Raw genomic sequence first — 48,069 nt, 5'->3', positions numbered from 1 at the left:
AAAATGGCCGCGTGAATTCTACGACCAAGCCCCGCTAAGAACGGGGGGATTACCGCCGCGTTGGCGACCATTTTGGTGACGCCTGCTCCATAACGATCCACGGCATAGCGCGCCATTTGCATTTTCTTGGGGAGCCGCATGATATACGTGCTGTCCGTTAACCGAAAGCGATCGACGTCGAAGTGAGTGAGTGCAATAGGCACCACCAGACGCATGCGCAGCGTTGTTTGAACCATCCCCGAGACAATTGGCCAGATTAGCTTGTCCCGTTTGGGTTCAATCAGCGGACTATCGATGCCGTATCGGTGAAGATATCGTTCGACCACGTCCCCAACGCGCAGACCTAATAGCCACGAACTTGTCCCATCAGTTATGCCGAGGTGTGACGCAAATTCACTTTTGGCAAGAAACTTTGTTAGCGCGTTCAGAGTTGGAAGTTCGCTCTTATCTCCTATGAAGCCGCCCAGTATTCCCGCAAGGGATCGCGGCCCTATTGAAGTAAGATAGTGTGTAGGCGCGTCGCCAAACGGACCGATCTCGTGTACCGAAGGAAACCCGCTATCAAGCTCCGTGTAACGCGGGTAGTCGTGATGCGTGGTAGGGTGCTGCTGCCCGGATTTGATCGCGCTAATTACCGCTTGGTGGTGTTCATCTACAGCGGCTTTGAACAGGTCGAGAAAACGTCCGAGATCCTCTTTCTTTCTTTGGAAGGTAGTTTTCTTCGCCAAGATGATGTCCCTTAGTTGCTGTTTAAGGATTAATAGAACGAGTAGGCACCTAATAGCAGCTAGAAATCCAAATCGTCATCATCTGGCGATACCGACAGGAGTGCTTCGTGGGCGGCATCAATAAAGGCTGCGCGCGCATCTTCTGGTCGGTCATCCAAGCCGTTTTCGAGAACAGCTGAACAGACCATTAGGGCGGTCACATAAGCGTCGGTCGTTGTGTTGCCCGGCCAATTTTCGAGCAGGCATTGCGCCAAGTCCGTCACGGTCTCAAGGGTAGCAAAGTCTCCCCATAGAATAGCAAGAGGACTAATTTTGAAATCACTCATCCGCTCCGCTTTCGGGAAGGGTAGGAAGCCGCTCCCCTGAGGCAAAACATAGCAGGATAAGAGATTTTGGCGACAACCTTTGTCCGGTAGTGTCCCATATAGGAAGCACAAGGGGCAGGATTATGAGTGATTACAGCAACCTTTTTGAAGTCGAGGACAGGTCGAGTACCGGCGACTGGATGGAAGGGACGGGGCAGGAGTGCATCGATTTCATCGTGCGTTGCCGAGGCATTCCGAGGAGCGACGCGCTTCAAATTGTGACGCTCGCCAAGTTCTACGACCAGATTGAACTCCCCGACCTAGAAATTTACGTCAGCCGGGCACGAGCCTAACTCCATGTTAGCTGTCATTCCGACACCGCAAACGCAAAAAGCCGCCCGGCGGGAACCGGACGGCTTTGACGATAATGATAGGAGGGGTCAACCGGCCATGCGGCGATCAAACCATTTATGGAAGAGCGCTTCGACACCCCGCGGCCCGAGGTAGGCCAGAAGCGCAATCAACCCGGTTGATGCAGGCTGACCGAGATCGGCGTAGGCGGCGGCACTTTCGCCGATGACTGCCATGCCGAGCGCGACAGGCAGTTCCCAAAACAGTTCAATGCCGAAAAACTTACGGCGACCTTTCCGCGCCTCATTGCCGTGCCACATGAAGCGGCCAAGCAAAGAGGCGATGATAGTGGTGAATGCACCACCAACCCACGCATTCATCAGTTCGATGAAAGAGGTGTACTTTTCCGGCATGTCAGCGACCTTTTCCATGACGGGCGCATTCGTCCCGGTTCCAAACGTCGCCACCGCAAAGGCCCGCAACCGTCCGGTCAATTTTCCGTTGATCTTCCTGCGTTGCGCCCCGCGCGCCGATCAGGTCAATTCCGACTACCCGGCGCAGGCCCGATACATCGCCCGGCCCCGAAATCCCACACCCCGCCAGCGCAATCGTCAAAACGATGACGAGCGCTGTCCGCCCGATCCCCTGCCGCATTATTCTGCCTTTCAGTTTTGATGACCGCGCGATAGGTCGCATTCCGGTCGATGAAGAGGATGCCCGCGCCGATGAGAGACACCGCCGCCAGCCCGAGCAAAAGGAAAAGTCCGATTTTCGTCATCAAACCGCGACCTCGCGACCCAGCAAACTATTGACCCGCCGAGAGATGACATCGCGCTTGCGGTAGGCGATAACGCCGAGGACGACCGCCGCAGTAAGCAACGCGATCCACCCCCAGGGCAAACCGAGCGACCATGCAGCAAAGCCGGAACCAAAGAGCGAGCCTGCGCCGCCCTGCACCGCTTCTTTCGTGGCCACAGCGTCACGCCGCAACTGCGACAAGGTGGCGGGACCAATGATGCCGTCGGCGACAAGGTGCGGGTGCGCAGACTGATATGCCTTGACTGCGGCAGCAGTCTTTTCCCCCATCCAGCCGTCGATAGCGCCGGGATTAAAGCCTTTCGCCGAGAGGATAGCCTGCGCTTCCTTAACCACCGGATCGGGCTGCTTCGGTGCGGTCTCTCGGGCGGAGCGCGGCACGCCTTCACCGACGCCAGTGTAGATTCCCTTTTCGAACAAAAGGGCTTCTTCCTTGCGCCTGCGAACGAGGCCGGGCAGCTTCTTGCCCCCAGCCGTATTGTAGTGGGTGGCGAGATAGTCCGCCGCCTGCTTTTGCTTTCCGGCGCGCCAAAATTTCGCCCACTGCCAATCCATGGCGCCAGTGCCGAGATTGAATATCGCGGACACCGCCGCATCCATTTCGTGCTGCTTGCGCGCATCCGGCGACTTGGCAACCACAGCAGGCTCGAATTCATCCCGAAGCACCGCCGCGAAGATGGCTTCCGATTGGCTGGACGTGAGTTTCGTTATACCCGGCACCAATTTTGTAATGCCAATCTTTTCCAGCTCACGCCGAACAGACCGGCTCCGCATGGTGAAGCCCCGCCCGATAGTGGGGATGCGGACCGGATCAAGATAGCAGGTAAGGGGGTTTCCTTCATGAGCGTCCATAAAGGCACGCCCACGCGGTGACGTTGTCACAACGGACATGGATATCTCCTAAAGATTTTGGGGAAGAGTGGTAGGGCCGCGCCCTAGTTTTCGTCTGTCCGTCCGAAGCGGCGCGGCGTCAGGAATGAGGAAGGCGTGGCCGGGGTGCCGGGCGCACTGTTGGGCGCAACCTTGCCGGTTGCTTTCGAGGCGTCCGGGGTGGCGTTGGAGCCGCCGCTTTCCGTGCCGGCCGATTTTTCAGTTGCGGATTTGCCATCGTAGAGCCTGCCCGAAACCGCCACTTCAAGACCGCCGGTTTTCGTGTATGCGGTTTTGGCTGTCTTGATGATGTAAGGCACGCCGTCAACGCCGGGACGGATATCGGCAAAGAGCAGCGGCAAGCCCGCATCTATTCCCGCGTCACCGATCACGGTTACAGACACCGAGCCTTCGCCACGCTGCAATTCCTTGGCCTTCGCCTGCGCGGCCTTGTCGGCTTCGGCGGGCGATGCATAAGGTTCCGGCAAACGATAAACGCTATCGCCGTCCGCATCCGCGTCCGCGTCGATTTCCACGCGCTCCGCCTTATCGGAATCCTGATAGTACGCCACGACCTTGCTGTATTTCGTGCGGTCGTTGATTTCGACTTTCAGGCTTCCGACCTTGATTTTCTCTGGCGTCAGGATGATCGAGCCGAGCGGCGCGCCGGATGCAGACAACCCGGAACCGAGCCGGGTAAAAATCAGGCGCTTTTGCTTGACCGCATACAGGCCGTTGTGCCGTTCGGCCAACCGTCGCAAGAAATTGATGTTGCTTTCGTCCTGTTGCGCTAGCCAGTCATATTCGAAGTCCGCAAGGTCATCATCAACGGCGGGGGTTAAGCCGCTTTCGCTGGCGATCTGAGACAGGATATCGCCGAGCTTCGTTTTATCCCATGACCTTTCCTGCCGCTCTTTCAGCTTTCCGCTGCGAAGGTCCGCAGCCTTACCGGAAATCGACATTTTATAAGGCAGGCAATCGACGTTGACTTTGTCCGCGGTGAAGACGCCTTTCGGCACGAGATCGTCACCGAAACCCATCTTGACCGAAATGATGGCCCCCTTACGCGGGATCGCCAGAAAGTTCGGCGGGCCGTCATTCAGTTCAATATCCACCGTGTCGGATTTCATTCCCTCTTCGTCAGTGACGGTAAGGGAAAGCAAACGCTCATAGAAATGGCCTGCCACCGGCAAGCCGTCAATATTCACTTCCACGCGCGGTTTCATGGTTAGTCCCAAAGGCTGGTCAACGGCTTGGCCGTGCTGGTGGCGGGTATGTCCGGCATGGTGATTTTCGTGCCGAGAGGAAGAACAGGCCCGAGCGAGGCAAGACCCGGATTGGCATCAATAACGGCTTCGACCACTTTGGCCGTGCGCCCATAAAAAGCGAGGCAAGCGAGATCAACCGTCTCGCCCTGCCGTGTGGTGTAAATTGTCGCCATGTGGTCACCGGAAAAGTTCAGACAGGAAGGATGCAGCCCGATCCACAAGACCGCCCGCACTTGGCAACGTGCCAGAACCAGAGCGTTTGAGCGTGATAGAATACGCGTTTCCGCTTTCCGAAGAATGGAAAGCTTGGCAGGGCATCAATGGCAAAGCGCTGACGCAAAACGAGTTTGCGGAGTTTGTGGAAGACCATATTGCCGAACTGGCCGCGCCGGACTCGGATGAGGTGAAAGACCTCGAATTGCTGTTCCGGGCAAAAATCGCCTACCCGAACGAACTGGTAGTGCTTTCGCAGGGCTTGCAGATCAACGCTGAAACCCGCGTCAAGACCGCCGTGAAATTGCAGACCGGCGAAAGCCAAATCGTTTTCGAGGAAGACCACAAGAACGCCAACGGCGACCCGATCACCGTGCCGGGCGTCTTCGTCCTCAACATCGCGCCGTTCTTCCAGGGTGAAAGCATCCGCTTGCCCGTTCGCCTGCGCTACCGCCTTCGCGAAGGCAAGCTTTCGTGGACGTGCATGCTTTACCGGCCAGATGTCCACATCACCAAGGCCGTTACCTTCGCCCTTTACGAAACCGCCGCAGAACTCGGCCTGCCGAAATTCGCGGGCAAGCCGGAAATGACGGCTTGATTTAACCCAGAGCGCGGGCGGTCGCCGCCCGCCTCCATCCAGCAGAACAGAAGGCCGACCGGAAGGAAACGCAATGCAAGATGACACAATCTATCCATTTCTTGCGGCATCGCTGGAAATCTTCACCAACATGTCACGTCGCACCGGGCGCACGTCCGCGATGCTTGAACGTCTCCAGCCGGGTGACTGCGTCGTGGTAGCTACCGGAGACGAGAGGCACGATATGCAGCGCGAATTGCATCAGCGCAACATCGTGGACAAGGTTGCCGTTGTCGTCTTCAATCCCAAGACGTTGGAAGCGCCGAACCACTTGCGCCCGCCTTATAGGGCCGTCCATTTCGATAATTTTTGGTGGGAAAAATACTACGCCCACGCGCTCAGGTCAGTTGCGGAAAGGCCGCTACACCTCGCGGCGCACCTCGCGCCAACTGCGCCCCGCCTGCCTCTTCCAGAAGATGGCCCTTATAGAACGCTTGCAGGCTTCAAGCTCCTTTTTCGCAATGCTCATGAGGGCGAAGCATGACGCCCGAACAGCTTTCCGTTCGCGCCGCCCTGCCGCAACTGGCGCTGTCGGTTCGACAGCCGTGGGTTCACTGCATTTTCGAACTGGGCAAGCCGGTCGAAAACCGGACGTGGGCAACGAAGTATCGCGGGCCGGTCTGCATCCATGCCGCCAAGGGCATGACGGCGGAAGAGTGGCTTGACGGTCTTTATGTGGCCCGCGCCGCCTTGCCCGAAGGCCGCACCGGGCCTGCATTTCCGGGCCGAAAAGACGAACGCCGCCTGCCGCGTGGTGGCATCGTGGGAACCGTTGAGATCGTGGATTGCGTTACGCGCCACGAAAGCCCGTGGTTCTTCGGCCCTTACGGCTTCGTGCTGGCCAATCCCAAACCCTGCGAATTTATCCCGGTCAAAGGCGCACTTGGCTTCTTCGACTGGCGGAAGAACCTTGAGGCGGCCCCATGACAGATATCACCAAAGCAGCGAAGAAGCTTATTGATTGCGTAGAATTCGACATGAACGGCGCTGGCGGCAAGGGTGGCAACGGCGGCTTGCTGTCGGACACCACTTTGCGCGCGGCCCACGATCTGCGCGTTATCATGAGCCGCGAGGCGGACCGCGAGCAAAAGAAGCCGTCCTTCCGCGTACAGGATGGTGGCGTGTTTGGCGTCTCCGTTTTGATCGACATGCCGCCCGGCTGCGACACGATCGTAGTGTTCGCCGACAAGCACCAACACATTCCGGTTTGGATCGGCCTGCCGCATCAGCTTTACGTCACCACGTTCGCCAAGCTGTTGCATGACAACGCGGCGGAAAGCCTCACCATCGTTCCATATCGCAACGCGTCCAAAGTGACCGCGACTGAAAACGATATCGCCCTTGCACTCGCCGAGTGGGCCGTAGCGCCCGCAAAGCAGGAGGGCGACGGATGAAGAGGCCAACCGCCGCGGACAAATCGAACGTCCTTTCTTTCTGTTTCGTCGCGCTCACCGCATTCAGCGAAAACGCGCTATCACCGACGCAAAATCGGTGGGCGCGGGAGCGTGCCGAGAACTGCCTCTGGGCGCTTGGCATTCCCGAATACAAAACGGACCGGGCGACTTACACCGCTCGCGAGCTTGAAGAGGCTATGACGACCCTTGACCTTGAAGCCACAAAGCTTTTGACGGAGGGCAAGCGATGACAGCCGCCGCCGAACCAAGACCGGCAAGCGCCTGCCCATTGCCGCCAGTTCTCGGGTTGAGCCGCGAACAGGCCGCTGCCTATATCGGCGTTTCGAAATCCCTGTTTGACGAAATGGTGGCCGATGGCAGAATGCCGAAGCCGAAGAAGGCTAATAGCCGTACCATTTGGGACAGGCGGTCACTCGAAAGAGCCTTTAGCCGCTTGCCCGGAGGGGAGGGCGATGAAAACGAGGAGTGGGATTTCGCGTAAATGCCCAAGAAATTCGCCAAGAAATATGTAGTCGAAGATCGAACCGGGGGCAGTCTCCGGTTTTATTTTCGGCGGAAAGGCCAACCGAAAATCCGGTTGCCGGGTCTGCCCGGCACCGATGAATTCAACGCGGCTTATTACGCAGCGTTGGAAGGCGTCCAGAAAGAGGAAACCGCCGGTCCGAAGATGGCGGGGAAGGGGACATTCCGCTGGCTATGCCAACTCTATTTTCAGAGCGCGGAATACAAGCAGCTGGACAGCAAAACCCGATATCGCCGCAAGCTAATTGTTGAGGCCATGTGGAAAGAGCCAATCAAGAAGGGTGATAAAAAGCTTTTCGAGGACGTGCCAGTTCCCGCATTCACGGCAAAAGCCGTTCGCGTTCTTCGGGACCGAAAGGCGGAGACGCCGGATGCGGCCAATAGCTGGCTTAAAGCGCTACGCGCGATATTCGCTTGGGCGACAATGCCCGCTGTGGAATTGTGTGCGGTTAATCCCGCCCGCGATATCCCGTACTTCAAAACCGGATCGGAAGGTTTTCATTCTTGGACTGAGGATGAGGTTGACCAGTTCATTGCGAAACATCCTATCGGGACGAAAGCGTACTTGGCTCTGATGCTGATGCTCTATACCAGCCAGCGCCGCAGCGATATCGTGCTGTTTGGAAAGCAGCATATGACAAAGGGCTGGCTCCGGTTCGTCCAAGAGAAAGACAAGAAGAGGAAGCCCCGCAGATTGGAAATGCCGCTTCATCCAAATCTGGTGAAGGCTATCGAGGCCGGGCCGTGCGGCGATTTGACCTTGCTTGTCACAGAGTTTGATAAGCCCTTCACGTCAAATGGCTTTGGCAACTGGTTTCGTAAACGATGCGATGAAGCCGACCTTAAACATTGCAGCGCCCACGGCTTGAGAAAAGCCGCCGCCGCACGGCTCGCAGATCGCGGCGCGACCGAACATCAGATTATGGCAATCACCGGTCATACAACATCGAAAGAGGTAATCCGCTATACCAAAGCGGCTCGCCAGAAAGTGCTCGCGAAGAGCGCCGTTAAGCTTATGGATCAGGCTGTGGACGACAGCGAGGACTGACCAAAAGCAGAACAAAAGCGTCCAACTTTTCTATGTGGTGTGAACTACTTGGACATTTTGGACCGGAAAGCCTAGTAAAATCAAAGCGATTTTCAGGTAATGGTACCCCAAGCCGGGATCGAACCAGCACTCCTTTCGGAACCGCATTTTGAGTGCGGCGCGTCTACCAATTCCGCCATTGGGGCAACGGTGGTAATGCCACGGCGTCTATCATGGTGAGGGCCATGCGTGCAACCCCAAAGCTGACTTATCCTTTTGAATTGCGCGTGTTTGCGCGGGCGGTTTTCCGTCTTTGCCGAGGCCGCCGATCAAAATGTTGCGGCCGGTGGCTGTGCCAGATCGCGACACCTGCAGTTGCAGCATTAGGGTAATATTAGGCACCTCTAATAAATTAGAATATGCGCAATTACTAATTGAATTATGATGTCAGGGTGGAGTTTCCACGCGGGGCGGGAATGGCCAAACTCATAGGGAGGAAATTATGAGGGCTTTTTCTCGCAATTTATTACTGTCTGCCTGCCTGATCCTGCCGGTCCATGCGCATGCGCTGGATATCGGCGTCGGTGGTGAGAATGGGGTCAATGCCAGTGTTGGTGGCAATGGCAGCGGCGGGCTCGGGGTCGATGCCTCCGTTGGCGGCGGCGGTGGTGTCAACGCCAGTGCGGATGTCGGCGGTAGAAGCGGCGGCGGACTGGGCGCGGATGTCAACGCTTCGGTCGGCGGTACCAATGGGGTCAATGCGGATGTTAATGCATCCGTCGGTGGTTCCAGTGGCGTCAATGCGGGCGTGAACGCCTCCGTTGGCGGCTCGAACGGCATCAATGCCAATGTCGGGGCCAATGTCGGCGGCTCGGGCGGTGTTGGTCTCGGTGTCGGCGTCGGTATCGGCGGCTCCGGTTCGACCGGTACGCCCGGAAATCCCGGCGGTAGCACCACCACTCCCGGCGGCCCGGGCACGGTGTCTCCCGGCGCGGTGCGCAACGCTCTCCAAGCCTATAACGATATGTCGCGGACCGAGCAGATCAAGCTCGCCCGCCGTTGTGTCGATATTCTGGGCGGCGGATATGATGCGGCTCTGACGCAATTGTGCAAGATGATCCGGACGGCCTCGCGCTGAAGTGGGCTTTAACCGCATCATAGATTCCGAAGGACGCCGCCGGCGTCCTTCGGGTCAATTGCCCTTGCGTCCGAAGGACAGGATCTTCTGCCGCAGGCTGCGGGCGAGGTTGCGGGTGTTGCGATACATGTCCACCTGGGTGGAAACCTGCCGCACGTCGCGGTCGCTGTTCTGGGCAAGCCCAACCACCAGCGTGCCCATTTCCTGGCGCTCCTGCCAGAAGCGGCTCATGATTGGATGATCGGGCACGGCGCAGCTGTCGCTACGCAGAATATTGGCGTCATCCAGATGCCAGTCGGTCAATTTCTGCACCAGCAGCTTGCCGGGAGAAAATTGCGCATAGCTCTCGTCGAAAGCGGTTTTCCACGTATAGGCCTCACCGGCCGTGATGAAGACGACCATGGAGGCGATGGCGCTGCCATTGAGATCGATGGTGTGGATACGCACCGCATCCGCTTCGGCCAGATTGGTGATCGCCTCGCGGGCAAAGGCGGCGCGATAACGGTCGTTGACCAGCGCGGTGCGTTTGCGGCCTTTCCAGCCACTCGCCTCCAGCGCCAGAAATTCCTCCATGCGATAGCGCACGTCCTTCGGCTGTCGGGTAACGGTGTAGGCGAGGGGCCCGAGTTTTTCGAGCTGACGCCACTGCCTGTTCATTTCACGCAGATGGTGCGGCGCAAGGGCGTTTTGCAGATAGGCCCTGCCATCAAGCAGGCTTTCCAGCATCGGTCTGTGATAATTGCCCGTCGTCGTCACCGGCAGGTTGCGGCTGAGCGCGATGGCTTTGAACATGCGGGCAAAAGGCCCTTCCAGCCGAACATCCGGCAGCACCAGAACGTTGGGCAGCCGCATGTTGCGGTCGGAAAGGGCATCGAAAAGATTGTCGAGGGTTTCGGCGGCCCCTTCGGTATCAACCAGCGGCGTGCCAAGCGGCCCGAACGGATTGGCCCAGACGCGAATGATGGAAGGGCCGATGGAAAAGCCGGGCTTTTCCACGGTAAAAGGCATCAGGAAGCGCATACGGCTTCTGGCGCCGTTCTCGTCGCGAATAAGGGCGAAGCGCACGGATTTGTCCTCGATCCGCGGCATGGCGGGTGCGAGAAGCCGTCCGGTGAAGAAGACATTCGCCTCCATCACGCGGTTGGACAGAAAGTCGAGTTCTTCCTGCATGTCGTAACCGAGCTGACCCGGATAGATGCAGAATTCCCGGCCATCGCGCCCCACGCGTCGGCTGCTGTCGGCTACGGGACGGTCACGCTCCGCAGACGCCATCAGTGCGGCGATGCGCGGGTCCTGAAAATCCGGATTCTTTGGATCGCTGGACATGCTTATCGTTACACCGCCTTCCCAGTGTTTTGGCCCGCCCGGGGATCGTTGAAGGCAAAAAGGACGATCCCGAGTGTGCGGCGAATGGCAATATGCAATAGCACAGCTTCTATGCACATGGCTATCGCCACCGCTGCCGCGGCCCCTGCCAGACCATAGACCGGAATGAGCGCCATGTTGAGTGCAATGTTGCAACCAAAGATAATAATATAAAGCACGACGCACAATTTTTGTTTGCCGGCCATATTCAGCAATGTTTCTCCCGGGCCGATCAGCGCTTTGGCGAGGAAACCGGCGAAAAGGAAGAACATCAGCTCGTAACCCTGAACGAAGCCGGGACCGAACAGCGATAGCAGGAACGGGCCGGCCAGAAGCACCACGCTGCCAACGGCGAGTGACGGCCAGAAGGCCCAGCGTGCGGCCTGACTGGCGAAACCGGCGAGCCCCTGTCTGTCATTGGCCGACATCAGGGCGGCCAGACGCGGGGCGGCTGCCGCCTGCACGGAGAAAAACACGAATTGCATCAGCACGATGGTCTTTGCCGCGGCGAAATAAATGCCGACCTGATCCGGCGGCAGATAAAGCCCGACAATCACCACATCGGAATTGGTCATCAAAAACCCGATGCCGTCGATCAGGAACATCGGAAAGGCGAACCTTATCCAGTGGCGGAAATGAACCCTGCGGGCCGTGCTGCGGAAATGCCGGTTGAGCCGGCGGTCCATGAAGATGAAATGGAAAAGCGTGGTGACATAGGTGGCAAGAAGGGCCGTGAGCATGGCCGTCGTCGCGGTTTTTTCCGCGCCGAAACCGATTGCCACCAGCATGAACAGCAGGATCAGCACCGGGCGGACAATATAGGTGGGGCTGAGAGCGGAAACCGCCCAGCCATTGGCGCGCGCGGTGCCGTTCAGCACATCGCCCAGCGCCACCATCGGCAGGGTGAACAGCGCCAGCGACACGGGAATGAGATAATAGGAGGCGATGCGCTCGCCGAAGAAGTACAGGAAAACGAAACCGAAAATCGCAAGCGCGCTGGCCGAAAACATGGCGAAGACACGCGCCGTCGAGGTCAGTCCCATGATCTTGTCATGGGCATCCTCCAGACGGTAGCCGGGTAAAAACCTGATGACGGTGGTGTGAAAGCCGAGACAGGAGAGGTTGCCGAACAGGATCACCAGGACCCAGACAAAGGCGAACAGGCCATATTCGAACTCCCCCATCAGGCGGGCAAGGATGATCTGGGAAATGAAGGCGATGCCGGCGCTGACGATGCGCACCGCAAACGCAACCAGCGCCATGCGCTGCGCACGGGAAACCTCATCTCCGCTGGAAAGAAGGACGGCGACTTTCGCTACCAGCGGCGAAAGCTTCGCGCGCAGGCCTGCGGGTAAGGCTTTTTCCGCCGTGTTGAGGATAGCCATGATCCACACGCCATCATTTCCAGTTGAATAGGCAAGCCGATTATACGCGCTTCATCCTTAACGAAGGGTTTGGGAGGCGCCGGCCTGTGTGCCAATATCGTCCACCACCTTCGGCCTGCGGATGCCATTGAACAGGAAAAGGGCGAGCGGGCTGAGCCGTATCACCTGATGCAGCATATAGGCCACCACTGTGGTGGCCGCGACGATGATGGCGAATTCCAGGATCGGCGGCAGCGCGATCAGGATGAAGAGCGTTCCGAAGGCGTAAATCAGTGGATGGTGAAACAGGTAGATGGTGAAGGATGCATCCGTCATGCGTCTGGCAAAGCGGTTTGGCCGATCGAAATAACGGCAGGCAAGGTCGATCAACAGACGGCTCGTGGCCACCGCCGCAATTGCCGAAACCAGCACCAGCAGGGCCGAATTCGAAAGGGGATTTTGCAGCCGCAGGCTCACCGAGGTTGCGATGGCGCCCGCCGCGACGATGCCGGTGAGAAGTCCCGTCTGGCGAAAGCGGTGAAAGAGGGCGCGATCACGGTGCAGCAGGGCCCCGACAAGGAAAAATGGCAGGTAGCGCGCATAGGGGTCGGAAGCGCGCTCATAGAGAAGAAAGAGTCTGCTTCCGTTCTTTGCCGCAAGCAGGCCGGATCCGTAGGTCATCAATTCCCACAGGATAGGCGCAGTGCAGAGTGCTGCGAAAAACAGTGTGGCATGTTGCTGCCGCAGGCTGTCGAACCAGTCTTTCGCATGTGCCAATGGCTGATGTTCCGTAAGAAACAGCAGGCTGGCAAGTAGAATGGAATAAACGATTAGGGCCGGCAGGAACCACAGATGCATGATCCACTGTTCGCTCGGACGCAGCAGGCCGGGCAGGCTCTCCAGTAGCCGGTCGGCCGGGATCTCGCCCTTGGCGACGCCGGCCAGTTGCAGCAGGAAAAGCTGCAATGGCCCGAGCAGAAGGACCGCCACAATAAAGGGCACGCCGAGGCGCAGGAAACGCTGCCTGAGCCAGCGCATCTTGCCCTTCTTGCCGATGACCATGGTGGAGAAATATCCGGCCACCACAAAAAAAGCCGGCATGCGGAAGGTGGAGAGCACGGCGCCAAGCGCGCTCAGAAGCGGGCTGGTGTCAAAATCCTTGATGTCCCATGGTAACGCATGGCTGTAGATGAGGGAGGCGTGATAGGGAATGCCAAGCAGCATGAGGAGAGCCCTGAGCGGGTCCCAATAATGCTCGTAGTCTGACTTGCCCGGTTGCATTTTTCCCCCGTGCCGCAAACGCGATCAGCAATGACCAGCACGACTATTGGTGGAAAACGCTAATAAACTCTTCACGCACCGGAAGGGGTGGGTGGAGCCTTTTTCTTGGGCATAAGGTCAAGGACCAGCGCACAGCCCAAAATGATGATGCCGGCGCCGAAAAGCTGGGGAAGCGAAAGCGGTTCATCCAGCACCAAAGCACCGACGAGAACTGCCACGACGGTGACGGCGAATTCAACGCTGATCGCCTTGGTTGCACCGATCGAGGAGACCAGCTTGAAATAGGTGATGTAGGTAAGGCCGCTCATGACCACCGCCTGTATCAAAAGATAACCGTAATCGATGAGATCAGGTGTTCTCGGCAATGGGACCACGAAGAGAAGCGGCAGGGTCATCAGGCCGCCTGTCAGGAATGAGCCTATGGTGATTTCCCAGGAACCTACGCCCTTCAGGTGGCGGCTGGCGAAATTGCTGCCATAGGCCGCGCAGATGCAGGCGGCGACAGCAGCGGCGCAGCCGATGATGAAGGTGGTTGTAACGGGAACGGCGGGAAAGCCGACAAGCAGAACGATGCCGGCAAAGCCGATAACGAGACCGGCAATGCCCTGACGCGTCAGACGCTCAATACCCCATAGCTGAGAGATGAGCATGGAAAAAAGCGGAATGGTCGCCACCAATATGGCAGCCATAGCAGTGCCGATCTGCGGTGTGGCGTAGGACAGGCCGATCAGTTGCCCCGCGACCGTTGTTGCCCCGACAACCGTAAAGGCGCGCCAGCCGGCCGAGAATGTCAGCTTTCGACGCACCGTCCGCGCAATGAGAAAGAGGGCGGCAGCGGTCATGAGTGAACGAAGCGTGACGGCGCCGATCCAGCCGAAGGCTGCTACGACTTGTAAAAGCAGCAGAAAAGAAACTCCCCACGCGAGCGCGAGAAAAATATAGGCGGCGAGATCGCGAGGGGCCATGGAAGCAGTTTCCAGAAAATGATCAGGCTCCCTTATGGAAAGCGCCGAGACCAGTCAACAGTCGGCTCACCGGCAATGACCCGGCCCAAACAAAATCGCCCGTAACGCGGGTTACGGGCGATTGATTTCAGACTGATAACAAGCGCCTTACGCCTGTTCGTAAACGCCGTGGCAGTGCTTGTATTTCTTGCCGGAGCCGCAGGGGCACATTTCGTTGCGGCCGATACGGCCCCAGGTGGTGGGGTTGTTCGGATCGCGTTCCTCGGCCGGCACGAAATTGACGGGCGTGGGCTGCATGCCCTGCGCCATTTCATCTTCGCCCGTATTGGGGTCGAGATGATGCGCGGTCATTTCCGGCAGTTCCGGCTGCTGCGGTTCCTGCTGCACCAGTTCCACACGCATCAGCTGGGCGGTAACGGCCTCGCGCAGATTGGCGAGCAGCGCCTGAAACAGTTCAAAGGCTTCCGCCTTGTATTCCTGCAGCGGATCGCGCTGGGCATAACCGCGGAAACCGACGACGGAGCGGAGGTGATCGAGATTGACGATATGTTCGCGCCACAGATGGTCGATCGTCTGGAGAATGACCGAACGTTCGACATAGGTCATGATCTCGGGGCCGAAACGTTCCGCGCGCTCGGCGGCGTATTTGTCGGCGGCCTCGGTGACGCGCTCAAGAATATCGTCCTCGGCGATGCCCTCTTCCTTGGCCCAGTCCTCTACCGGCAGGTCGAGGTTCAGGAACTGGGCGATGCCGGCCTTGAGGCCCGCAATATCCCACTGTTCGGCATAGGCATTTTCCGGAACATGCTTGGTGACGAGCATTTCGATGACTTCGTGGCGCATGTCGGCTGCGGTTTCGCCGATATTGTCGGCTTCCATCAGCTCGAGACGCTGGTCGAAGATCACCTTGCGCTGGTCGTTCAGCACATCGTCATATTTCAGAAGGTTCTTGCGGGTCTCGAAGTTGCGGGCTTCGACCTTCTTCTGGGCGCGTTCCAGCGCCTTGTTGATCCACGGATGGACGATTGCTTCGCCTTCCTTCAGGCCGAGCTTCTGCAACATGCTGTCCATGCGCTCGGAACCGAAGATGCGCATCAGGTCGTCCTGGAGCGACAGGTAGAATTTCGAACGGCCGGGGTCGCCCTGACGGCCGGAACGACCACGCAGCTGGTTGTCGATACGGCGGCTTTCATGGCGTTCGGTGGCGATGACGTAAAGACCGCCGGCGGCGAGCGCCTTTTCCTTCAGCACCTTGATCTCGGCGCGGATGGCCTCTTCCTTGGCGTCAAGCTCCGGACCCGGCTCCATGCCTTCCAGCTCGCGCTCCAGACGCATCTCGACGTTGCCGCCGAGCTGGATGTCGGTACCGCGGCCGGCCATGTTGGTGGCGATGGTGACGGCGCCGGGAACACCGGCCTGCGAAACGATATAGGCTTCCTGCTCGTGGTAACGGGCGTTCAGAACCTGGAAGTCGGAGAAACCGGACTGGCGCAGCATATGCGCAAGAAGCTCGGATTTCTCGATGGAGGTCGTGCCCACCAGAACCGGCTGGCCGCGTTCATGCGCCGCCTTGATCTCGGTGATGATCGCCTGGAACTTCTCCTCGCCGGTGCGGTAAACCTCGTCATCCTCGTCGATACGCTGGATCGGCAGGTTGGTCGGTACCTCGATGACGTCGAGGCCGTAGATGTTGCCGAATTCTTCCGCTTCCGTCGAGGCCGTACCGGTCATGCCGGCCAGCTTTTCATACATGCGGAAGTAGTTCTGGAAGGTGACGGAGGAAAGCGTCTGGTTTTCCGGCTGGATCTGCACCTTTTCCTTGGCTTCGAGAGCCTGATGCTGACCTTCGGAATAACGGCGGCCGGGCATCATGCGGCCGGTGAATTCGTCGATGATGACGATCTCGTCGTTGCGGACGATATAGTCCTTGTCGCGGGTGAAGAGCTTGTGGGCCTTCAGCGCATTGTTGATGTGATGGACGATGGCGACGTTTTCGACGTCGTAAAGCGATTCGCCCTTCAGGAGACCCGCCTGCCGCAGCAGGTTTTCGAGCTTTTCGGTGCCTTCTTCGGAGAAGTTGGCCGAGCGCTGCTTCTCATCGATCTCGTAATCTTCCGGCGACAGAAGCGGAATGAAGGCGTCGATGGTGTTGTAGAGATCGGAACGGTCGTCCAGCGGGCCGGAAATGATGAGCGGCGTGCGCGCCTCGTCGACCAGGATCGAGTCGACTTCGTCGACGATCGCGTAGTTGTGGCCGCGCTGCACCATCTGCGCGCGGTCATATTTCATGTTGTCGCGCAGATAATCGAAGCCGAGTTCGTTGTTCGTCGCGTAGGTGATGTCGCAGGCATAAGCCTCGCGGCGCTGGTCGTCGTCCAGCCCGTGCACGATCACGCCGGTGGTGAGGCCGAGGAAGCGGTAAAGCCTGCTCATGGTGGCGGCGTCGCGCTGGGCAAGATAGTCGTTGACGGTAACGACATGCACACCCTTGCCGGCGAGCGCGTTGAGGTAGACCGCAAGCGTTGCCACCAGCGTCTTGCCTTCACCCGTCTTCATTTCGGCGATGGCGCCGCCGTGCAGGATCATACCGCCCGTCAGCTGCACGTCGAAGGGACGCATGTGGAGAACACGGCGCGATGCTTCGCGGGCCACGGCAAAAGCCGGGATCAGCAGGTCGTCCAGCGACTTGCCGTCTGCCAGCTGCTGGCGGAATTCGGCGGTCTTGGCCGCCAGCGCCTCGTCGGAGAGCGCCTTGGTGGCGTCTTCCAGCGCATTGATGGCTGCGATCTTGCTTTTATAGGAGCGGACGCGGCGATCATTTGCCGAACCGAACAACTTGCGGGCTATACCGCCGAGACTGACCATCTTACTGGCCCTTTCTGAAATTCCGTTTTGCCGGGCGCTTTTCTCCGTCACGCTGTTTTCAGCACAAATGACGGACTTCGCCCTTCAACGTATCTGGACGCGAGGTTGCGTGACAGATAAGAGGGGGGGCAAATGATGTCAACGGTTCTGCCCGTTACAGAATGGCCACAATCCGGTGTTTGGAAGTTTTTTCAGAGCCGGAAACCATGTCTGGAGCCGGCATTGTCCCCGAAAGGTTCAAAATGTTGCGCTATAATAAAATTGCGGCTGCGGTGATTGTGGCCACGCTCGGCCTCCAGCTTCCGGCTTTCGCACAGGAAGACAAGGTTGTCGCCAAGGTCGGCGATCTGGAAATCCACCAGTCCGAACTCGACCTCGCCATGAGCAACCTCGACCCGCAGCTCGCGCAGCTTCCCGACGAGCAGAAGAAGGTCGCAGCCCTTTCCGGCGCGATCGACGTCAAGCTTCTGGTAAAGAACGCCAGCGCCGAAGGTCTGGAAAAGACTGAAGATTTCAAGAAGCGCATGGAATTCATCCAGGACCGTGAGCTGCATAACGCCTATTTCCGCAAGCATGTGGTCGAGGCCGTCACCAATGACGAGGTGAAGGCGCGCTACGACAAGGAAGTCGCAGCCCTGCCGCAGGAAGAAGAAATCAAGGCCGCGCATATTCTCGTCGCCAGCGAGGACGAAGCGAAAGACATCATCAAGCAGCTTGATTCGGGCAAGGATTTCGCAGCCCTCGCCAAGGAAAAGTCGACCGATTCCAACAAGGATGACGGCGGCGATCTCGGCTGGTTCGGCAAGGGCCGCATGGTTCCGGAATTCGAAGAAGCTGCTTTCGGCCTCGAAAAGGGCGCCTACACCAAGACCCCGGTGAAGACCCAGTTCGGCTTCCACGTTATCAAGCTGGAAGACAAGCGCATCGCCCCGCCGCCGGCTTTCGAGCAGGTTGAGCCGCAGGTTCGTCAGCTTGTCATGCGTGACAAGTACGTTGCCCTCATCGAGAAGGCAAAGGCTGACCAGAAGATCGAAATCATGGATGAAACGCTGAAGAAGGGCTACGACGAAGCCTCGAAGGAACAGCAGGCTCAGCCGCAGCAGTAAAAAATTCAGGTTACGGGGCGGCTATGGGCCGCCCCGTTTCATCTCAGGCATTCCCAGATCCTCCTTTCCAGAATTTCAGGCGCTTCCCATGTCCGTTGCCGTTTCCCCGCTCGCTCCGAAATCCTATCCCGACATGCCCGCGCTGCGCGGTGTTCGCATGGCGACGGCCGCCGCCGGCATCAAGTACAAGAACCGCACGGATGTTCTGCTGATGGTGTTCGACACGCCGGCAAGTGTCGCCGGCGTCTTCACCAAATCAAAATGCCCGTCTGCCCCGGTTGATTTCTGCCGCGCCAATCTCGGCGGCGGCGTGGCGCGTGCCGTGGTGGTCAATTCCGGCAACGCCAATGCCTTTACCGGCGTCAAGGGTAAGGCAGCGACCGAGTTGACGGCGAAATCCGCCGCCGCTGCCGTCGGTTGCTCCGAAAACGAGGTATTTCTGGCATCGACCGGCGTGATCGGCGAGCCGCTGGACGCCACCAAATTCGCCGGTGTTCTGGGCGATATGAACGGTATGGCCGAAGCCGATTTCTGGCAGGAAGCCGCCAAGGCGATCATGACGACCGATACCTATCCCAAGGTTTCGACCCGCACTGCCGAAATCGGCGGCGTCATCGTTACCATCAACGGTATCGCCAAGGGTGCCGGCATGATCGCGCCCGACATGGCGACGATGCTCTCCTTCGTGGTGACGGATGCGGACATTGAGCCGGCAGCCCTGCAGGCGCTGCTTTCGGCCGGTGTCGGCCCGACCTTCAATTCCGTGACGGTCGACAGCGACACCTCCACCTCCGACACGCTGATGCTGTTTGCCACGGGTGCTGCTGCTGAAGACGGCCAGGTGAAGGTGACGAGCGCCGATGACGAGCGCCTTGCCGGCTTCCGCGTCGCGCTGAACGATCTCCTGAAGGATCTGGCCCTGCAGGTTGTTCGCGACGGCGAAGGCGCGCGCAAGATGGTGGAAGTCACTGTCACTGGCGCGGAAAACGATGCCGCCGCCAAGAAGATCGCCCTTTCCATCGCCAATTCGCCGCTGGTGAAGACCGCGGTTGCCGGCGAAGACGCCAATTGGGGCCGTGTCGTCATGGCCGTCGGCAAATCCGGCGAAATGGCAGACCGCGACCGTCTCGCGATCTGGTTCGGCGGCGTGCGCGTGGCGGTTAATGGCGAGCGCGATCCGGATTATTCGGAAGCGGAGACGACCGCGGTGATGCGTCTCGAAGACATTCCGGTGAAGGTGGATATTGGTCTCGGTCAGGGCAAGGCCACTGTCTGGACCTGTGATCTCACCAAGGAATATGTTGCGATCAACGGCGACTACCGGAGCTGACCGTTGGAGCCGAAGAGAATGCAGGACAACAAGGCCGTCAATCTGCCGCTGGTTCGCCGTCTGGAAGCCGTCAGCTTCCGGGCATGGCCTGCCTCGTCGGTGATTTATGACGGCAGCTGGCAAATCCGCCTCACAGGCTCGCATCCCTCCAAGCGGATCAACTGCGTGGTGCCGCTCGACCCTTCCGACTACGGAAACAGCGCCGTGCGGCTGGAAAAGGCACGCAAGCGCTTCGAGGATTTCGGCCGTCCGCTGGTGGTGCGTGAAACGACGCTGATGCCGCCGCAACTCAAGGACTTTCTGGTCAAGGACGGCTGGTCCATGGTCGAAGAGGTCAGGGTCATGACGGCTGATCTTACCGGCATGGAACTGCCGGAAACGCTGGTCAGCCTGCCGAGCCACGATATCGGCCGTTTTGTCGAGGCGAGCATCAAGGTCAGCGATAGCGACCCGGCCCAGCGATCAGCGATCGCAGAAATCGTTAGTTCGATCAAGCCGACGCTCGGCCTGTTCATCAACGAGGAAGTTGAAGGCAGCCCGCTTGCGACTGTGATCTGCGTGCAGGATAACGATCTTGCCGGTATCCTGTCGCTCGACGTTGACAAGTCGCAGCGCCAGAAGGGCCTCGGTACGCAGATTCTGGCGTCGGCGCTGCGCTGGGCACGGATCAGCGGTGCCAAAAGCGCCTGGTTGCAGGTCGTCTCGACAAATGTGCCCGCAATCGCGCTTTATGAAAAATTCGGTTTCACCGATGCCTACCTCTATCGCTACTGGCGCAAGGTTGACGAAAAATGAGCGAAGCGGGCAAGAAAATTCTGCTGGTCGCCGCCTGCGCGCTCCTCGATCAGGATGGGCGCATCCTTCTGGCGCAGCGTCCTGAAGGCAAGTCGCTTGCTGGCCTGTGGGAGTTTCCGGGCGGCAAGGTGGAGCACGGCGAGACGCCGGAGGAAACCCTTGTCCGTGAGCTGGACGAAGAACTGGGCATCAAGACCAAGGTCGCCTGCCTTGCACCGCTGACTTTCGCCAGCCACACCTATGAGACCTTTCACCTCCTGATGCCGCTTTACGTGTGCCGCCGTTATGAGGGCATTGCGCATGGCCGGGAAGGGCAGGCGCTGAAATGGGTAAAGCCGCAGGCTCTGCGTGACTACCCCATGCCGCCGGCCGATGAGCCGCTCATCCCCTTCCTGCAGGATCTGCTGTAAGCTGGCGGCGTGGCGTTTGCGCGCGATCGGGATCAGCCTGTCGAGTACGCAATTGTCGAGTGCGAGGCTGGATCCCACCCTTGTAAGGTCATCCCGTCACAGCTTCGTGAAAATGCCCTGTTGCCAGCGCTTTACCGTACCAAAACGGGGCTGTGTTAAGAGATCGTTCAGCACCCTCTGGCAGATTGTTAAGCTAAAGAAGCGGTAAACTGCGCGAGACGAGGTTGGTCATGAACGAGGATTTCTGGAAGACGGTGGAAGGTCGTCATTTGTATTCCAACAAATCCCGTCGCACCGGCGTGCTCAATGTGGCGCTGCTTTTTGGCACGGCGGTTATCGCCCTTTCCCTGATCATCACCCCCATGCTTGCCGGAAAATCTTCCACGCGCGTGGCGCAGTTTCCCGAAAATTACGACATGATCAGCACGGGCTCCATCAAGAAGACCGATGTCGGCAAGACCTATTCCATTCGTCGCAGCATCACCCAGCCGATGCCGGAGATGCCCTGCGTGGTCACGGGTTACAGCAACGAGAGCGGTTGCTGATCGTTTACCATCAACGGTAACGGATTTCTCACATCGCCGACCTAGGATAGTGTTGATTTCAACAGGGCAGATGCCGGTTGTCGGAACGCACCGGTGGATGGGGAATATCCTGTGCTGCATTTTTTTATCAATTTTTGCAAAAACGAAGACGGTGCGACAGCCGTTGAATACGGCTTGATCGTGGGGCTGCTCTCCGCCGCCCTCATCGCTGGCGCAGGCAACATCAGCAGCAATATCAATGCCGTGTTTCAGTTCATCGTAGATACTTTTGCCCAGTCGAACCTGTAGGGCTGATCGCTCAGGACAGCTTCACCTCTGTTGTCTTCAAGGCATCGGCAAGCCGCACCTTGGCGGAGCCGGGCTTTAGCGGTTTCTGCTGGCTTTCGTGCGGGGCCCAGCCTGATACGTAAATAATGGAAAATGTCGCCCTTATCCGCCCGTCAGGATCTGAATAGCGCTCGGCGTAAAGCTCCGCTGCGCGCAGGAAAAAGGCGCGGTTGAGCGGTTTTCTGCTGCGGCTTGCCAGCGGGTTGGCCATGCCCATGGCGCGCAGGTCCCGCATCAGCGGAAAAATAGAATCGTAACGAACCGTGTAGCTTTCCGCATCGGTAACGGGAAGCGCAAACCCGGCGCGCTGCAAAAGCGCGCCGACATCGCGCACATCGGCGAAGGGAATGACACGCGGACTTGCGCCCCCGGTCAGTTCGGCCTCTGCGGTCAGCAGCACATCGCGCAGTTCCTGCAGGGTGCCGCTGCCGGGAATGGCGCCGAGAAACAGACCGTCCGGTTTTAATGCCCGCCGGATCTGGATCAGCGCACCGGGGGTGTCGTTGGTCAGATGCAGGGCAAGTGGTGAGACGATGAGATTGGCGGAGGCCTCCTCAAGCGGCAGATGCTCCATGGAAGCGGCCTCGGGAATATTTGCATCCGTCGCAAAAGAACTCTCGGTTTCGATACGGCGAATGGTATCGACCTTGCCGGTCTCCGCCAGGCGTCGGGCGGTGACGCCGGTTCCGCCATGAAGTTCGATCGCGGTCTCGAACTGGCGCTCGACGATGGCGAGCCTGTCGGCCAGCTCTTCGGCCGCCATATCGAGAAGAAACAGGGCCTTGTCATCGCGTCTGGCCCACGCCCGGTGACGGTTTTGTTCGATTAGGGCCTGGTCAAAGAGAATATCCATCGTCTTGCCTGCTCGGCCTCAAACGCCTTCGGGATCGGCGGGCCGTATCGTTACTGTCATGCCGCTGCGGGCATCGTTCTCCCGGTGACGGGACGGAACTATCGCTCTCGCAAAGGCACCCGTTCAGCGGTAAAGTCAACCTCATGGGTGCTGGTGAAAGTCTGTTTTCGGCGTTGCTATCGAAGTCCGCGGCCGTGCCGGCGGCAGCAGGAGACATGTGGCGCGCGCTCTTCCGTATGGTCTACCCGCCAACCTGCGCGGGCTGCACCCGCATGACCGGCGGCGAGGGTGCCTTATGCGCGGATTGCTGGCGGGATGTGGGCTTTATCGATCGCCCCTTTTGCGAGGTTCTGGGCATTCCCTTCGCGCGGGATCACGGAGACGGTTTTGTGAGCGCGCGGGCCATTGCCGAACCGCCGCCCTTTGACCGGCTGCGTGCCGTCGCAAGCCATGAGGGAACCGCCCGCAAGCTCGTGCACCGGCTGAAATATCAGGACCGGACCGATCTCGCCCGACTGATGGCGCTGTGGATGCTGAGGGCAAGTGACGGAACGGTGGGTGACTGTGATTGCATCGTGCCCGTTCCGTTGCATCGGCACCGTTTCCTGCGCCGCCGTTTCAATCAATCCGCCGAGCTGGCACGGCATCTGGCCAAGGCCGCCGGCAAGCCCGTGCTTGCCGGCACGCTGTTGCGCGTGAAGCCGACCGAGCGGCAGGTGGGGCTTTCGGCACTTGCCCGACAGGACAATGTGCGCGGCGCTTTCGCGCTCGCGCCCGGCCGGGAAACCGATGTCCATGGCAAGCGCGTGGTGCTGGTGGACGACGTCTATACCACCGGTGCGACGGTGGGTGCGGCAAGCCGCGCCCTGCGCAAGGCCGGTGCCGTGGATGTGACGGTTTTGACCTTTGCAATGGCCATTTCCGGCCCTATATGAAACCTGAATGACATAACTTTATCGTGCGTTTTACCGCACGTTTGCGAGGGCTTTGAAAACATGGCACCGGTAACGATCTATACGCGGGATTTTTGTGGTTATTGCGCGCGCGCCAAGGCGCTGCTGGACAGCAAGGGCGTGGATTACGCCGAATATAACGCTACGACGACGCCCGAATACCGGCAGGAAATGATCGAAAAATCCGGCGGTACAACGTTCCCGCAAATCTTCATCAATGGCGAGCATGTGGGCGGTTGTGATGATCTGCACGCGCTGGAGCGCGCCGGCAAACTGGACGTGCTGCTGGCCGCCTGATCGGCCCGATTTGCGGGCATGGAGGATATGATGAGTTTCAAGGCTGCCGCCATTCAGATGCGCTCCGGCGTCGACCCGGCAAAAAACGCCGCCGATATGGAACGGTTGGTGCGGGCGGCTGCAGCCGAGGGCGCCGTTTATGTGCAGACCCCGGAAATGACGGGCGCCATTCAGAAGGACAGGCAGGCGTTGCGTGCGCAATTGCAGGATGACGATGGCGATATCATCGTTGCGACGGCCGCGCGTCTCGCCCGCGAACTCGGCATTCATGTCCATGTCGGCTCGACCGCGATTGCCCGGCCGGATGGCAAGATCGCCAATCGCGGTTTTCTCTTCGCGCCGGATGGTTCGCGCATCTGCAGCTATGACAAGATCCATATGTTCGATGTCGATCTCGACAATGGTGAAAGCTGGCGCGAAAGCGCTGCTTATCAACCCGGCGAGGTGGCGCGTATCGCTGAACTTCCGCTGGCGAAATTCGGCTTTGCGATTTGTTACGACGTCCGTTTTCCGCAGCTTTTTCGCGCTGAAGCACTGGCCGGTGCAGAGGTTCTGACGGTTCCGGCGGCTTTCACCCGGCAGACGGGGGAGGCGCATTGGGAGATCCTGCTGCGCGCCCGCGCCATTGAAAATGGCGCTTTTGTCATTGCTGCCGCGCAGGCCGGCGTGCATGAGGACGGGCGGGAGACCTTTGGCCATTCCATCATCATCGATCCCTGGGGCAAGGTTCTGGCCATTGCCGGCGGCGCTGGAGAAGAGATAATCATCGCCGAGATCGACACGTCGCTGGTCGCGGCTGCGCGTGGCAAGATTCCCAATCTGCGCAATGCTCGCGAGTTCGGACTGGACACCGTCATTCCCCTGAAACCTGCCGGAGGTGAAGCGGCGTGATCCGTTATGCGCTGGCCTGTGAAAAGGGCCATGAGTTTGAAGGCTGGTTTGCCGGTAGCGACGATTTCGACAATCAGTTGCAGCGCGGTTTCCTGTCCTGCCCGGTCTGCAATTCCGTGCAGGTCTCCAAGCTATTGATGGCGCCCTCGGTCTCCACCGCCCGCAAGAAAGACGAACGCCAGACGCTCGCCATGGATACGGCCAGGAAAGAGGCGATGGCGAAAATCCGCGAGGCTGTCGCCAATATCCGCGCCAATGCCGAGGATGTCGGCGATAAATTTCCCGAAGAGGCGCGCAAGATCCATTATGGCGAGGCGGATGAGCGCGGCATCATCGGCAATGCCTCTGCGCAGGAAGCCAAGGCCCTGCTGGATGAGGGTATAGAGATCGCGCCGCTGCCGGTTTTGCCTGATGACGTCAACTGAATTTCTTTAGAACGACATCACTCACAGAGCGCCCCGTGTTAGCCTTGCGCCGGTCGTTTCGCCAGCATCATGTAGTTGACCTCCATGTCAGGTGAAAGATTCCAGCGGTCCTGCAGCACGTTGTAGAACACGCCGGTGCGGTGGATGATGTCCATGCCGCTTGCCACCAGCGGCCGTTCAAGCTCTTCCGGGCGAACGAGCTTTTCATATTGGTGCGTGCCGCGCGGCAGCCAGCGCAGCACGTTTTCGGCGGCGAAGATTGCCAGTGCCCGGGCTTTGAGCGTGCGGTTGATGGTGGCGGCGAACATCAACCCGCCGGGTCGCACCATTTTTGCGCAGGTGGTGACGAAGAGATCGACATTGGCCACATGTTCGACCACCTCCATGTTGAGGATGACGTCGAAGGTCTCGCCAGCTTCCTGCAACTGTTCGGCGGTCACGGCGCGGTAGTCAACGATTACCCCGCTTTCGCGGGCGTGGGTGGAGGCGATGCCGATATTTTTTTCCGAGGGATCGGCGCCCACCACATCCGCGCCCATGCGCGCAACGGGTTCGGAGAGAAGGCCGCCGCCGCAGCCAATATCCAGTATGCGCAGCCCTTCCAGCGGGCGGTGCGCCTTCGGGTCGCGGCCGAAATTGTCGCAGATCCGGTTGCGGATATATTCGAGCCGCACCGGATTGAACTTGTGCAACGGGCGGAACTTGCCGGTCGGGCTCCACCATTCCGCAGCCATCGCGGAGAAGCGATCCACTTCGCTCTGGTCGACGGTCGTCTGTGCGGTTTCGCTCATGGTTCTGCTCCATATTGCTGTTGCATTGAAGTCGGATGATTGCCCCCCGAAGTCAAGACCGGCGGTCCATTCCGGCGGCAATTTGTCGGGCGCTCATTGCCGCAGGTGGAACTGATGAGGCGTCTCATTTGTTTCATGCTGCGTTCATGCAGCAACGCGTATTTTCCGATCGTGGCAGTATGCGGAACGCATACTCGTCCATCGAAGTGGTGGATGCCGACAAGGGCAAAGCGGGCCTTTGCTTGAGGAGAAAGAAGTGAAGAAAAAACTGTTTGGCGCAATTGCGCTGGTGGCCATGCTCGCCGCGCCGGCACTTGCCGAAGCTGCGACGCGCGGTTTCGCCACCGCGAATGTGAATATGCGCTCCGGCCCGAGCACGGCCTATCCGGCTGTTGTGGTGATCCCGAATGGCGCGCCGCTCACCGTCCATGGCTGCCTTTCCGACACGCCCTGGTGCGATGTCGCGTTCGTGGGCGGTCGCGGCTGGGTAGCTGGGCGTTACATCGCCACGACCTACCGGCAGAACCGGGTCTATGTCGAACCGCGTTATTACCGCGATCTCGGCGTGCCGGTTATCACCTTTGAAGTCGGCCGTTATTGGGACCGCTATTATCGCGACCGCGACTTCTACCGCGAGCGTGACCGCTGGCGTCGTCCGCCGCCATCAGGTGGTTACTGGAACGCCCCGCCGCCGAGTGCCGGATGGGATCGCCCGCGTCCGCGTGACGAGTGGCGTGACGGACGCCGGGATGACTGGCGTGATGGTCGTCGTGACGAGTGGCGCGATCCCCGTCAGGGCGGCGGTCCGAATGACGGACGCTGGGAACGTCGTTATGGCGACTGGAACCAGGGCGACAGAAATCAGGACAGGCCCCGTCGCGATGACGATCGCCGGCGCTTCGAAGATGAGAACCGGGATCGCAATCGCGATCGCCAGCCAAATCAGAATGAGGGCCGGCTTCCTGCCGAGCGTCGCCAGTGGGATGACCCGCGCCGTGCGCCTGCGTCGGAAAACCTCCGGGATGGCTGCCGGGTCGGTGATCCGGGTTGTGACCCGCGCTAAACAGACAAAGCCCGGCGAATTTCGTCGGGCTTTTTCATTGGTGGCTTCAGCTTAACGGCACGAGCCCCTATTTCGTGGCAGCAGCCTTGCGGGCACGGCTCTTGGGTTTCGCCGGGGTTTCTGCATCCGGTGCGGCATCGGCAGCCGCGACCTTGGGAGCGGCCTTCTTGCGCGTTGCGGGTTTTGTCGCTTCCGATGTCTTCAGCAGCGAAAATTCATGCCTGGCCTGTTCCCAGTGGTGCGCGTCGCGCCCAGTGGGATGGCCTTCCTTTTCCCAGAGTGTATATGCCCGTTTGCTGATCCATTCGTGTTCCGAAACCTGCATGCTCGTCTCCCGTTGCTGTTTACAGCGCCTTTGAGAAGGCGACATTCCGCTTGGTCCGGCACACGCTCGACAGGAATCAATGCCGGCATTTCCAGAGCCCATTACATGCCATGATTTTCCGGGCGTCAAGCAAACATGCTGCATTGCAAAAACGGATTTCTGGCATTTTGTCCCCGTTAAAGCGGTTTGGGCGAAAGACGTTCCTACAAGAGAAGATCAACGTTGCGTGATCGGCCCAAGGCCGCCAAGATGGCCGGATGAATGGGCAGCGGAGGAGGCGGTCTTGGAACAGACAACGGAAGCGGATGCGCAGGTCATCGTCAAGAAGGGGGGAGGGGCTGGCATCATTCGCCTCAACCGCCCGAAGGCGATCAACAGCCTGACGTTGGCGATGGTTCGCGGCCTGTTTCAGGCGCTTCAGCGTTTCGAGGAGGATGCCGGTGTTGCCTGCGCGGTGTTGACCGGGGAAGGCGACAGGGGGCTTTGCGCCGGGGGCGATGTTCGCATCATTCATGATCTTGGCAAGGCCGGCGACCCGCAGGTGCTTGATTTCTGGCGGGAAGAATTTCCGCTCAACTATCGCATCGCCCGCTTCAGCAAGCCCTATATTGCCCTGATGGACGGCATCGTCATGGGCGGCGGTGTCGGCATTTCAGCCCATGGCAGCCACCGCATCGTCACGGAACGCACAAAACTCGCCATGCCGGAAACAGGCATCGGTTATTTCCCTGACGTTGGCGGCTCCTGGCTCCTGCCACGAGCGCCGGGCGAATGCGGCACCTGGCTGGGGCTGACGGGCAACGCGGTTACGGCCGCTGATGCCATCTACGCCGGCTTTGCCGATTATATTGTTCCTTCGGACCGTCTCGACGGTCTGGTCCAGAACCTGTCGCAAGCGGCGGATATAGACAGCATCGAGACGGCGATCATGGCGCAGGCGGTTGAGGCCGATGAAGGCGTTTTATCCCTAAATCGGGATATTATCGACGCGACATTCCGTTTTGATACCGTCGAAGAAATTTTCGCGGCACTTTCGGCGCGCCAAGATGCGTTTTCGCGCGAGACCCTTGAGGTCCTGCAAAAGCGCTCTCCCACCAGTCTGAAACTGACCCTGAAGCTGCTGCGCCTCGGCCGCGAAAGCGCGAGCCTCATCGAATGCCTGGAGCGGGAATTTGCCGCCGGCACGGAGATATTGCGCCAGCACGATTTTTACGAAGGCGTGCGTGCGGCCCTTATCGACAAGGACCGCAATCCCCGCTGGCAACCGGCGCGGCTGGAAGAGGTGCGGGAGGAGAATCTGGCGCCCTATTTTGCCGGGCATTCCGGCAATCTGTTTCCCGATCATCGCCTTTAGATCAGTGGAGACCGCGCCTGTTGCCTGGAGACTGGCGAATCTCCGCCCTCATTCCTGTGACAAGCACAAGGACGAGGGCTACGCTCAATGCGAATACATGTTGCGGGCGTAATGAATTTCATGGTTCTCTCCGAGATTTTGGGAAGGGTGACGCAAAAGAAATTCGGCTTCTTGCCCTATATGAAATCATCACCTTTTGAGTGCTTATTCTTTGGGTGAAATTTCCAATCCATACCCCTGCAAGGCACAGTTGTTTCTCGCGGGCGTTGCCGCCGCCCGCTATGTTGAACACCATTCGAATTGCCGGGGGTATTCATGAAACGTCTTCTCATTATCGGTACTGCCGTTGCCGCTCTTTTTGCAGGTGCGGCGCAGGCGCAGTCTCCGACCACCATCCTCAACGCATCCTACGATGTCGCCCGCGAAGTTTTTGCGGCCGAGAACGAGGCGTTTATCAAGCAGCATCCGGGCGTAACCGTCGATCAGTCGCATGCCGGCACCTCCAAGCAGGCGCGCGCCATTGTCGAGGGTCTTGAAGCCGATGTTGTCACCTTCAACCAGGTGACCGATGTCGATTTTCTGGTGAAGCAGGGCTTCGTTTCAGCCGACTGGAAGAAGGATTTTGCGAACGACGCATCGCCGTTCTATTCCTTCCCGTCCTTCCTCGTGCGCGCCGGCAATCCCAAGGGTATCAAGGACTGGGACGATCTTGCCCGCGACGATGTGAAGATCGTTTTCCCCAATCCGAAGACCTCGGGTAACGCCCGTTACACCTATCTCGCCGCCACGGCTTACGCCAAGGAGAAGTTCAACGGCGACGAGAAGAAGGTCCAGGAATTCGTCAAGAAAATCTTCGACAATACGCCGGTTTTCGACACCGGAGGCCGCGCCGCCACCACCACTTTCGTGGAACGCGAGATCGGCGACGTGCTGATCACCTTCGAAGCCGAGACCCGCGGCATCGCCAAGCAATATGGCGCCGACAAGGTGGAAGGCGTTGTGCCCTCCGTCAGCCTGCTCGCCGAATTCCCGGTGGCCGTGGTGGACAAGGTGGTCGACAAGCGCGGCTCGCGTGATCTGGCGAAGAGCTATCTCGACTTCCTCTATACCGAGGAAGGCCAGCGCATCGCCGCCGAATTTGGCCACCGCGTTCACAATGAAAAGGTCGTTGGCGAGTTCAAGGATAAGTTCCCGGCCATTCGCCTCGTCAACGTCGATGATGTCTTCGGCGGCTGGGACAAAATTCAGAAAGAGCATTTTGCATCCGGCGCGACGCTTGATACGCTTTACGGCAGCCGTTAATCACAACGACAAAGAACAGATAGAAGACCCGGCGGGAAACTGCCGGGTCGCTTTTTGATGAATTGGGGGCGGGGTTTGAAACGGAATGTTCTGCCGGGGCTGAAATTGTCCCTTGGCGTTACCCTGACTTACGTCGCCATCATCGTGCTTCTGCCGCTCTCGGCGCTGGTGTTCAAGGCGGCAAGCCTAGGCCCTGCCGAATATTGGTCGATCATCTCTTCTCCGCGCGCCGTCGCCAGCTATCGTGTTACCGTGCTCTGTGCGCTGGCCGCCACGCTGTTCAACGTCATTTTCGGGGTGGCGCTTGCCTGGGTGCTGACACGTTACCGCTTTCCCGGCTGGCGCATCGTGGACGCCATCGTCGATCTGCCTTTTGCGCTTCCCACCGCCGTTGCCGGCATTGCGCTGACGACGCTTTTTGCGGGCAACGGTTGGTTCGGCTCGGTGCTTTCCCAATTCGGCATCAAGGTGGCCTACACGCCGCTTGGCATCATGGTGGCGATGGCCTTTACCAGCCTGCCCTTCATCGTTCGCACCGTGCAGCCGGTTCTGGAAGACCTCGATCCGGCGCTGGAAGAAGCGGCGCAATCGCTCGGTGGTTCCGATCTCGAAATTTTCCGCAAGATAATCCTGCCGCTCCTGACGCCGGCGTTGCTCGCTGGTCTGTCGCTGTCCTTCGCCCGCAGCCTCGGCGAATTCGGGGCGATCATCTTCATCGCCGGCAACCAGCCGTTTTCGACTGAGATCACCGCGCTGCTGATCTTCATCCGGCTGGAGGAATATGATTATCAGGCGGCGGCCGCCATCGCCTCCGTGCTGCTCATCACCGCCTTCGTGATGCTGGCGGTGACCAATTACCTGCAGGCGCGCGCGCTTCGTTACACGGTGAGGGGCTGAGACATGAGTGCCGTTTCTTCACACCGCAAGCCGCCACGGGTTGGCGACGCGCCTCTTGTTCGCCGCAGCCTGATTGCCTTCGTGCTCGTCATAGGTGCCCTGCTGGTCGTCGCACCGCTTGTCATCATCGGCGTCGAGGCCTTTTCGCAGGGCTGGAAGGTCTATTCCGCTACCATCACCCATCCCGATACCCGCCACGCCATCATGCTGACGGTACTGACGGCGCTGATCGCCGTGCCTGTTAATACCGCCTTCGGTGTGGCCGCCGCATGGGCGATCACCAAGTTCGATTTCCCGGGCCGGCGTTTCCTGCTGGTGCTGATCGAAATACCCTTCTCGATTTCGCCGATCGTCGCCGGCGTCGCCTATCTCTTCGTTTACGGCCTTCAGGGTTTGTTCGGCCCGTTCCTCGATGCGCATGACATCAAGATACTCTTTGCGCTGCCCGGCATCGTCATCGCCTCGATGTTCGTGACCGCGCCTTTCGTGGCGCGCGAACTGATCCCGCTGATGCAGGCGCAGGGCCGTGATCTTGAGGAGGCGGCGACCTCGCTTGGCGCATCCGGCTGGCGCACCTTCTTTTCGGTGACCTTGCCGAATATCAAATGGGCGCTGCTTTATGGCGTCGTGCTGTGCAACGCCCGCGTGATGGGTGAATTCGGCGCGGTATCGGTCGTATCGGGCAATATTCGCGGCCAGACCAATACGCTGCCGCTGCATATCGAGCTGCTTTACCACGACTACCAGACGGCCGGCGCCTTCGCGTCAGCCTCCATCCTTGCCTTGCTCGCCGTCGTCACCATCATCGCCAAGGTGGCGCTGGAACGACGCGGCGCCGGGCGCGGGGCCAAGAAGACCAACGGCGACGCCGCCATCGCCACGGAGACCTGATTCCCATGAAAATCCGCCTCGAAAATGTGGTGAAGACCTTCGATACCTTCCGCGCCGTGCGCGATGTTTCGCTGGATATCGAAAGCGGCGAGCTTCTGGCACTGCTCGGTCCCTCAGGCTCCGGCAAGACGACGATTTTGCGCATGGTCGCCGGTCTCGAATATAGCGATGGCGGCCGTATCTTTTTCGGCGACGAGGACGCCACCAATATTCCGGTGCGTGACCGCGGCGTCGGTTTTGTGTTCCAGCATTATGCGCTTTTCCCGCATATGACTCTGCATCAAAACATCGCTTTCGGCATGAAGGTCTCGAAGGTGAAGCGGGACAAGGCGGCGATCGACGCCCGCGTTGGGGAGCTTTTGCGGCTGGTGAAGCTTGATGGTCTGGGCGACCGTTTCCCGGCGCAGATTTCCGGCGGGCAGCGGCAGCGCGTGGCGCTGGCGCGTGCGCTTTCGGTCGATCCAAAGGTACTTCTGCTCGATGAGCCTTTCGGGGCGCTGGACGCCAATGTGCGCCGCGACCTTCGCCGCTGGCTGCGCGAGATTCACGATTCGCTCGGCATCACCACGATTTTCGTGACGCATGACCAGGAAGAGGCGCTCGATCTTGCCGATCGTGTTGTCATCCTCAATCAGGGCGAAATCGTACAGGAGGGCACGCCGAAGGAGGTCTGCCGCCAGCCGAACAGCGCCTTCGTCATGCGCTTTCTGGGTGATGCCAACCGGGTCTCCGGCGTGGCGCGCGGCGGCAAGGTCTATGTCGGTGACAATGAGCTGCCTTTCTCCTATGCGCAAGGAGATGGCGTCGTGGATATCTATGCCCGCCCCGGCGATCTCGAATGGGAAGATCTGCATGAGGGCATTCCGGCCTCGGTGGCGCGGGTTCTCGACCGGGCGGGTGAACGCCGGGTAATCGCCAGCACCGATGGCGGCGACATCCTGGAATTTGACGTGCCGCCGGAAAACGACGTCGCCGCCGGTGACCGCGGTTCCGTCATCATCCGCCGGGCGAAGATTTTCCCGGCGGCATGAGCCGTTGTCAGCCCAGAAGCTCGAAGGCGCTTTCTGCCACAAGCTTGCCGTTGATCATCAGCTCAACCCTGTGAAGGCCGGGATAGTGTTTGCGGGTGGTGAAATCGCGTATGGCGCGGCTGATCGACAGCGCGCATGTCTCACCGGGCTGAAGCTCGATTTCTTTCCACTTGAAGACTTTCGCCGAGGCGTCGCCGCTCTTCTTCACGTAGTGCACGGCGTAGTCGATCACCAGTTTCTGCGGGCGTTTCGCCGTCGAGGTGAAAGAGGCTGAAATCCGCACAGGGTTGCCGAGAGCCACCTTGTCCGGCGTAACCTGAAATGCCGCAAGTGCAATTTCCGCTTCCTCATGTGCGCCAAGATGGGCAAGCGCGGCGGCGTCGCCCTTCTTGATCAACGTGCGCAGGGCTTGGCGTGTAATCCAGCGCGTATGCGGGTTTTCCTTCGGCCATGCATCGATGAGCGCCAGCACGAAAGCGGGATTGTCCTTGGTGATGTCGTTCAGATGATTGGCGACGGATTTGCGCACATAAAGCGCCTCATCAGCTTTCATGGCCTCGAGGATACCAGTGACCGGGGATGGATCGTCGATCAGGGGTTTGAGCTGGAATGACCATGGCAGGCGCGGCCGGCAGCCCTCGCTCGCCAGCCGCCGCACATGTTCGTTTTCATGTCGTGACCATGTCTCCATCACGGCAAGGGTACGGGCCATATCCCTTTGCAGGAAATGACGGATGGCGAATTCCGAGGAGCCGAAACGGGTGAAATAATGCAGCGCTTCCATGGAAAGATCGAAATCATCGAGGCCGTAGAGCGCCACATATTCCGGCAGCGAAATGGAGGCAAAACCGTTGCCGATGCCCGGCGCTGCGGCGGTCAGGATTTCGATGTTGCGGGCATAGTCGCCGGGAAGTGTCGCATGCAGGCTCGTCGCCACCTGCCGCATGCGCTGCATGATGCCCAAGGCCTCGAGGTTTTCGGTGGCGAGCGCCATGAAGGCTGAGATGTCAAACTGCGGATGAACGGCCCTGGTCTGATCGGCGATGTGCCGCAGTTTCTCGCGGTTGAAGATTTCCTTCAATGAAGGTGCCGCCGTGTCGCTCATATTGCCCTCAAAGTTCACTTTTTGTTCTTTTAGGGCAGGATGAGGCTGGAGGCAAGGGCTGAGCAACTTTCGAAGAGTGCTGACGGACCGAGTGGGTACCGCTTACTTCTTCTCCCCGACGGGGAGAAGAAGTTTCGTGACAAACTAACTTCAGCTCATCTGGCTGACGAATTTGGTCTCCAGATAGGCCTGAACCGCTTCCGAGCCGCCTTCCGTGCCATAACCGGAATCCTTGATGCCGCCGAAGGGGACTTCGGGAAGCGCAAGGCCATTATGGTTGATGGTCAGCATGCCGGCCTCTACCTGCTGGCCAAGTGCGTGCGCGGTCTTGACCGAACCGGTAAAAGCGTAGGATGCAAGGCCGAAGGGCAGGCGGTTCGCTTCGGTGATGGCGTCATCGAAGCTCGAGAAGCGGTTGATGATCGCGACCGGGCCGAAGGGCTCGTCATTCATGATCTTGGCGGTGGTGGGCACATTGGCGAGAACCGTCGGCTCGAAGAAATTGCCCTTGTTGCCGATGCGACGGCCGCCGGTCTTCAATTCTGCGCCATGGGAAACGGCGTCGCTGATGAGGCCTTCCAGTGCCGGAATGCGGCGCTCATTGGCGAGCGGGCCCATGATGACGCCATCTTCGAGACCGTTGCCGACCTTGATGGCCTTCGTCGCTTCCACGAAACCTTCAAGGAAGCGATCGGCCACGCCGTCCTGCACGAGGAAGCGGGTGGGGGCGACGCAGACCTGACCGGCATTGCGGAACTTGGCAAGCGAGGTCACTTCGATCGCCTTGTCGATATCGGCATCGTCAAAGATCATGACAGGCGCGTGGCCGCCCAGTTCCATCGTGGCGCGCTTCATGTGTTTGCCCGCAAGTGCGGCCAGATGTTTGCCGATGGGCGTGGAACCGGTGAAGGAAATCTTGCGGATGACCGGATGCGGGATCAGATATTCCGAAATTTCGGATGGAACACCGTAAACGAGACCGATGACGCCGGCAGGCACGCCCGCATCCACGAAGGCGCGAATGAGTTCGGCCGGCGATGCCGGTGTTTCCTCGGGCGCCTTGACGATGATGGAGCAGCCGGTGGCGAGCGCTGCGGAAAGCTTGCGGACGATCTGGTTGATCGGGAAGTTCCACGGCGTGAACGCCGCCACAGGGCCGACCGGCAGCTTGATGGCAAGCTGCGAAACGCCGCTCGCGCGGGCCGGGATGACCTGGCCATAGGTGCGGCGTGCTTCTTCCGCGAACCAGTCGATGGTATCAGCGGCACCCATGATTTCGGTGCCCGACTGCGCCAGCGGCTTACCCTGCTCGCGGGTCATGATATAGGCGATCTTGTCCTTGCGCTCGCGCAGGATATCGGCCGCCTTGCGCATGATCTTCGAGCGCTCGAAGGGGGAGGTGTCGCGCCACAGCTTGAAACCGCGCTCGGCGGCGGCAAGCGCCAGATCGAGGTCTTCCTTCTCGGCGTGCGCGATCGCGCCGATGATCTCGTCGGTTGCCGGATCGGACACGGCGATCGTCTTGCCGGAAACGGCGTCTCGCCATTCGCCATCAATGAGAAGTTTGATGTCGGGATAGGTGTGCATAGGGGCTACCTTCATGATGCGGCCGATACGGCGAATGCCGTCCGGCCCGGAGACGTGAACAGAATTGTCCTGGCCGGACGAAACCGGCATCGCGGCTTTCGCTGCGCGGAACATGTGTCTGGATATTTCCGACAAGAGGCTTCTGGAATTGCCGGAAACGGAAACGACAGCCTTTATATTAAGTTCCGGGCGGTATGTTTCAACCATGCGCCCCGGCAATCGTCATGATTTTTCTATGATGCGGAATTTGTCATTCGTCATTTCAATCCGGCGCGGAGATGGGGCGACGCCTGCCCGGCCGCCTCACGCGAATCAGATGAACCTGTGCGGCGACGGCGAGGCTCTCGCCACAATTCGGCCTTTGTCGCACCTGACGAATTATCGGGAGGGGTCTCCGGGGCTTGCCGCCTGCGTCATAACAGGGCGTCGAGTGTAAAAAACTACAATAAGACGGAAAAATTATCCAAAGGGTTTACTCAAAACCTAGAGAAAATACGGATAAAATCTCAGTGAGGATATAACATCAGTTCCTGATATATATTGCTAACGTCGGTTCCCTTGACCTTCAAAGGTTGGTGAAAACCCTCGACCTGAACGTTATCGATGGAGAAAAAGTATGAGTTTCGCCCGGGTACTTCTCAGTGCGTTCTTGTCGCTTGCGTGGCTTTCCTGTGCCGAAGCCGGGGAAATTGCCAAACCGCAGGGAAAGCCGATATTAACCATATCCGGAAACATCAGTAATACGAATGCCGATGGCGCCGCGGTATTTGATCGTGACATGCTGGAAGCGCTCGGCATGGAGACGGTGGAGACGACGACGCCCTGGCATGACGGCCGTGTCCGTTTCGATGGTGTCTCGCTGGCGAAACTGATGGATGTCGTCGGTGCAAAGGGCACCAGCGTCACGGCGGTCGCTCTCAACGATTATGTCAGCACGATACCTATTGAAGATTTTAAGAAATTTAACGTTATCCTGGCGATCAAGCTGGATGGCAATTACATGACAGTTCGCGAAAAAGGCCCGTTGTTCGTCATCTATCCCTATGACAGCGACCCGGAGCTGCAGAAGCAGACCTATTATTCGCGGTCCGCATGGCAAGTTGCCAAACTGATAGTGGAATAAAGGTGCCGTTTGCGAAAACTTGTGGCGGTGATCATCTGTTGCTTCGTCCTGGCAACGGGCTATATCGCTTTCGTCATTGCCGAGCGGCAGACCGCTCTGCAGAAATTCGCCCGCTACAATGATTCCTGGGCCGTCAGCCAGACCGTAGCCGAATATCTGCGCCTCCAGAACAAGCTGGCCGTCTTTGCGCTCAATCCCGGCAAGATCGACCGGGACGAGTTGCAACTGCGTCTGGACATCATGCTGAGCCGCCTTGAGCTTCTGAAGCAGGGCAATCTGGGCGCCTTCATCGACGAAAAGCAGCAGTGGCGGGATCTAGTGACCCGTCTTGATGCCGTTCTGGCCCGTCTGGAGCAGCAGGTGAACAACCTTAATCCGGCCGATGTGCCGGATCTGCTTTCGGCAATGAGCGCACTTGACGCGCCGATGACGACGCTGGCCTCGTCTTCCGTCGCTTATGACGTCAATCTCATCGATACGGCCCATGAGGATGTGCGCAAGCTGCATATCGTTTACACCGCGCTGGCAGGCGGCCTCATCCTGTGCGGTATAGCACTTGTCATATTGCTGCTTCGCCAGAACGACCTCCTGAACCGCGCGCAGAAAAGCATGCGCGGCCTGACGGACGATCTGCGCGCCGCCACGCTGGAATTGCAGGCGAAGAATGTCCGGCTCGAGCATGATGCCTATCACGATGCGCTGACGGGCCTGCCGAACCGTGCGCTGTTCCGGCAGGAATTGATAGAGAGATTGCGCCGATCCTTCGGCGGTACGGGAACGACGGCCATCCTTCTCCTCGATCTCGACGGCTTCAAGGACGTGAACGACACGCTCGGCCATGATGCGGGCGATGCGCTGCTTCAGGCCGTGGCGCAGCGCCTTTCGGCCATCGGCGGCGATTATGACATGGTCTGCCGTCTGGGCGGCGACGAATTCGCCGTCGTCTCCGACGATCTGAACGAGGACGCCGCCCGCCGCCTTGCCACCAAGCTCATCGACCAGATCAGCCGCACCTACCAGCTGGGTGAGCAGGAGGTCAAAATTGGCACCTGCATCGGCATCGCCATTTCGCACGGCGCCGTCGATGCGGATGAATTGTTCAAGCGTGCCGACTTGGCGCTTTATGAGGCCAAGGCTATCGGCCCCGGCCGGGCGAGCGTTTTCAAGGTCCGCATGCAGAAACAGCTGACCGAGAAGAAATCCTTCGAGGCCGATCTGCAGACCGCGCTGCAGAACGACGAGATGGAAGTCTATTACCAGCCGCAGGTGGCGACGCAGACCCGCAAGCTCTGCGGATTCGAGGCGCTGCTGCGCTGGAAACATCCGGTGCGGGGCGATGTGCCGCCCAGCGTTTTCATTCCCGTGGCGGAAAGAACCGGTCTCATCCATTCGCTCGGAAAATGGGTGATGGAGACCGCCTGCCGCGAGGCGATGGGCTGGGACGAGGACATGAAGGTGGCCGTCAATCTGTCGCCGGTTCAGTTCCACAGCACCAGTCTCATCCAGAACGTCATGGGCGCGCTTGAGAAAAGCGGGCTGGAGCCGAGCCGGCTCGAGCTTGAAATCACCGAATCGATCCTGCTCAACAAGAGCGACCAGACGATCAATACGCTGTCGCGGCTGAAGGCCGTCGGCATCAAGATCGCCATGGATGATTTTGGCACCGGCTATTCATCGCTCGCCAACTTGCGCGGCGTACCCTTCGACAAGATCAAGATCGACCGCTCGTTCCTGCGCGATATCACCAGCGACCGCGATGCGCTGGCGATCGTGGAATTCGTGGTCGGTGTCGGTCGCAGTCTGCGGATGACGACGATTGCCGAAGGTATCGAGACGGAAGAGCAATATGAATGCGTCAGGCGTCTGGGATGCGATCAGGTTCAGGGATATCTGATCAGCAGGCCATTGCCGGCCAAGGAGCTGGTGGCCTGGAGTTCCGTCTGAGACGGGGTCTGTTTGACGGCGGTCGTATCTTGAATTTTTACCAAGTCATATTGTTGCTTGCGAAAACCGATACCGGTTGCCGCAACGATGCTGTAGAGCATTCCCGGTCGATATGGGATCATTCCGACGAAGCGGCCGGGTTTTGCGAAAAGGCTTGAGACATGGAAATACTGGACGTGCATGGAGTTGCCCTGCCTCTTTCTTCCGACGAGGTGTCGCCCGTCATCTGGCAGGCGCTGACCGACGGCAGCTACGAGGCGAAAGAGGCCCGCAGCGTCCTGAAAGCCATCAAGCCCGGCGATCGTGTGCTGGAGCTGGGCTCCGGTATCGGGATCATCACGTCGATCATTGCTGGCATTGAGGACGTTTCCGTCTGGGCTTTCGAGGCCAACCCCTCCACGGCGGCGCTGGCAGAGCGGGTGATCAAGGCGAATTGCCGCGGCAATGTCGTGTTGTCGCAGGGACTTCTTACCGCCGACGAGCCGAGCTCCTATTCTTTTTACGTTCGCAAGGATCTCTGGATGTCGTCCATGGACGAAAACCAGGGCCCCTATGAAAAGCGCATCGAAATCTCCTCCGCCAATATCGATGAATTTATCGCCAGCCGGGGCATTACCGCGCTTGTCATGGATATCGAGGGCGCGGAACGCGACCTGCTTGGCAGGGCCGATCTGACCGGCGTGGAGCGGATATTCGTGGAGCTGCATGACCATCTTTACGGTCTCGCCGGGGTTCGCGATATCATGCAGGCCCTGACCGCCAAGGGATATGCCTATGATCCGCGCGGTTCACGCGGGCCCTGCGTCCTGTTCTCGAAGGACGAGAGCCCCAGAGAGTACGATCCCGAGGTTGACTGAGGCCGAGGGGCGTGTCGAATTCAAGGAACCGTCCGCCTGTCATCTCGTTCTTACCCGTGCATGAGGGCGTGGAGCGGGTCGACGCGTGTGCCGGAATGGTATGCGGTTCGAAAAGATAATTTCATAAACAGCAATTCATTCTCAATTATTGTTGCAATTGTCGCAACCGTTATCCTGCGTCATCATCCCTCCATCAAACCGGCGCACAACAGGCTGCACCGGAGATGCCAACGCAACCGAAGGAGAAACGATCATGGGCTTTGTTAAGACGACAGACGGAACCGAAATCTTCTACAAGGACTGGGGCCCGAAGGACGCTCAGCCGATCATGTTCCACCATGGCTGGCCGCTCAGCTCCGATGACTGGGATGCGCAGATGTTGTTCTTCGTTTCCAAGGGTTTTCGCGTCGTCGCCCATGACCGCCGTGGTCATGGCCGTTCCGCCCAGGTTGCCGACGGTCACGATATGGACCACTACGCCGCCGACGCCTTTGCCGTCGTCGAAGCTCTCGATCTGAAGAATGCTGTCCATATCGGCCACTCCACCGGCGGTGGCGAAGTTGCCCGTTATGTTGCCAAACATGGCGAACCCGCCGGCCGTGTCGCCAAGGCGGTTCTCGTTTCCGCCGTGCCGCCGCTGATGCTGAAGACCGAGGCCAATCCGGAAGGCCTGCCGATGGAGGTTTTTGACGGCTTCCGTTCTTCGCTCGCCGCAAACCGCGCGCAGTTCTTCCGCGATGTGCCAGCCGGCCCGTTCTACGGCTTCAACCGCGATGGTGCGACCGTTCATGAAGGCGTTATCCAGAACTGGTGGCGTCAGGGCATGATGGGCGGCGCAAAGGCCCATTACGATGGCATCAAGGCCTTCTCGGAGACCGACCAGACCGAAGACCTGAAGAATATCAGCGTTCCGACGCTGGTGCTGCATGGCGAAGACGACCAGATCGTGCCGATTGCCGACTCTGCACTGAAGGCCGTGAAGCTCCTGAAGAACGGCACGCTGAAGACCTATCCCGGTTTCTCGCACGGCATGCTCACCGTCAACGCCGATGTGCTGAACGCCGATCTCCTGGCCTTCATCAAGGGCTGATCCTTCTGCAAAATCATAATGCGGCCGATCATTCGGCCGCATTTTTTGTTTCGCATCAGGCCAGACGGCCTCGCCAGGCATTGCGGTAAGAAGTGAGGCCGGGAATATCGTGCGGCGTGAAATGGCGCTCGCGACCAGAAAGCGGTTTGATGCCGGTGAGCAGGGCCGCGCCTGCGCTGGTGCCGGTAGACCCTTCGACTGCCGTTACTTCCGTCTCTGCAAAGCCGGCCAGCGCCTTCAGATAAAAGGCGTTGCTGGCGAAGGGGCCTTCCACAAGGATTGGACCTTTCCGCCCGATGAGCGAAAGGCTGAATTCCGTCATCAGGGCAAGATAAAGCGACGTCGCCGCGTGCCGTTCCGCAGCCGTGGCATTTTCATCGCCGATCCAGTGCGCTGCCTTGTCCGGAAAGGGGCCGGAGCCGCTGACGACGCTCGGCAGCAGCATCATGCCCCTGTCAACCACGCCGCCGAGAGCCGCGTCTATCGCTTCGTCTTCCGTTGTCCCGAATTGCTGCGCGAGCATTTCATATTCCCTGCCGCCCATGAAGCGGGAGGAGGGAACGGGACGGCCGAAAGCATCGACATTCAGGAGTGTGTCACGGGTGGGATCGAGCGCACCCGCCGCGCCGCCAATGGCGAAATTCACCACCCAGGTGCCGGTGGAGACGACCGAAAAATCACCGTCCCGGCGCAGAAGATGCGGCAGGAGCGACGCGTTGGAATCGTGGATGCCACAATAGACCGGCATATGCGGCGAAAGGCCGGTTTCCATTGCCAGCGATGGGCGGATTGTTCCCAGCACATCAAAAGCGGAGCGAACCGGCGCCATCAGCTGCTCGATGCCGAGACGCGCGACGAGCGAGGAGAAATTCTTCCGCCGCGGGTTCCAGAGATCCGTATGGCAGCCGAGCGAAGTCGTTTCCGTGGCCTGAACGCCGGTCAGCCGCCCCGCCCAATATTGCGCATAGGTGACGATACTTCGCACTCTGGAGAAATCGTCCGGAAAGGCCTCTTTCTGGAAATGGATTTGCGCGCCAAGGTTCAGCCCGGCGGGAAGTTGCGGTGAGCCGGTCTCGGCAAAATCGGGCCTGATACCGCGATAGGCTTCCTGAATGGCTGCGGGATAGCTGTGTTCATAATCGAGCACGGGCATGGCGAGATCGCCGGTCCCATCGAGAAGCGCTGCCGAAGCGCCATGGGTGGTGATGGAAATCGCATCGAAACCGTGCTGCTGGCCGAACCGCTGAAGGGCGGAGAGAATGAAGCGCCAGAGCATTTCCACATCGTAATGCGGATAAATTCCATCGCGAAGGACAGGGTTCGCCTGTTTCTCGGCAGCAATCTCCTCTCCGCTGCCGGTGTCGATGACGACGACCTTGGCATTGGTCTTGCCGATATCGATGACCGCGACACGGCCCGGTTTGATGCTGTCGGTCATGGCAGATGGAACACCGTCACCAGATCTTTCGCAATGGGCGAATTGTCCGGATTACTCTCCATGATGTCAGCCATATGCGCCCACCACTTCTTCATCACGGGATGGTCGGGCAGTGCCGCCATGCCGTGGTTCTTCGGCCGCGTCAGCACGCCGAAAAGGATGTTGGTTTCCGGGTCGAGATGGATGGAATAATCGCTGACGCCCGCCTCATGCAGCAGCGCCACCAGTTCCGGCCATATCTCGTCATGGCGCTTTTTATATTCGGCCTCTTTTCCGGCAAAGAGTTTCATCCTGAAGGCGTGTTTTTCGAATTCCGGCATGGCTCAGCCTCTCATGGCCCGAAGGCGGCGCACAACGATGGGGATGGCGATGGTGATGATCAAAAGCAGGCCGACGAAGATCGACATGACGATACCAGGCACATTGAGCAACCCAAGCCCAAAGGTGACGAGGCCCATGACGAAGGCCGCGATGACCACACCTGCGATGGTGCCGGAACCGCCGAGAATGGAAACGCCGCCCAGCACCACCATGGTCACCACCTCAAGCTCCCACCCTTGAGCGATCGACGGGCGGGTGGAGCCGAGGCGCGAGGTGAGGCAGACGGCGGCGATGCCGCTCATCAGGCCGGTGAGCAGGAACAGGATGAACTTCACGCGTTCAACGGGAATGCCGGAGAAACGGGCGGCGAACGGGTTGTTGCCGATCACATAGACCTGCCGGCCGAAATTGGTGGCGTGCAGCAGGATGGCGAAGAGGATTGCCATGACGATAAACAGCACGAATTCGAAGGAAATGACGGAGATGACGTAACCCTGACCGAAATAGGCGAAATCGGCCGGGTATTTGCCATAGGCCTGATCGCCCAGCACCATGTAGGAAATGCCGCGAAACAGGCTCATCGTGCCGATGGTGACGACAATGGAAGGCAGTTTCAGCCCTGCGACCAGAAAACCGTTAAATGCCCCGCATAAAAGCCCGGTGCCGATGCCGATGGCGACGAGGCCCGGCGTGCCGATGCCCATCTGCACCGCAGCGCCCATGGCGGTGGAGGCGAGCGCAATGATGGCGGCGACGGAAAGATCGATTTCGCCGGCGATGATCAGCAGCGCCATCGCAAAGGCGATAATCGCCTTTTCGGTGAAATTGAAGGTCGCGTCCGACAGGTTCCAGGCATTGAGGAAATAGGGCGAGGCCAGCGAATTCGCGATAAAGATGAGGATCGCAACGCCAAGCAGCAGCACTTCCCAACTGGCCATGATGCGGCGTAGTGGCGTGCCGAGCTTGTCTGGAATGATGCGCGCGTTCTGCGTCGGTTGAGATGGCGTGCTCATGCTGCGGCCTCCTTGGCCTGATCGGCTGCGGCTCGGTCACGCAGGATGATGCGGCCTTTTCTGGCTTCGGCGCGGGCGTTGAAGACGACGGCGAGCACGATCACTACGCCGGAAATCGCCATCTGCGCGAAGGGCGAGATGCCGATGACGGGCAGGGCGTTCTTGATGACGCCGAGGAACAGCGCGCCGAGCACTGCACCTGCCACCGAGCCGATGCCGCCGGCAATCGAGATGCCGCCGATCACATTCGCCGCCACGCTATCCAGCTCGAAACCGGCGGCGATGTCGACATAGGCAACCGCATAACGCGATACCCAGAGATAGCTGGCGAGGCCGGCAAGTGCGCCTGACAGCACGAAGGCGAAGAAGCGCGTGCGGCCCACATCGATGCCCGCATAGACGGCCGCGCTCGGATTACCGCCCGACGCATAGGCCGAGCGGCCAAAGGAGGTGCGGCTGAGCACCAGCCAGGCGCCAGCGATGATGAGGATCGCCACCCAGGAAAGGACAGGCATGCCGAGGATCATGGTGCGCGGCACATTGAGGAAGGTCGGCGAAAGCTGGTGCGCATTCACCCAGCCGCCGCCCGACAGCACGAATGCCATGCCGCGATAGATGGTAAGCGTGCCGAGCGTGACGACGATGGGCGGGATGCCGAGCCACCAGACCAGTACGCCGTTAAGCGAACCGAGAAAAGCGCCGATGCCGACCGCCATGACGATGAGAAGCGGCAGCGGAATGCCCGGAAAGGCGGCATTGGTCATCGCCACCGCCATGCCGGTAAAGGCGAGATTGGCGGCAACGGAGAGATCGATGGATTTGGTGAGAATGACCGCCATCTGGCCCAGCGCCAGAATGATAAGGATGGAAGTATCGTTGAAGATATTGACGAGATTGGCCGGCCGGCCGAAACCGGGCGCGCGCAGCGCAAAACCGGCGATCATGATGAGGATGATACCCGCCAGCAGCCATTCGCGATTTTTGAGTAGACGTTGCATGGTTTTGCCCCTCTCAGGCATTGCCGGTGGCGGCGCGCACCAGCTTTTCCGGAGAAAAATCGGCGCGTTCGAACTGGCCCGCCATCAGGCCTTCGCGCATCACGATGGCGCGGTCGGACATGCCGAGGATTTCGGGAAGTTCGGATGAAATCATGATGATGGAGAGCCCCTCGGCGGCAAGCTCGCTGATGAAGCCATGCACGGCGGCTTTGGAGCCGATGTCGATGCCCTTGGTGGGTTCATCGAGAATGATGACCTTTGGCTGGGTGGCGAGCCATTTGCCGATCACCACCTTCTGCTGGTTGCCGCCAGAAAGCGTGCCGACGGGCACCGAGAGGGCGGCGGCGCGCAGATCGAGCCGCGAGGCATATTTGCGCGCCAGCGCGAATTCATTGGCCGCGGCCAGAAATCCCTTGCGCGAGGTTCGCGTGAGGGAGGGCAACGACATATTCTGGTAAATCGGCATTTCGAGCGCGAGACCGTGGCGGCCGCGCTCTTCAGGCACATAAACGATGCCGGCGCGGATCGCATCTTCCGGTGAGCGGATCGCAATCGGCTGGCCCTCCAGTGTCACCTGTCCCGAAGCGGGGCGGGTAATGCCGAAAAGCGACTGGCAAAGTTCGGAGCGCCCGGCGCCGATCAGCCCGTAAAGGCCGAGAATCTCGCCCTTGCGCAGCTCGAGCGAAATATCGCGGAACTCCGTCTGATGGGAATAATCGCGCACCGAAAGAACTGTCGGACCAAGGGTGACAGCCTGCTTGGGAAAAGCGTTCGTCACGTCGCGGCCGACCATCAGCCGTACGATTTCGTCCTGCGGTGTGGCCGCAAGATTGCCCGCACCGACCATCCTGCCGTCGCGGAACACGGCATAGTTTTCTGCAATTTCATAGACTTCATCAAACTTGTGGCTGATGAATAGGATGGCCTTGCCCTGCCGTTTCAGGTTTTCAACGATGCGGAAGAGATCGTCGATTTCCTTGCGGGAAAGAGCAGCCGTCGGTTCGTCCATGATGACGATGCGCGCCTCGACCGACAGCGCGCGGGCGATGGCGACGAGATGGCGCTGGGCAATGGACAAGTCCTTCAACCGGATCGTCGGATCGATGGTGCTTTCGAGCTGTTCCAGCAGAACCTTTGCGCGGGCATTGATGGTCTTCCAGTCAATGAGGCCGAAACGACCCTTTGGCGCATGGCCGAGAAAGATGTTCTCACCGACGGAAAGCTCATCAAAAAGAACGGTTTCCTGATGAATGGCGGTCACGCCGGCATCGATGGCGTCTTGCGCGCTGTGAAAATGGACAGGCTGGCCATCGAGAAGGATTTCGCCCTCGTTAGGACGGTAAATGCCGGTGAGGATTTTGACGAGCGTGGATTTTCCAGCACCGTTCTCGCCGATCAGAGCGGTGACCTTGCCGGGATAAAGCGCGATATCGACACCATCCAGCGCTTTGACGCCGGGGAATATCTGGCTGATGCCGCGCATTTCCAGAATGGGCGTCACGCTGGAAGCCTCGGTAACGTCTAAGATTTTGGTTTCAGCACGCATCATCCGTCTTACCGGTCAGTTTTGAGTGGAGCGGCAAGGGGCACCCCCCTCTGCCCTGCCGGGCATCTCCCCCTCAAGGGGGGAGATCGGCAAGCGGATAACACCCTGCCTATGGAACGGGCGGGTGCGGCATATCGATCTCCCCCTTGAGGGGGAGATGCCCGGCAGGGCAGAGGGGGGTGCCCTCCGCTCGCCGTCAGCTGCTACTCAGGTCAAAAAATCTTCGAGAACTGATCGATATTCTTCGCGTCATAAACGAAGGGATCGGCCATAGCAGCTTCGCTGTTTTCGCCAACCTTGATCTTGCCCATGCGGCCAGCTTCGATTTCCGAGCCCGGCTTGCCATCGGCTTCGCCCTTTACGAGGCGATAGGCGATCTGGGTGGCGGAGTAACCGAGGTCGATCGGGTTCCAGATGGCGAATTCCTTGGTCGCGCCTGATTTGATGGCGCCGGCCATTTCGGACGGCAGGCCAAGGCCGGTCACAAAGACCTGACCGATCTTGCCCGCATCCTTTACAGCCTGCGAGGCGGCGAGAACGCCAACCGTCGTCGGTGCGACGATGACCTTCACATTCGGCTGCGAGGAAAGCAGGCCCTGCGCTTCGCGGTAGCTCTTGTCGGCAAGGTCGTCACCGTAAACTGTCGTGACGAGGTTGAGGCCGGGGAAATCCTTCAGCTGCTTTTTCATCTCGTCGATCCAGATATTCTGGTTCGTGGAGGTGGTGGTGGCCGAAAGAATGGCGAAATCGCCCTTGCCGCCTTCCAAATGTGATGCGGCAAGCTGCAGGCACATCTTGCCGATCAGTGCGTTGGACGAGGGGTTGAGCTGGAGAATGCGGCCTTCAGGTGCAACGCCGGAATCCCAGGAAATGACCTTGATGCCGCGCTGCGCCGCCTTTTTCAGCGCCGGAACCACGGCGTCGGGGTCATTGGCGGAAATGGCGATGGCGTCGACACCCTGCGCGATCAGCGAATTGATGACTTCGATCTGGCCTTCCGCCGTGGTGCTGGTCGGGCCGGTATAGATGATCTCGACGCCGCCGAGGTCTTTTGCGGCCTCCTGCGCGCCCTTGTTGGCGGCTTCGAAAAAGCCGTTGCCGAGCGATTTGACCACCAGTGCGATCTTCACATCGGCTGCCTGGGCAACGCCGCCCAGTCCTGCGACGGAGAGCGCCGCGCTGAGCGCCAGAGCGCTCGTCAATGTTCTGCGTGTAAGTTTCATGTCCCTTTTCCTCCCGTTTTGAACCTTTTTCCTCCCTCCGGTGCTCCTCAGGCGACCGAAGAAGAATCCTCTTCATCCGATGGGGTGGCTGTCTTGCCATCCTTCACCGCGCCGGCGATCAGCAATTCGACGCCGGCATCTTCCACCATCCTCGCCGCCTCATCGGAAATCCCGTCATCGGTAATGATGGTCGAGACGTTTTCGAGCGGGCATAAAATGAGGCTGGATCGTTTTCTGAATTTCGAAGAATCGACCATCACGATCAGTTCTTCCGCCTGTCGCATCAGCTTCTGCTCACTCTGGATGACCAGTGCGTCTGACTCCATGATGCCGAGCGCACCCACGCCCTGTGCGCCGAGAAAAATGCGTCGTGCATAAAAATTGCGGATCGCATCATTCTCGAATGGCGACAGGATGAGGCTCTGGTCGCGATAGATCGCGCCGCCCGGCACACTGACATTGCATTTGGAATGCTTGACCAGATGTTCCGCAATCGCGAAGGAATTGGTCATCACCTGCAGACGGCGCGCCGCCATGTAATGCACCATCTGGAATGTCGTCGTGCCGCCATTCAGGATGATCGCATCGCCATCATTGCAGAGATCAACCGCCTTGCGCGCAATTGCGCGTTTTTTGTCGATGTTGACCGATTCGGACACACGGAACGGCCTTGCCGCGAGATTGCCGAGCTGCGGCGGATGTACCGCTTCGGCTCCACCACGCACGCGGCGCAACTTGCCCTGAACGTGCAGCGACGCGATATCCCTGCGGATCGTCGCTTCCGACGCATCCGTCAGTTCGGCAATATCCTGCACCGTCACGACAGCTTTTTCCTGTGTGGCGCTCAAGATGATGCGATGGCGTTCGCGTTCGTGCATGGGGTCCTCCTGATCGTGATTATTCGCAATCTCTTTACGTTGTCAATCAAGAACGATCAAATTAATCAATATCGCACTGCAACATGAAAATTTATGATCGTTTTTGATTGACATTGTGCTTTTGGATGCGCGATATCTGTCCTCAAAGGAGGCGGGCCGGTATCGGCTCCGCGAATGCAGACAGATATTGGGAGGAAGACATGACGGGAAAATCCCGCCTTCTCGAAAGC

The 48,069-nt window shown here is 59.2% G+C and carries 55 protein-coding genes and 1 tRNA gene (1 of these 56 running past the window's edge); 30 read left to right on the top strand and 26 right to left on the bottom strand.

Annotation, left to right across the window (positions count from 1 at the left end):
* Both AC5I5B_RS11055 and AC5I5B_RS11050 read right to left on the bottom strand, forming a co-directional pair.
* The coding region (locus AC5I5B_RS11055; RefSeq protein ID WP_495752632.1) for a hypothetical protein at positions 1–728 on the bottom strand (728 nt) is incomplete at its 3' end.
* Positions 729–787: 59 nt separating this feature from the next.
* Positions 788–1,054 (bottom strand): DUF982 domain-containing protein, encoded by a 267-nt coding sequence (locus tag AC5I5B_RS11050; RefSeq protein WP_495752631.1) that lies wholly within the window; start codon positions 1,052–1,054, stop codon positions 788–790.
* A 122-nt stretch (positions 1,055–1,176) separates the two neighbouring features.
* Between AC5I5B_RS11050 and AC5I5B_RS11045 the strand changes: the two genes are divergently transcribed.
* Positions 1,177–1,386, top strand: a complete 210-nt coding sequence (locus tag AC5I5B_RS11045) for a hypothetical protein (protein ID WP_495752630.1) — start codon at positions 1,177–1,179, stop codon at positions 1,384–1,386.
* Positions 1,387–1,473: 87 nt separating this feature from the next.
* Here AC5I5B_RS11045 and AC5I5B_RS11040 read toward each other — a convergent pair whose 3' ends face one another.
* The 6 genes from AC5I5B_RS11040 to AC5I5B_RS11015 are packed head-to-tail and all read right to left on the bottom strand — an operon-like array spanning position 1,474 to position 4,511.
* Entirely contained in the window at positions 1,474–1,797 is a 324-nt protein-coding gene (locus AC5I5B_RS11040) for a phage holin family protein (protein ID WP_010970912.1), read from the bottom strand.
* Between the two features lies 1 nt (position 1,798).
* Entirely contained in the window at positions 1,799–2,038 is a 240-nt protein-coding gene (locus AC5I5B_RS11035) for a lipoprotein (RefSeq protein WP_269698779.1), read from the bottom strand.
* Entirely contained in the window at positions 1,923–2,165 is a 243-nt protein-coding gene (locus AC5I5B_RS11030; protein ID WP_495752634.1) for a hypothetical protein, read from the bottom strand. The genes AC5I5B_RS11035 and AC5I5B_RS11030 overlap by 116 nt, the downstream gene beginning before the upstream one ends.
* On the bottom strand, positions 2,162–3,091 hold the full coding sequence (locus tag AC5I5B_RS11025; protein ID WP_495752629.1) for a glycoside hydrolase family protein: 930 nt from the start codon (positions 3,089–3,091) through the stop codon (positions 2,162–2,164). The genes AC5I5B_RS11030 and AC5I5B_RS11025 overlap by 4 nt, the downstream gene beginning before the upstream one ends.
* 44 nt (positions 3,092–3,135) lie before the next feature.
* Positions 3,136–4,296, bottom strand: coding sequence for a phage late control D family protein (locus tag AC5I5B_RS11020; protein WP_495752628.1), 1,161 nt, complete (start codon positions 4,294–4,296; stop codon positions 3,136–3,138).
* Between the two features lie 2 nt (positions 4,297–4,298).
* On the bottom strand, positions 4,299–4,511 hold the full coding sequence (locus AC5I5B_RS11015) for a tail protein X (RefSeq protein ID WP_142841030.1): 213 nt from the start codon (positions 4,509–4,511) through the stop codon (positions 4,299–4,301).
* 92 nt (positions 4,512–4,603) lie between these two features.
* Here AC5I5B_RS11015 and AC5I5B_RS11010 point away from each other — a divergent pair, with 92 nt between their 5' ends.
* The 7 genes from AC5I5B_RS11010 (at position 4,604) to AC5I5B_RS10980 (ending at position 8,173) form a co-directional block, all read left to right on the top strand.
* Positions 4,604–5,149 carry a DUF2303 family protein gene (locus tag AC5I5B_RS11010; RefSeq protein ID WP_495752633.1) on the top strand — a complete coding sequence of 182 codons (546 nt, stop codon included), beginning with the start codon at positions 4,604–4,606 and terminating at the stop codon, positions 5,147–5,149.
* A 73-nt stretch (positions 5,150–5,222) separates the two neighbouring features.
* Complete coding sequence (locus tag AC5I5B_RS11005) at positions 5,223–5,672, top strand: hypothetical protein (protein ID WP_495752627.1); 450 nt, start codon at positions 5,223–5,225, stop codon at positions 5,670–5,672.
* On the top strand, positions 5,669–6,115 hold the full coding sequence (locus tag AC5I5B_RS11000) for an ASCH domain-containing protein (protein ID WP_495752626.1): 447 nt from the start codon (positions 5,669–5,671) through the stop codon (positions 6,113–6,115). Before AC5I5B_RS11005 ends, AC5I5B_RS11000 begins: the two co-directional genes overlap by 4 nt.
* Positions 6,112–6,582, top strand: a complete 471-nt coding sequence (locus AC5I5B_RS10995; protein WP_495752625.1) for a hypothetical protein — start codon at positions 6,112–6,114, stop codon at positions 6,580–6,582. The genes AC5I5B_RS11000 and AC5I5B_RS10995 overlap by 4 nt, the downstream gene beginning before the upstream one ends.
* A complete protein-coding gene (locus AC5I5B_RS10990) occupies positions 6,579–6,833 on the top strand; it encodes a hypothetical protein (RefSeq protein ID WP_495752624.1) in 255 nt (84 codons plus the stop codon). The genes AC5I5B_RS10995 and AC5I5B_RS10990 overlap by 4 nt, the downstream gene beginning before the upstream one ends.
* Entirely contained in the window at positions 6,830–7,084 is a 255-nt protein-coding gene (locus tag AC5I5B_RS10985; RefSeq protein ID WP_112155332.1) for a helix-turn-helix transcriptional regulator, read from the top strand. The genes AC5I5B_RS10990 and AC5I5B_RS10985 overlap by 4 nt, the downstream gene beginning before the upstream one ends.
* Positions 7,085–8,173: a site-specific integrase gene (locus tag AC5I5B_RS10980; RefSeq protein ID WP_443428825.1), complete on the top strand. Its 1,089-nt coding sequence runs from the start codon at positions 7,085–7,087 to the stop codon at positions 8,171–8,173. It begins immediately after the preceding gene.
* Positions 8,174–8,273: 100 nt separating this feature from the next.
* Here the strand turns inward: AC5I5B_RS10980 and AC5I5B_RS10975 are convergent.
* Positions 8,274–8,358: transfer RNA gene (locus tag AC5I5B_RS10975), tRNA-Leu, on the bottom strand.
* A 296-nt stretch (positions 8,359–8,654) separates the two neighbouring features.
* Here AC5I5B_RS10975 and uppQ point away from each other — a divergent pair.
* Entirely contained in the window at positions 8,655–9,290 is a 636-nt protein-coding gene (gene uppQ, locus AC5I5B_RS10970; RefSeq protein ID WP_111833894.1) for a polysaccharide biosynthesis GNAT family N-acetyltransferase UppQ, read from the top strand.
* A 54-nt stretch (positions 9,291–9,344) separates the two neighbouring features.
* On the opposite strand, the gene AC5I5B_RS10965 is transcribed toward uppQ, so the two are convergent.
* The 5 genes from AC5I5B_RS10965 to secA form a co-directional block, all read right to left on the bottom strand.
* Positions 9,345–10,616: a GNAT family N-acetyltransferase gene (locus tag AC5I5B_RS10965; protein WP_107677240.1), complete on the bottom strand. Its 1,272-nt coding sequence runs from the start codon at positions 10,614–10,616 to the stop codon at positions 9,345–9,347.
* Positions 10,617–10,624: 8 nt separating this feature from the next.
* Positions 10,625–12,040, bottom strand: a complete 1,416-nt coding sequence (uppV, locus tag AC5I5B_RS10960; RefSeq protein ID WP_111833893.1) for a Wzx-type polysaccharide biosynthesis protein UppV — start codon at positions 12,038–12,040, stop codon at positions 10,625–10,627.
* A gap of 57 nt (positions 12,041–12,097) precedes the next feature.
* The gene (gene mdoC, locus AC5I5B_RS10955) at positions 12,098–13,300 is read right to left on the bottom strand and encodes a glucans biosynthesis protein MdoC (protein WP_111833892.1); all 1,203 of its coding nucleotides are present in this window, start codon (positions 13,298–13,300) and stop codon (positions 12,098–12,100) included.
* Positions 13,301–13,371: 71 nt separating this feature from the next.
* Positions 13,372–14,265 (bottom strand): DMT family transporter, encoded by an 894-nt coding sequence (locus AC5I5B_RS10950; RefSeq protein WP_080864806.1) that lies wholly within the window; start codon positions 14,263–14,265, stop codon positions 13,372–13,374.
* Between the two features lie 147 nt (positions 14,266–14,412).
* Positions 14,413–17,130 carry a preprotein translocase subunit SecA gene (gene secA / locus AC5I5B_RS10945; RefSeq protein WP_003507062.1) on the bottom strand — a complete coding sequence of 906 codons (2,718 nt, stop codon included), beginning with the start codon at positions 17,128–17,130 and terminating at the stop codon, positions 14,413–14,415.
* Positions 17,131–17,372: 242 nt separating this feature from the next.
* On the opposite strand from secA, the gene AC5I5B_RS10940 reads away from it, so the two are divergent.
* From AC5I5B_RS10940 to AC5I5B_RS10915, 6 genes are all read left to right on the top strand, one after another.
* Positions 17,373–18,236: a peptidylprolyl isomerase gene (locus AC5I5B_RS10940; RefSeq protein WP_026364016.1), complete on the top strand. Its 864-nt coding sequence runs from the start codon at positions 17,373–17,375 to the stop codon at positions 18,234–18,236.
* Positions 18,237–18,324: 88 nt separating this feature from the next.
* Positions 18,325–19,566: a bifunctional glutamate N-acetyltransferase/amino-acid acetyltransferase ArgJ gene (gene argJ, locus AC5I5B_RS10935; RefSeq protein WP_080864808.1), complete on the top strand. Its 1,242-nt coding sequence runs from the start codon at positions 18,325–18,327 to the stop codon at positions 19,564–19,566.
* A gap of 18 nt (positions 19,567–19,584) precedes the next feature.
* Entirely contained in the window at positions 19,585–20,361 is a 777-nt protein-coding gene (locus AC5I5B_RS10930) for a GNAT family N-acetyltransferase (RefSeq protein WP_020808897.1), read from the top strand.
* On the top strand, positions 20,358–20,771 hold the full coding sequence (gene mutT / locus AC5I5B_RS10925; protein ID WP_020012084.1) for an 8-oxo-dGTP diphosphatase MutT: 414 nt from the start codon (positions 20,358–20,360) through the stop codon (positions 20,769–20,771). The genes AC5I5B_RS10930 and mutT overlap by 4 nt, the downstream gene beginning before the upstream one ends.
* 230 nt (positions 20,772–21,001) lie before the next feature.
* Positions 21,002–21,316, top strand: a complete 315-nt coding sequence (locus tag AC5I5B_RS10920) for a hypothetical protein (protein WP_020808898.1) — start codon at positions 21,002–21,004, stop codon at positions 21,314–21,316.
* Between the two features lie 93 nt (positions 21,317–21,409).
* The gene (locus tag AC5I5B_RS10915; protein WP_003507050.1) at positions 21,410–21,604 is read left to right on the top strand and encodes a Flp family type IVb pilin; all 195 of its coding nucleotides are present in this window, start codon (positions 21,410–21,412) and stop codon (positions 21,602–21,604) included.
* A 10-nt stretch (positions 21,605–21,614) separates the two neighbouring features.
* Here AC5I5B_RS10915 and AC5I5B_RS10910 read toward each other — a convergent pair whose 3' ends face one another.
* The gene (locus tag AC5I5B_RS10910) at positions 21,615–22,496 is read right to left on the bottom strand and encodes a methyltransferase domain-containing protein (protein ID WP_003507048.1); all 882 of its coding nucleotides are present in this window, start codon (positions 22,494–22,496) and stop codon (positions 21,615–21,617) included.
* A 143-nt stretch (positions 22,497–22,639) separates the two neighbouring features.
* Between AC5I5B_RS10910 and AC5I5B_RS10905 the strand changes: the two genes are divergently transcribed.
* The 4 genes from AC5I5B_RS10905 to AC5I5B_RS10890 are packed head-to-tail and all read left to right on the top strand — an operon-like array spanning position 22,640 to position 25,062.
* Positions 22,640–23,431 carry a ComF family protein gene (locus AC5I5B_RS10905; RefSeq protein ID WP_111833891.1) on the top strand — a complete coding sequence of 264 codons (792 nt, stop codon included), beginning with the start codon at positions 22,640–22,642 and terminating at the stop codon, positions 23,429–23,431.
* 60 nt (positions 23,432–23,491) lie between these two features.
* Positions 23,492–23,746, top strand: coding sequence for a glutaredoxin 3 (grxC, locus tag AC5I5B_RS10900; protein ID WP_060724909.1), 255 nt, complete (start codon positions 23,492–23,494; stop codon positions 23,744–23,746).
* 30 nt (positions 23,747–23,776) lie between these two features.
* The gene (locus AC5I5B_RS10895) at positions 23,777–24,637 is read left to right on the top strand and encodes a carbon-nitrogen hydrolase family protein (RefSeq protein ID WP_003507041.1); all 861 of its coding nucleotides are present in this window, start codon (positions 23,777–23,779) and stop codon (positions 24,635–24,637) included.
* On the top strand, positions 24,634–25,062 hold the full coding sequence (locus AC5I5B_RS10890; RefSeq protein ID WP_003507039.1) for a DUF1178 family protein: 429 nt from the start codon (positions 24,634–24,636) through the stop codon (positions 25,060–25,062). The genes AC5I5B_RS10895 and AC5I5B_RS10890 overlap by 4 nt, the downstream gene beginning before the upstream one ends.
* A gap of 38 nt (positions 25,063–25,100) precedes the next feature.
* Here the strand turns inward: AC5I5B_RS10890 and ubiG are convergent, their stop codons facing one another.
* Complete coding sequence (gene ubiG / locus AC5I5B_RS10885) at positions 25,101–25,853, bottom strand: bifunctional 2-polyprenyl-6-hydroxyphenol methylase/3-demethylubiquinol 3-O-methyltransferase UbiG (protein WP_111780448.1); 753 nt, start codon at positions 25,851–25,853, stop codon at positions 25,101–25,103.
* Positions 25,854–26,109: 256 nt separating this feature from the next.
* Here ubiG and AC5I5B_RS10880 point away from each other — a divergent pair, with 256 nt between their 5' ends.
* Positions 26,110–26,916, top strand: coding sequence for an SH3 domain-containing protein (locus AC5I5B_RS10880; protein WP_003507035.1), 807 nt, complete (start codon positions 26,110–26,112; stop codon positions 26,914–26,916).
* 67 nt (positions 26,917–26,983) lie between these two features.
* Here AC5I5B_RS10880 and AC5I5B_RS10875 read toward each other — a convergent pair whose 3' ends face one another.
* Positions 26,984–27,241, bottom strand: coding sequence for a DUF2934 domain-containing protein (locus AC5I5B_RS10875; protein WP_003507032.1), 258 nt, complete (start codon positions 27,239–27,241; stop codon positions 26,984–26,986).
* A gap of 283 nt (positions 27,242–27,524) precedes the next feature.
* On the opposite strand from AC5I5B_RS10875, the gene AC5I5B_RS10870 reads away from it, so the two are divergent.
* The 5 genes from AC5I5B_RS10870 (at position 27,525) to AC5I5B_RS10850 (ending at position 32,716) form a co-directional block, all read left to right on the top strand.
* Entirely contained in the window at positions 27,525–28,595 is a 1,071-nt protein-coding gene (locus AC5I5B_RS10870; protein ID WP_111833890.1) for an enoyl-CoA hydratase/isomerase family protein, read from the top strand.
* A gap of 315 nt (positions 28,596–28,910) precedes the next feature.
* Complete coding sequence (gene cysP / locus AC5I5B_RS10865; protein ID WP_020012073.1) at positions 28,911–29,897, top strand: thiosulfate ABC transporter substrate-binding protein CysP; 987 nt, start codon at positions 28,911–28,913, stop codon at positions 29,895–29,897.
* A gap of 57 nt (positions 29,898–29,954) precedes the next feature.
* Positions 29,955–30,794, top strand: a complete 840-nt coding sequence (gene cysT, locus AC5I5B_RS10860) for a sulfate ABC transporter permease subunit CysT (protein WP_080570316.1) — start codon at positions 29,955–29,957, stop codon at positions 30,792–30,794.
* A 3-nt stretch (positions 30,795–30,797) separates the two neighbouring features.
* Positions 30,798–31,685, top strand: a complete 888-nt coding sequence (gene cysW / locus AC5I5B_RS10855) for a sulfate ABC transporter permease subunit CysW (protein WP_020012071.1) — start codon at positions 30,798–30,800, stop codon at positions 31,683–31,685.
* 5 nt (positions 31,686–31,690) lie between these two features.
* On the top strand, positions 31,691–32,716 hold the full coding sequence (locus tag AC5I5B_RS10850; RefSeq protein ID WP_087745830.1) for a sulfate/molybdate ABC transporter ATP-binding protein: 1,026 nt from the start codon (positions 31,691–31,693) through the stop codon (positions 32,714–32,716).
* Positions 32,717–32,723: 7 nt separating this feature from the next.
* On the opposite strand, the gene AC5I5B_RS10845 is transcribed toward AC5I5B_RS10850, so the two are convergent.
* Together AC5I5B_RS10845 and AC5I5B_RS10840 are read right to left on the bottom strand one after the other, a co-directional pair.
* The gene (locus tag AC5I5B_RS10845) at positions 32,724–33,821 is read right to left on the bottom strand and encodes a DNA alkylation repair protein (protein ID WP_111833888.1); all 1,098 of its coding nucleotides are present in this window, start codon (positions 33,819–33,821) and stop codon (positions 32,724–32,726) included.
* Between the two features lie 150 nt (positions 33,822–33,971).
* Complete coding sequence (locus AC5I5B_RS10840) at positions 33,972–35,408, bottom strand: NAD-dependent succinate-semialdehyde dehydrogenase (RefSeq protein ID WP_099087377.1); 1,437 nt, start codon at positions 35,406–35,408, stop codon at positions 33,972–33,974.
* 616 nt (positions 35,409–36,024) lie between these two features.
* On the opposite strand from AC5I5B_RS10840, the gene AC5I5B_RS10835 reads away from it, so the two are divergent.
* From AC5I5B_RS10835 to AC5I5B_RS10820, 4 genes are all read left to right on the top strand, one after another.
* Positions 36,025–36,531, top strand: a complete 507-nt coding sequence (locus tag AC5I5B_RS10835; RefSeq protein ID WP_003507019.1) for a putative pterin-binding protein — start codon at positions 36,025–36,027, stop codon at positions 36,529–36,531.
* A gap of 21 nt (positions 36,532–36,552) precedes the next feature.
* Positions 36,553–38,475, top strand: a complete 1,923-nt coding sequence (locus AC5I5B_RS10830; protein WP_223564893.1) for a putative bifunctional diguanylate cyclase/phosphodiesterase — start codon at positions 36,553–36,555, stop codon at positions 38,473–38,475.
* Between the two features lie 161 nt (positions 38,476–38,636).
* Positions 38,637–39,332 carry an FkbM family methyltransferase gene (locus AC5I5B_RS10825; protein WP_111833886.1) on the top strand — a complete coding sequence of 232 codons (696 nt, stop codon included), beginning with the start codon at positions 38,637–38,639 and terminating at the stop codon, positions 39,330–39,332.
* A gap of 253 nt (positions 39,333–39,585) precedes the next feature.
* Positions 39,586–40,422 carry an alpha/beta fold hydrolase gene (locus AC5I5B_RS10820; RefSeq protein WP_003507013.1) on the top strand — a complete coding sequence of 279 codons (837 nt, stop codon included), beginning with the start codon at positions 39,586–39,588 and terminating at the stop codon, positions 40,420–40,422.
* Positions 40,423–40,477: 55 nt separating this feature from the next.
* Here AC5I5B_RS10820 and AC5I5B_RS10815 read toward each other — a convergent pair whose 3' ends face one another.
* The 7 genes from AC5I5B_RS10815 to AC5I5B_RS10785 all read right to left on the bottom strand — a co-directional run bounded on the left by AC5I5B_RS10815 (position 40,478) and on the right by AC5I5B_RS10785 (position 47,839).
* A complete protein-coding gene (locus tag AC5I5B_RS10815; protein WP_111833885.1) occupies positions 40,478–41,860 on the bottom strand; it encodes an FGGY-family carbohydrate kinase in 1,383 nt (460 codons plus the stop codon).
* Positions 41,857–42,180, bottom strand: a complete 324-nt coding sequence (rhaM, locus tag AC5I5B_RS10810; protein ID WP_060724897.1) for an L-rhamnose mutarotase — start codon at positions 42,178–42,180, stop codon at positions 41,857–41,859. The genes AC5I5B_RS10815 and rhaM overlap by 4 nt, the downstream gene beginning before the upstream one ends.
* A gap of 3 nt (positions 42,181–42,183) precedes the next feature.
* Positions 42,184–43,194: an ABC transporter permease gene (locus AC5I5B_RS10805; protein ID WP_003507008.1), complete on the bottom strand. Its 1,011-nt coding sequence runs from the start codon at positions 43,192–43,194 to the stop codon at positions 42,184–42,186.
* Positions 43,191–44,192, bottom strand: a complete 1,002-nt coding sequence (locus tag AC5I5B_RS10800; RefSeq protein WP_003507007.1) for an ABC transporter permease — start codon at positions 44,190–44,192, stop codon at positions 43,191–43,193. Before AC5I5B_RS10800 ends, AC5I5B_RS10805 begins: the two co-directional genes overlap by 4 nt.
* A gap of 13 nt (positions 44,193–44,205) precedes the next feature.
* Positions 44,206–45,741, bottom strand: a complete 1,536-nt coding sequence (locus tag AC5I5B_RS10795; RefSeq protein WP_162695478.1) for a sugar ABC transporter ATP-binding protein — start codon at positions 45,739–45,741, stop codon at positions 44,206–44,208.
* Between the two features lie 209 nt (positions 45,742–45,950).
* Positions 45,951–46,961, bottom strand: coding sequence for a rhamnose ABC transporter substrate-binding protein (gene rhaS, locus AC5I5B_RS10790; protein WP_003507005.1), 1,011 nt, complete (start codon positions 46,959–46,961; stop codon positions 45,951–45,953).
* 47 nt (positions 46,962–47,008) lie between these two features.
* Complete coding sequence (locus AC5I5B_RS10785; protein WP_003507004.1) at positions 47,009–47,839, bottom strand: DeoR/GlpR family DNA-binding transcription regulator; 831 nt, start codon at positions 47,837–47,839, stop codon at positions 47,009–47,011.
* Positions 47,840–48,039: 200 nt separating this feature from the next.
* Between AC5I5B_RS10785 and AC5I5B_RS10780 the strand changes: the two genes are divergently transcribed.
* On the top strand, positions 48,040–48,069 hold the 5' portion of the coding sequence (locus tag AC5I5B_RS10780) for a bifunctional rhamnulose-1-phosphate aldolase/short-chain dehydrogenase (protein WP_111833884.1). Its footprint extends 2,067 nt past the window's final position; only the first 30 of its 2,097 coding nucleotides appear in the window; its start codon is at positions 48,040–48,042; the stop codon falls past the right edge of the window.

The sequence above is a fragment of the Agrobacterium sp. genome, assembly GCF_059499945.1.
The sequence above is the reverse complement of the archived record's forward strand: the minus strand, read 5'-3'. Positions and strand labels throughout refer to the sequence as shown.

What these genes read in the sequence shown, in the direction of transcription:
- AC5I5B_RS11045 (WP_495752630.1), top strand. Translation starts at nt 1,177, where the DNA reads ATGAGTGATTACAGCAACCTTTTTGAAGTCGAGGACAGGTCGAGTACC.
- AC5I5B_RS10965 (WP_107677240.1), bottom strand. Translation starts at nt 10,616, where the DNA reads ATGTCCAGCGATCCAAAGAATCCGGATTTTCAGGACCCGCGCATCGCC.
- AC5I5B_RS10950 (WP_080864806.1), bottom strand. Translation starts at nt 14,265, where the DNA reads ATGGCCCCTCGCGATCTCGCCGCCTATATTTTTCTCGCGCTCGCGTGG.
- cysP (WP_020012073.1), top strand. Translation starts at nt 28,911, where the DNA reads ATGAAACGTCTTCTCATTATCGGTACTGCCGTTGCCGCTCTTTTTGCA.
- AC5I5B_RS10795 (WP_162695478.1), bottom strand. Translation starts at nt 45,741, where the DNA reads ATGATGCGTGCTGAAACCAAAATCTTAGACGTTACCGAGGCTTCCAGC.
- uppV (WP_111833893.1), bottom strand. Translation starts at nt 12,040, where the DNA reads ATGGCTATCCTCAACACGGCGGAAAAAGCCTTACCCGCAGGCCTGCGC.
- cysT (WP_080570316.1), top strand. Translation starts at nt 29,955, where the DNA reads ATGAATTGGGGGCGGGGTTTGAAACGGAATGTTCTGCCGGGGCTGAAA.
- AC5I5B_RS10850 (WP_087745830.1), top strand. Translation starts at nt 31,691, where the DNA reads ATGAAAATCCGCCTCGAAAATGTGGTGAAGACCTTCGATACCTTCCGC.
- AC5I5B_RS10980 (WP_443428825.1), top strand. Translation starts at nt 7,085, where the DNA reads ATGCCCAAGAAATTCGCCAAGAAATATGTAGTCGAAGATCGAACCGGG.
- AC5I5B_RS10805 (WP_003507008.1), bottom strand. Translation starts at nt 43,194, where the DNA reads ATGAGCACGCCATCTCAACCGACGCAGAACGCGCGCATCATTCCAGAC.
- secA (WP_003507062.1), bottom strand. Translation starts at nt 17,130, where the DNA reads ATGGTCAGTCTCGGCGGTATAGCCCGCAAGTTGTTCGGTTCGGCAAAT.
- AC5I5B_RS11025 (WP_495752629.1), bottom strand. Translation starts at nt 3,091, where the DNA reads ATGTCCGTTGTGACAACGTCACCGCGTGGGCGTGCCTTTATGGACGCT.
- AC5I5B_RS10800 (WP_003507007.1), bottom strand. Translation starts at nt 44,192, where the DNA reads ATGCAACGTCTACTCAAAAATCGCGAATGGCTGCTGGCGGGTATCATC.
- AC5I5B_RS10905 (WP_111833891.1), top strand. Translation starts at nt 22,640, where the DNA reads ATGGGTGCTGGTGAAAGTCTGTTTTCGGCGTTGCTATCGAAGTCCGCG.
- AC5I5B_RS11000 (WP_495752626.1), top strand. Translation starts at nt 5,669, where the DNA reads ATGACGCCCGAACAGCTTTCCGTTCGCGCCGCCCTGCCGCAACTGGCG.
- AC5I5B_RS10835 (WP_003507019.1), top strand. Translation starts at nt 36,025, where the DNA reads ATGAGTTTCGCCCGGGTACTTCTCAGTGCGTTCTTGTCGCTTGCGTGG.
- AC5I5B_RS10815 (WP_111833885.1), bottom strand. Translation starts at nt 41,860, where the DNA reads ATGACCGACAGCATCAAACCGGGCCGTGTCGCGGTCATCGATATCGGC.
- AC5I5B_RS10820 (WP_003507013.1), top strand. Translation starts at nt 39,586, where the DNA reads ATGGGCTTTGTTAAGACGACAGACGGAACCGAAATCTTCTACAAGGAC.
- AC5I5B_RS10930 (WP_020808897.1), top strand. Translation starts at nt 19,585, where the DNA reads ATGCAGGACAACAAGGCCGTCAATCTGCCGCTGGTTCGCCGTCTGGAA.
- AC5I5B_RS10785 (WP_003507004.1), bottom strand. Translation starts at nt 47,839, where the DNA reads ATGCACGAACGCGAACGCCATCGCATCATCTTGAGCGCCACACAGGAA.
- mdoC (WP_111833892.1), bottom strand. Translation starts at nt 13,300, where the DNA reads ATGCAACCGGGCAAGTCAGACTACGAGCATTATTGGGACCCGCTCAGG.
- AC5I5B_RS10920 (WP_020808898.1), top strand. Translation starts at nt 21,002, where the DNA reads ATGAACGAGGATTTCTGGAAGACGGTGGAAGGTCGTCATTTGTATTCC.
- AC5I5B_RS10985 (WP_112155332.1), top strand. Translation starts at nt 6,830, where the DNA reads ATGACAGCCGCCGCCGAACCAAGACCGGCAAGCGCCTGCCCATTGCCG.
- AC5I5B_RS10910 (WP_003507048.1), bottom strand. Translation starts at nt 22,496, where the DNA reads ATGGATATTCTCTTTGACCAGGCCCTAATCGAACAAAACCGTCACCGG.
- AC5I5B_RS11005 (WP_495752627.1), top strand. Translation starts at nt 5,223, where the DNA reads ATGCAAGATGACACAATCTATCCATTTCTTGCGGCATCGCTGGAAATC.
- rhaS (WP_003507005.1), bottom strand. Translation starts at nt 46,961, where the DNA reads ATGAAACTTACACGCAGAACATTGACGAGCGCTCTGGCGCTCAGCGCG.
- AC5I5B_RS10845 (WP_111833888.1), bottom strand. Translation starts at nt 33,821, where the DNA reads ATGAGCGACACGGCGGCACCTTCATTGAAGGAAATCTTCAACCGCGAG.
- grxC (WP_060724909.1), top strand. Translation starts at nt 23,492, where the DNA reads ATGGCACCGGTAACGATCTATACGCGGGATTTTTGTGGTTATTGCGCG.
- AC5I5B_RS10875 (WP_003507032.1), bottom strand. Translation starts at nt 27,241, where the DNA reads ATGCAGGTTTCGGAACACGAATGGATCAGCAAACGGGCATATACACTC.
- AC5I5B_RS11020 (WP_495752628.1), bottom strand. Translation starts at nt 4,296, where the DNA reads ATGAAACCGCGCGTGGAAGTGAATATTGACGGCTTGCCGGTGGCAGGC.
- rhaM (WP_060724897.1), bottom strand. Translation starts at nt 42,180, where the DNA reads ATGCCGGAATTCGAAAAACACGCCTTCAGGATGAAACTCTTTGCCGGA.
- argJ (WP_080864808.1), top strand. Translation starts at nt 18,325, where the DNA reads ATGTCCGTTGCCGTTTCCCCGCTCGCTCCGAAATCCTATCCCGACATG.
- uppQ (WP_111833894.1), top strand. Translation starts at nt 8,655, where the DNA reads ATGAGGGCTTTTTCTCGCAATTTATTACTGTCTGCCTGCCTGATCCTG.
- mutT (WP_020012084.1), top strand. Translation starts at nt 20,358, where the DNA reads ATGAGCGAAGCGGGCAAGAAAATTCTGCTGGTCGCCGCCTGCGCGCTC.
- AC5I5B_RS10840 (WP_099087377.1), bottom strand. Translation starts at nt 35,408, where the DNA reads ATGCACACCTATCCCGACATCAAACTTCTCATTGATGGCGAATGGCGA.
- AC5I5B_RS10940 (WP_026364016.1), top strand. Translation starts at nt 17,373, where the DNA reads ATGTTGCGCTATAATAAAATTGCGGCTGCGGTGATTGTGGCCACGCTC.
- AC5I5B_RS11040 (WP_010970912.1), bottom strand. Translation starts at nt 1,797, where the DNA reads ATGCCGGAAAAGTACACCTCTTTCATCGAACTGATGAATGCGTGGGTT.
- AC5I5B_RS10995 (WP_495752625.1), top strand. Translation starts at nt 6,112, where the DNA reads ATGACAGATATCACCAAAGCAGCGAAGAAGCTTATTGATTGCGTAGAA.
- AC5I5B_RS11015 (WP_142841030.1), bottom strand. Translation starts at nt 4,511, where the DNA reads ATGGCGACAATTTACACCACACGGCAGGGCGAGACGGTTGATCTCGCT.
- ubiG (WP_111780448.1), bottom strand. Translation starts at nt 25,853, where the DNA reads ATGAGCGAAACCGCACAGACGACCGTCGACCAGAGCGAAGTGGATCGC.
- AC5I5B_RS11050 (WP_495752631.1), bottom strand. Translation starts at nt 1,054, where the DNA reads ATGAGTGATTTCAAAATTAGTCCTCTTGCTATTCTATGGGGAGACTTT.
- AC5I5B_RS10825 (WP_111833886.1), top strand. Translation starts at nt 38,637, where the DNA reads ATGGAAATACTGGACGTGCATGGAGTTGCCCTGCCTCTTTCTTCCGAC.
- cysW (WP_020012071.1), top strand. Translation starts at nt 30,798, where the DNA reads ATGAGTGCCGTTTCTTCACACCGCAAGCCGCCACGGGTTGGCGACGCG.
- AC5I5B_RS10895 (WP_003507041.1), top strand. Translation starts at nt 23,777, where the DNA reads ATGAGTTTCAAGGCTGCCGCCATTCAGATGCGCTCCGGCGTCGACCCG.
- AC5I5B_RS11035 (WP_269698779.1), bottom strand. Translation starts at nt 2,038, where the DNA reads ATGCGGCAGGGGATCGGGCGGACAGCGCTCGTCATCGTTTTGACGATT.
- AC5I5B_RS10990 (WP_495752624.1), top strand. Translation starts at nt 6,579, where the DNA reads ATGAAGAGGCCAACCGCCGCGGACAAATCGAACGTCCTTTCTTTCTGT.